General features: G+C 53.9%; 57 protein-coding genes, 1 other RNA gene and 1 pseudogene (1 of these 59 running past the window's edge). 28 read left to right on the forward strand and 31 right to left on the reverse strand.

Annotated features, from left to right (window positions below; translation table 11 throughout):
- From GSF01_RS01760 to GSF01_RS01785, 6 genes and pseudogenes are all read right to left on the reverse strand, one after another.
- Window positions 1-137, reverse strand: a pseudogene (locus tag GSF01_RS01760) (IS5/IS1182 family transposase); the annotation flags it as partial.
- Between the two features lie 177 nt (window positions 138-314).
- On the reverse strand, window positions 315-1916 hold the full coding sequence (locus GSF01_RS01765) for a stalk domain-containing protein (protein WP_159881314.1): 1602 nt from the start codon (window positions 1914-1916) through the stop codon (window positions 315-317).
- Window positions 1917-1945: 29 nt separating this feature from the next.
- The gene (locus GSF01_RS01770; RefSeq protein ID WP_159881315.1) at window positions 1946-4366 is read right to left on the reverse strand and encodes a FecR domain-containing protein; all 2421 of its coding nucleotides are present in this window, start codon (window positions 4364-4366) and stop codon (window positions 1946-1948) included.
- A 137-nt stretch (window positions 4367-4503) separates the two neighbouring features.
- On the reverse strand, window positions 4504-6342 hold the full coding sequence (locus GSF01_RS01775) for a CHASE2 domain-containing protein (RefSeq protein WP_159881316.1): 1839 nt from the start codon (window positions 6340-6342) through the stop codon (window positions 4504-4506).
- A 151-nt stretch (window positions 6343-6493) separates the two neighbouring features.
- Window positions 6494-6727, reverse strand: coding sequence for a ferredoxin (locus GSF01_RS01780; protein WP_159881317.1), 234 nt, complete (start codon window positions 6725-6727; stop codon window positions 6494-6496).
- Window positions 6728-6858: 131 nt separating this feature from the next.
- A complete protein-coding gene (locus GSF01_RS01785; protein ID WP_159881318.1) occupies window positions 6859-8181 on the reverse strand; it encodes a DNA polymerase IV in 1323 nt (440 codons plus the stop codon).
- 178 nt (window positions 8182-8359) lie between these two features.
- Here GSF01_RS01785 and cimA point away from each other — a divergent pair, with 178 nt between their 5' ends.
- Window positions 8360-9979 (forward strand): citramalate synthase, encoded by a 1620-nt coding sequence (cimA, locus tag GSF01_RS01790; RefSeq protein ID WP_159881319.1) that lies wholly within the window; start codon window positions 8360-8362, stop codon window positions 9977-9979.
- 120 nt (window positions 9980-10099) lie between these two features.
- Here the strand turns inward: cimA and GSF01_RS01795 are convergent, their stop codons facing one another.
- Entirely contained in the window at window positions 10100-10654 is a 555-nt protein-coding gene (locus tag GSF01_RS01795) for a TlpA family protein disulfide reductase (protein ID WP_159881320.1), read from the reverse strand.
- A 161-nt stretch (window positions 10655-10815) separates the two neighbouring features.
- Between GSF01_RS01795 and GSF01_RS01800 the strand changes: the two genes are divergently transcribed.
- Together GSF01_RS01800 and GSF01_RS01805 are read left to right on the forward strand one after the other, a co-directional pair.
- Window positions 10816-12135, forward strand: a complete 1320-nt coding sequence (locus GSF01_RS01800; protein ID WP_159881321.1) for an MFS transporter — start codon at window positions 10816-10818, stop codon at window positions 12133-12135.
- A 67-nt stretch (window positions 12136-12202) separates the two neighbouring features.
- A complete protein-coding gene (locus GSF01_RS01805; protein WP_159881322.1) occupies window positions 12203-12661 on the forward strand; it encodes a Mov34/MPN/PAD-1 family protein in 459 nt (152 codons plus the stop codon).
- A gap of 45 nt (window positions 12662-12706) precedes the next feature.
- Here the strand turns inward: GSF01_RS01805 and GSF01_RS01810 are convergent, their stop codons facing one another.
- On the reverse strand, window positions 12707-13441 hold the full coding sequence (locus GSF01_RS01810; protein WP_159881323.1) for an exonuclease domain-containing protein: 735 nt from the start codon (window positions 13439-13441) through the stop codon (window positions 12707-12709).
- Window positions 13438-14544, reverse strand: coding sequence for a DUF294 nucleotidyltransferase-like domain-containing protein (locus GSF01_RS01815; protein ID WP_159881324.1), 1107 nt, complete (start codon window positions 14542-14544; stop codon window positions 13438-13440). Before GSF01_RS01815 ends, GSF01_RS01810 begins: the two co-directional genes overlap by 4 nt.
- A 297-nt stretch (window positions 14545-14841) precedes the next feature.
- On the opposite strand from GSF01_RS01815, the gene GSF01_RS01820 reads away from it, so the two are divergent.
- Window positions 14842-15273, forward strand: a complete 432-nt coding sequence (locus GSF01_RS01820) for a helix-turn-helix domain-containing protein (RefSeq protein ID WP_159881325.1) — start codon at window positions 14842-14844, stop codon at window positions 15271-15273.
- Between the two features lie 42 nt (window positions 15274-15315).
- Window positions 15316-16002: a zinc metallopeptidase gene (locus tag GSF01_RS01825; RefSeq protein ID WP_159881326.1), complete on the forward strand. Its 687-nt coding sequence runs from the start codon at window positions 15316-15318 to the stop codon at window positions 16000-16002.
- A 90-nt stretch (window positions 16003-16092) separates the two neighbouring features.
- Here the strand turns inward: GSF01_RS01825 and GSF01_RS01830 are convergent, their stop codons facing one another.
- Complete coding sequence (locus GSF01_RS01830) at window positions 16093-16992, reverse strand: LysR family transcriptional regulator (protein ID WP_159881327.1); 900 nt, start codon at window positions 16990-16992, stop codon at window positions 16093-16095.
- A 128-nt stretch (window positions 16993-17120) separates the two neighbouring features.
- Between GSF01_RS01830 and tpx the strand changes: the two genes are divergently transcribed.
- Complete coding sequence (gene tpx / locus GSF01_RS01835; RefSeq protein WP_159881328.1) at window positions 17121-17624, forward strand: thiol peroxidase; 504 nt, start codon at window positions 17121-17123, stop codon at window positions 17622-17624.
- Between the two features lie 76 nt (window positions 17625-17700).
- On the opposite strand, the gene GSF01_RS01840 is transcribed toward tpx, so the two are convergent.
- The 5 genes from GSF01_RS01840 to GSF01_RS01860 all read right to left on the reverse strand — a co-directional run bounded on the left by GSF01_RS01840 (window position 17701) and on the right by GSF01_RS01860 (window position 22029).
- Window positions 17701-18090 (reverse strand): DUF1499 domain-containing protein, encoded by a 390-nt coding sequence (locus GSF01_RS01840; RefSeq protein WP_159881329.1) that lies wholly within the window; start codon window positions 18088-18090, stop codon window positions 17701-17703.
- A 377-nt stretch (window positions 18091-18467) separates the two neighbouring features.
- Window positions 18468-19124, reverse strand: a complete 657-nt coding sequence (gene fsa, locus GSF01_RS01845; RefSeq protein ID WP_159881330.1) for a fructose-6-phosphate aldolase — start codon at window positions 19122-19124, stop codon at window positions 18468-18470.
- A gap of 39 nt (window positions 19125-19163) precedes the next feature.
- A non-coding RNA gene (gene ssrS / locus GSF01_RS01850) (6S RNA) lies at window positions 19164-19346 on the reverse strand.
- A gap of 77 nt (window positions 19347-19423) precedes the next feature.
- Window positions 19424-20266, reverse strand: coding sequence for a YesL family protein (locus GSF01_RS01855; RefSeq protein WP_159881331.1), 843 nt, complete (start codon window positions 20264-20266; stop codon window positions 19424-19426).
- A 170-nt stretch (window positions 20267-20436) separates the two neighbouring features.
- The gene (locus tag GSF01_RS01860; protein WP_159881332.1) at window positions 20437-22029 is read right to left on the reverse strand and encodes a DEAD/DEAH box helicase; all 1593 of its coding nucleotides are present in this window, start codon (window positions 22027-22029) and stop codon (window positions 20437-20439) included.
- A 264-nt stretch (window positions 22030-22293) separates the two neighbouring features.
- Between GSF01_RS01860 and GSF01_RS01865 the strand changes: the two genes are divergently transcribed.
- From GSF01_RS01865 to tatA, 5 genes are all read left to right on the forward strand, one after another.
- Window positions 22294-22842 (forward strand): DUF4178 domain-containing protein, encoded by a 549-nt coding sequence (locus GSF01_RS01865; protein WP_159881333.1) that lies wholly within the window; start codon window positions 22294-22296, stop codon window positions 22840-22842.
- Window positions 22843-22901: 59 nt separating this feature from the next.
- On the forward strand, window positions 22902-23624 hold the full coding sequence (locus GSF01_RS01870; RefSeq protein ID WP_159881334.1) for a DUF4247 domain-containing protein: 723 nt from the start codon (window positions 22902-22904) through the stop codon (window positions 23622-23624).
- A 77-nt stretch (window positions 23625-23701) separates the two neighbouring features.
- Window positions 23702-24535 carry a YitT family protein gene (locus tag GSF01_RS01875; protein WP_159881335.1) on the forward strand — a complete coding sequence of 278 codons (834 nt, stop codon included), beginning with the start codon at window positions 23702-23704 and terminating at the stop codon, window positions 24533-24535.
- A gap of 175 nt (window positions 24536-24710) precedes the next feature.
- Entirely contained in the window at window positions 24711-24905 is a 195-nt protein-coding gene (locus tag GSF01_RS01880) for a hypothetical protein (protein WP_159881611.1), read from the forward strand.
- Between the two features lie 133 nt (window positions 24906-25038).
- Entirely contained in the window at window positions 25039-25272 is a 234-nt protein-coding gene (tatA, locus tag GSF01_RS01885; RefSeq protein ID WP_159881336.1) for a twin-arginine translocase TatA/TatE family subunit, read from the forward strand.
- A gap of 41 nt (window positions 25273-25313) precedes the next feature.
- Here the strand turns inward: tatA and GSF01_RS01890 are convergent, their stop codons facing one another.
- Complete coding sequence (locus tag GSF01_RS01890) at window positions 25314-26477, reverse strand: MFS transporter (protein ID WP_159881337.1); 1164 nt, start codon at window positions 26475-26477, stop codon at window positions 25314-25316.
- Window positions 26478-26661: 184 nt separating this feature from the next.
- Here GSF01_RS01890 and GSF01_RS01895 point away from each other — a divergent pair, with 184 nt between their 5' ends.
- Window positions 26662-27837: a putative glycoside hydrolase gene (locus GSF01_RS01895; RefSeq protein ID WP_159881338.1), complete on the forward strand. Its 1176-nt coding sequence runs from the start codon at window positions 26662-26664 to the stop codon at window positions 27835-27837.
- 179 nt (window positions 27838-28016) lie between these two features.
- Here GSF01_RS01895 and GSF01_RS01900 read toward each other — a convergent pair whose 3' ends face one another.
- The 3 genes from GSF01_RS01900 to GSF01_RS01910 all read right to left on the reverse strand — a co-directional run bounded on the left by GSF01_RS01900 (window position 28017) and on the right by GSF01_RS01910 (window position 29999).
- On the reverse strand, window positions 28017-28625 hold the full coding sequence (locus GSF01_RS01900; RefSeq protein WP_159881339.1) for a nitroreductase family protein: 609 nt from the start codon (window positions 28623-28625) through the stop codon (window positions 28017-28019).
- A 111-nt stretch (window positions 28626-28736) separates the two neighbouring features.
- On the reverse strand, window positions 28737-29444 hold the full coding sequence (locus GSF01_RS01905) for a uracil-DNA glycosylase (protein ID WP_159881340.1): 708 nt from the start codon (window positions 29442-29444) through the stop codon (window positions 28737-28739).
- 21 nt (window positions 29445-29465) lie between these two features.
- Window positions 29466-29999 (reverse strand): NADPH-dependent FMN reductase, encoded by a 534-nt coding sequence (locus GSF01_RS01910; protein ID WP_159881341.1) that lies wholly within the window; start codon window positions 29997-29999, stop codon window positions 29466-29468.
- 225 nt (window positions 30000-30224) lie between these two features.
- Here GSF01_RS01910 and GSF01_RS01915 point away from each other — a divergent pair, with 225 nt between their 5' ends.
- Window positions 30225-30674 (forward strand): peroxiredoxin, encoded by a 450-nt coding sequence (locus GSF01_RS01915; RefSeq protein ID WP_159881342.1) that lies wholly within the window; start codon window positions 30225-30227, stop codon window positions 30672-30674.
- Window positions 30675-30768: 94 nt separating this feature from the next.
- Here the strand turns inward: GSF01_RS01915 and pfkA are convergent, their stop codons facing one another.
- From pfkA to GSF01_RS01935, 4 genes are all read right to left on the reverse strand, one after another.
- Window positions 30769-31734 (reverse strand): 6-phosphofructokinase, encoded by a 966-nt coding sequence (gene pfkA, locus GSF01_RS01920; protein ID WP_159881343.1) that lies wholly within the window; start codon window positions 31732-31734, stop codon window positions 30769-30771.
- A gap of 112 nt (window positions 31735-31846) precedes the next feature.
- Window positions 31847-32923: a tetraprenyl-beta-curcumene synthase family protein gene (locus tag GSF01_RS01925; RefSeq protein ID WP_235941223.1), complete on the reverse strand. Its 1077-nt coding sequence runs from the start codon at window positions 32921-32923 to the stop codon at window positions 31847-31849.
- Window positions 32910-33515 (reverse strand): hypothetical protein, encoded by a 606-nt coding sequence (locus tag GSF01_RS01930; RefSeq protein WP_159881344.1) that lies wholly within the window; start codon window positions 33513-33515, stop codon window positions 32910-32912. Before GSF01_RS01930 ends, GSF01_RS01925 begins: the two co-directional genes overlap by 14 nt.
- 44 nt (window positions 33516-33559) lie before the next feature.
- The gene (locus GSF01_RS01935) at window positions 33560-33877 is read right to left on the reverse strand and encodes a hypothetical protein (protein ID WP_159881345.1); all 318 of its coding nucleotides are present in this window, start codon (window positions 33875-33877) and stop codon (window positions 33560-33562) included.
- Between the two features lie 174 nt (window positions 33878-34051).
- On the opposite strand from GSF01_RS01935, the gene GSF01_RS01940 reads away from it, so the two are divergent.
- From GSF01_RS01940 to GSF01_RS01970, 7 genes are all read left to right on the forward strand, one after another.
- Window positions 34052-35413 carry a multi antimicrobial extrusion protein MatE gene (locus GSF01_RS01940; RefSeq protein ID WP_159881346.1) on the forward strand — a complete coding sequence of 454 codons (1362 nt, stop codon included), beginning with the start codon at window positions 34052-34054 and terminating at the stop codon, window positions 35411-35413.
- Entirely contained in the window at window positions 35413-36603 is a 1191-nt protein-coding gene (locus GSF01_RS01945) for an MFS transporter (protein WP_159881347.1), read from the forward strand. Before GSF01_RS01940 ends, GSF01_RS01945 begins: the two co-directional genes overlap by 1 nt.
- 200 nt (window positions 36604-36803) lie before the next feature.
- Window positions 36804-37496, forward strand: a complete 693-nt coding sequence (locus GSF01_RS01950) for an ABC transporter ATP-binding protein (protein ID WP_159881348.1) — start codon at window positions 36804-36806, stop codon at window positions 37494-37496.
- Complete coding sequence (locus tag GSF01_RS01955) at window positions 37493-38866, forward strand: ABC transporter permease (RefSeq protein ID WP_159881349.1); 1374 nt, start codon at window positions 37493-37495, stop codon at window positions 38864-38866. Before GSF01_RS01950 ends, GSF01_RS01955 begins: the two co-directional genes overlap by 4 nt.
- A 26-nt stretch (window positions 38867-38892) precedes the next feature.
- Window positions 38893-39987 carry an efflux RND transporter periplasmic adaptor subunit gene (locus GSF01_RS01960; RefSeq protein WP_159881350.1) on the forward strand — a complete coding sequence of 365 codons (1095 nt, stop codon included), beginning with the start codon at window positions 38893-38895 and terminating at the stop codon, window positions 39985-39987.
- Window positions 39988-40151: 164 nt separating this feature from the next.
- The gene (locus GSF01_RS01965) at window positions 40152-40820 is read left to right on the forward strand and encodes a nitroreductase family protein (protein ID WP_159881613.1); all 669 of its coding nucleotides are present in this window, start codon (window positions 40152-40154) and stop codon (window positions 40818-40820) included.
- 181 nt (window positions 40821-41001) lie between these two features.
- Window positions 41002-41805, forward strand: coding sequence for a hypothetical protein (locus tag GSF01_RS01970; protein ID WP_159881351.1), 804 nt, complete (start codon window positions 41002-41004; stop codon window positions 41803-41805).
- Window positions 41806-42035: 230 nt separating this feature from the next.
- On the opposite strand, the gene GSF01_RS01975 is transcribed toward GSF01_RS01970, so the two are convergent.
- Together GSF01_RS01975 and GSF01_RS01980 are read right to left on the reverse strand one after the other, a co-directional pair.
- Entirely contained in the window at window positions 42036-42233 is a 198-nt protein-coding gene (locus GSF01_RS01975; RefSeq protein ID WP_159881352.1) for a cold shock domain-containing protein, read from the reverse strand.
- A gap of 80 nt (window positions 42234-42313) precedes the next feature.
- Complete coding sequence (locus tag GSF01_RS01980) at window positions 42314-43033, reverse strand: methyltransferase domain-containing protein (protein WP_159881353.1); 720 nt, start codon at window positions 43031-43033, stop codon at window positions 42314-42316.
- A gap of 232 nt (window positions 43034-43265) precedes the next feature.
- On the opposite strand from GSF01_RS01980, the gene GSF01_RS01985 reads away from it, so the two are divergent.
- From GSF01_RS01985 to GSF01_RS02015, 7 genes are all read left to right on the forward strand, one after another.
- The gene (locus GSF01_RS01985) at window positions 43266-43499 is read left to right on the forward strand and encodes a hypothetical protein (protein WP_159881354.1); all 234 of its coding nucleotides are present in this window, start codon (window positions 43266-43268) and stop codon (window positions 43497-43499) included.
- Between the two features lie 279 nt (window positions 43500-43778).
- Window positions 43779-44576 (forward strand): TerC family protein, encoded by a 798-nt coding sequence (locus tag GSF01_RS01990; RefSeq protein ID WP_159881355.1) that lies wholly within the window; start codon window positions 43779-43781, stop codon window positions 44574-44576.
- Between the two features lie 164 nt (window positions 44577-44740).
- Window positions 44741-44920 (forward strand): hypothetical protein, encoded by a 180-nt coding sequence (locus GSF01_RS01995; protein WP_159881356.1) that lies wholly within the window; start codon window positions 44741-44743, stop codon window positions 44918-44920.
- A gap of 234 nt (window positions 44921-45154) precedes the next feature.
- Window positions 45155-46945 carry an oligoendopeptidase F gene (gene pepF / locus GSF01_RS02000; RefSeq protein WP_159881357.1) on the forward strand — a complete coding sequence of 597 codons (1791 nt, stop codon included), beginning with the start codon at window positions 45155-45157 and terminating at the stop codon, window positions 46943-46945.
- A gap of 82 nt (window positions 46946-47027) precedes the next feature.
- On the forward strand, window positions 47028-47366 hold the full coding sequence (locus GSF01_RS02005) for a LapA family protein (protein ID WP_159881358.1): 339 nt from the start codon (window positions 47028-47030) through the stop codon (window positions 47364-47366).
- Between the two features lie 128 nt (window positions 47367-47494).
- Window positions 47495-48826, forward strand: coding sequence for a sensor domain-containing diguanylate cyclase (locus GSF01_RS02010; RefSeq protein WP_159881359.1), 1332 nt, complete (start codon window positions 47495-47497; stop codon window positions 48824-48826).
- Between the two features lie 150 nt (window positions 48827-48976).
- Window positions 48977-51463 (forward strand): beta-propeller domain-containing protein, encoded by a 2487-nt coding sequence (locus tag GSF01_RS02015; RefSeq protein ID WP_159881360.1) that lies wholly within the window; start codon window positions 48977-48979, stop codon window positions 51461-51463.
- 212 nt (window positions 51464-51675) lie between these two features.
- Here GSF01_RS02015 and GSF01_RS02020 read toward each other — a convergent pair whose 3' ends face one another.
- Window positions 51676-52506 carry a DUF92 domain-containing protein gene (locus GSF01_RS02020; RefSeq protein WP_159881614.1) on the reverse strand — a complete coding sequence of 277 codons (831 nt, stop codon included), beginning with the start codon at window positions 52504-52506 and terminating at the stop codon, window positions 51676-51678.
- A 163-nt stretch (window positions 52507-52669) separates the two neighbouring features.
- Here GSF01_RS02020 and GSF01_RS02025 point away from each other — a divergent pair, with 163 nt between their 5' ends.
- Window positions 52670-53833, forward strand: a complete 1164-nt coding sequence (locus GSF01_RS02025; RefSeq protein WP_235941225.1) for an HD domain-containing phosphohydrolase — start codon at window positions 52670-52672, stop codon at window positions 53831-53833.
- 99 nt (window positions 53834-53932) lie between these two features.
- On the opposite strand, the gene GSF01_RS02030 is transcribed toward GSF01_RS02025, so the two are convergent.
- From GSF01_RS02030 to GSF01_RS02050, 5 genes are all read right to left on the reverse strand, one after another.
- Window positions 53933-55489: a copper amine oxidase N-terminal domain-containing protein gene (locus tag GSF01_RS02030; protein ID WP_159881361.1), complete on the reverse strand. Its 1557-nt coding sequence runs from the start codon at window positions 55487-55489 to the stop codon at window positions 53933-53935.
- Window positions 55490-55621: 132 nt separating this feature from the next.
- Window positions 55622-56335 carry an Rpn family recombination-promoting nuclease/putative transposase gene (locus GSF01_RS02035; protein ID WP_159881362.1) on the reverse strand — a complete coding sequence of 238 codons (714 nt, stop codon included), beginning with the start codon at window positions 56333-56335 and terminating at the stop codon, window positions 55622-55624.
- Between the two features lie 13 nt (window positions 56336-56348).
- The gene (locus tag GSF01_RS02040; protein WP_159881363.1) at window positions 56349-56555 is read right to left on the reverse strand and encodes a hypothetical protein; all 207 of its coding nucleotides are present in this window, start codon (window positions 56553-56555) and stop codon (window positions 56349-56351) included.
- 121 nt (window positions 56556-56676) lie between these two features.
- Window positions 56677-57114, reverse strand: coding sequence for a RidA family protein (locus GSF01_RS02045; protein ID WP_159881616.1), 438 nt, complete (start codon window positions 57112-57114; stop codon window positions 56677-56679).
- Window positions 57115-57240: 126 nt separating this feature from the next.
- Window positions 57241-57671, reverse strand: the 3' portion of a protein-coding gene (locus GSF01_RS02050; RefSeq protein ID WP_159881364.1) for a fumarylacetoacetate hydrolase family protein. It continues 205 nt past the right edge of the window; 431 of the gene's 636 nt are visible here — the last part of the coding sequence; its start codon lies beyond the right edge, outside the window; its stop codon occupies window positions 57241-57243.

Here is a 57671-nt window from a genome sequence, read left to right on the forward strand (position 1 = left end):
AGAGGCTTTACCTTTTCCCGTATGAACTCAAAGCTGATGTGTTTATCGATCTTGCGCAGCATGTGATCTTTCGGCACTAGATCTTCGATGGAGACGAATTCGTAGGCAGTTTGTTTACCGTTGGAATGTCGTAGCATAACTGATCACCGTCCATTAATTGTTATCTATATTATACCATATTAACGCGGTGTCGTCTTAAACTACGCGCAAATAAAAAGAGCTGTCGAGACTTTCTCGACAGCCTGACCGTCTTTCGCTATGGAAAGACGGCTTTGCCTATCTTAGGTTACTGCCCGAGTTGACGATTAAAGACTCTACGGGTTCGTTTTGTTCCTCAGGATAGCGGTTCGCGTAGCGTTGTCCCACTGCACATCCAATCCGATTTCTTCGGCAAAGAACCGAACCGGTACATACGTCAGATCCTGCTTGATGTAAGGAGCCGTATCCGTATCCTTCAACACGCCCTCTTTTCCATCTTCCTCACGCTTCACACCCGTCCGGCCCACGTACAGCTCGATGGCGACTCCATCCTTCGCAAGCCGAACTGCCCTTGTCTCCTCGTCGAATGTTACCTCGTAACCAAGCGCCTCCGTGATCGCCCGGACAGGAACCATGGTCCGGCCGTTGTCGATCTCGGGAGCGGCATCGAACACGATCTCCCTCTGGTCGAGCGCAACCTTCACGGTACGGTCGCCGTCTGCCGTAATCGAAGCGGGAAGCCGGTAAGGCTGGAGCTTACGGATTCTGTTATTGTACGCATCAGCGACAAGAATGCTGCCGTCGGCAAGCAGGGCCACATCGCTCGGCCGATGAAACTCCGCATATGCCTCGATCCCATCGCGCGTACCGGTCGCTTGACTCGGCGCCCCGGCAAGCGTCGTCACCTCTCCGTCCAGCAAATAACGGATCGAATGGTTCTGGCTATCTGCGATGATAACTCCGCCTTCATCCGTCACAGCCAGACCCCGAGGGAAATTAAAGGCTGCTGCGTCCGCTGTTCCATCGGCATAGCCTCCGGGCACATACAGATCCTTCAATCGTTCCGCCTTCCCGCTCCCCGCTGCCGTGCTCACGGTTCCCTTGGCCAGATCGATATAGCGAATACGCTGATTACCGGAGTCGCTGACGTACAAATTACCCTTGGCATCAAGTGCCAGACCGCTCGGCTCATTGAACCTTGCAGACGCCAAAGCCCCGTCGAGAAAATCGCCCGCTTCCGAAGCCTGACCCTTTGTCACTTCCACATACCGGTCGGATGCCGCGTTCAGCGTCTTCACTTCTCCATCCGGCGCGATGCTTCTTATGAGATGATTCAGCGTATCGGCCACATAGACCGTACCGTCAGAAGCTACCGCCACATCTTGCGGACTGTGAAAGCGCGCCTTGCTTCCTTGGCCGTCCGCGCTTCCGAATATGCCGTCGCCGGCAAGGGTCGTTACCCGGCCGTCCGCATCCACTTTACGGATCGCATGATTGTCTTTGTCAGCGACATACACATTGCCCTGGGCATCTGCAGCAATGCCGGCCGGCTGGAAGAACAGGGAGGCGTTGCCCTTGCCGTCCAGCAGTCCGCCCACCGGCAACCCTTTCGCATCCTTCTGATAGAACAAGCCCGCTTCACGGGATACTTCGCCTTCGGCGAGCTTGCGCAGCTCATGGTTCCGCGTATCGGACACGATAATCGTGCCGTCCGGCTTGACCGCGAGACCCTCGGGGAGCCGGAAGCTGGCCAGAAGCGCCTTGCCCCCCGCATTCCCCAATTCTCCGCTGCCGGCTTCTGTAGTCACTTGCATCAGGAGTCTGTTGTCCGACCCGCGCAGCGCATCCGAGGAAAGCGCGGCAGCCGAGACTCCTGCTCCTCCCGCGAGAGAGGAGGCTAATAGGGATAATGCGATGATTTTAAGTGCTCGATTCATTGGCTTCTCCTTCCACTCCGATCGGAACATTATGGGATCAACTTGACGCTAATCGCATCCTGGCTGTTTAAAGGCAGCTCGTACACGGTATGGCCTTGCTTGTTGACGACCTTCACATACAGCAGCTTAACCGCAGATGCCGCGGGTGCGCCTGATTGGATCTGCAGCGGAATCGTCACCAGCTTCGCCGGACTCTGCCCAAGTACAATGTCCGGCACCGTTCCCGTGCCCGCCGTTTGGAAGCGGACGCCCGCGAAGATCAGCTCTCTCATGCCTGCAGAGGGCTGCTTCTGATTCAAAGTCTCTGCCGAGTTCGCCCCGCTGAAGATCGTCTGACCGCTGTCAGGCAGCTGGGTCGGCCCTGTATAGGTCAGAGCGCTTGCATCGTACTGAAGATGCGCCTGCACACCGTAAAAGGCTTGATCTGCACCGAAATTCTCCATTTCGAGCTGAAGCTGAACTTGCCCACCGGCTGCTTGGCCGACTTGTTTCAGCGAAACCTTCGGCTGCGCTGCCGGCTGCGTTCCGTTAATCGTGATGGACGGCAGCGGCTTGCCCACGCTCTTGTAGCCGTTCTGAACCGCGTGGGCCGTCAAGGAATGAACGCCGACAGGCAGTTGATTCAGCGTGAACACCACTTCCTCGGAGCCTTTGCCCGGAGCTGAAGCAAGAACCGAGCCTTGGCCCGACAACTCGATGCTCGTCCCCTCGGAAGCCTTCAGCTTAATGATAACCGGCTCACCGGCATTGGCCGTAATAGCTTGACCCGGACTTACGAGGACCGGAGCGGCAGGAATGACCGTGATGGCGGGAAGCGAGAGAATCGAGCTCGTTCCGGCTCCGTTCGTCGCTACCGCCTCCAGCTCCAGCTTGCCGACCGAAGCAGGCTTGAAGGTGAGCGTCACCGGCGTGGAGCTGCCAGCGCCCCGGCTAGTAGCCAAGGTCTGCCCGCTCTTGGTTCTAAGCATGACCGTGCTGTCGGACTGGGCCGTCAGCCGCACCTGGACATCCTCGTTAACGACCGCTTCGGTCTCGACGGCCGGAGCGATCAGTACAGGTCTTCCCGGAACAGACTCCGAGTCGCTTGAGCCGGAGTCGGAATCGTTCGATCCGGTTGGCCTGCTTGGAGTGTTGGGAGTATTGGGCGCACTTGGCTGCTGGTTCTTCTTGCTGTTTTCTTCGAACGCCTTCCTGGCCGCCTCACTTAACTGGGCTTTCATAGCTTCTTCCGCTTTTTTTGCCGCTTCGAGGGCCGCTTGCCGGTTGGCCTCGTCGATCCGTTTTCTATCTTCTTCAACCTTAGCAAGCATCTGTTCAAGTCTTTTCTTGTTTTCCTCGAGCTGCTTCCGCTCAGCCTCCAGCTTCGCCTGTCTTTCCTTCTCGGCTCTTGCCTTCTCGGCTTGCTTCTGCTTCTCTAGCTCCGGATCGAGTCCGGCTGCTTTATCGAACGGGGTGACCTTGCTCAAATCCAGCTTTTGGGCGGGATTCTGGATCTGACGGTTAATATCATCAATGAGTCTCTGATCGATTTTCCTGCTGTCTATAGCTTCTTTGGCTAGGAGGGGAATCAGCCTGTCGAAGTTTTGGACGATTCTGTCGAGCTCCTCCTGATTTGCATAGCTCAAGGTCGAATGCCCATCGGGCATCCGCTCACCCCCGGCCAGCGCAATTTCCAGCTTGCTCCTCAATAATTCATTTTCGGATCGGATATCCATCATGCTTCTTAACATCTGCTCGATCACCGTGGGTGAAGCTTGCTGGACTAAGGTCTCCAGGTCAATATAATCAACCCCGGTTCCCAGATCTGAAGGCGTTGAGAAGTCAACATGGATCTGCTGTGCCGGATAAATGTTGACTGGCCTTGACTGCTGATCCGAGCCGCTATCCGTGCCGTCCCGGCCTGGCTGCGAGGTTTGGACAATACCGGATCCCACGGCCAAATACGCGTTGCCTGTAGCCGGATTTATGGAGACAAAGAAATGCGTGCCCCGCACACCCATGACCGCAGTCGGCGTATCTACCTCAAACTCGTCCTCGGAGCTGACAATCGATTTGACCTTGCTCCAGACGGAGCCTGCCCAGGTTTTGATTTTGGATTTCTTCCCTCCGTCGTCCATCAGTTCGGAGATGTAAACCTCCGCATTCTCACCGATCGTGACTTCATCATTGCGATCCACAATATTCAACACGACGGAAGCTCCGGGACCGGTTACAATCAGATCGCCCTGATTCAGGGACAGCTCCGGGTAGACGCTGATCGAGCGCGAGCCCCCTGCTTTCGTATACGTAACGTCGCCTGTTACCGAGGTGACCACAGCGGAACGTACAGATTTGGCAGCTGCCGGAGAAGCCAAAACTGCCGAGAACAGACTCATGACTAGCGTCAGTACCAGAATCATCGACAGGATGGCTTTCTGTTGCGGCCTATGTATTCGAATTGCATGTCTCACGTTATAAGTTCCTCTCCTCCATGTAAGAATAAGTCCTTGTCCTTCTTTGCGATACCCTCATTTTAAGGTCGCTCCTGGCATTAATCAACGAATTTTCGCGAAAAATGCCGAAAAGGTATGAACATTCACATTATTTCCTAGGAAATGCGTGCTGCTTTTGTTGACGCCGTAACAGGGGCGCCCTTCATTCCCGTCACCTCGTACAATTTCAAAGGGACGCTCTTCCCCTTCATCAGCTTTTCCCCGGCATAGCTATATTCGAAGTAGTCCTTGGTCAGCTCATAGGTTACTTCAGATACAAGCACCTGATTGGGCTCCGTGTTCGACTCGATCCGGGCCGCCGTATTGACGTTGTCCCCGATCGCCGTATAATCCACACGGAGGTAAGATCCGATGTTTCCTACGACAACATCCCCCGTATTGATCCCGATGCCTACGGCTATCGTTACCCCGTATTTCTCAAGCACGTCGGCCCTTACCTTCTCCATCCCCTTCTGGATTTCGAAGGCGGTTTTAACCGCATAGTACGGATGGTCCTCCACGTCCAGAGGTGCGTTATACAGAATCATAGCCGCATCCCCGATGAACTTATCGATCGTTCCGTGGTTTTCCAGGACCCGCTCGGTAATTAAATTGAACATTAAATTTAAGAAATCGACGACCTCTTCCGGCTTCAGCTTCTCGGATAACGGCGTGAAGCCGCGGACGTCGAGGAAAAGAATGGTCAGCTCCTTGCTGATGCCTCCCAATTGAATTTCCTGCTCGCTGGTCGCGATTTCCTTCACCAGATCGGGAGAAATATAGCGTCCGAACTGCTTCGTAATGTAATTTTTCTGCTTGGTTTCAAAATACGTTTTCATGGAGATATTGCCGAGATAAGCCAATAACCCGCAGGCCACCGCATTAATCACTTCGATATACAGCAGCTTGGAAGAGAACAGGATAGATTGCCCGGCCAGAAGGGCTATGGTGATGGCGAGCATCAGGAGCGCGCCGGAGGTGGCTCTCAGCCGCCAGGTGACAATCCCCGAGAGTAGAGCTGCGATGACCGCAATACCGATCTCCAGCATGGTCCCGGCACGAGTAATGACCTGGTCCTTAAGAATTTGATTCAAAATATTCGCATGCGCGTACACCAGATGCATATGGTTTTCGATAGGTGTGATGCCTTCATCGGAGCCTGGCGCCACATAGCCGACAAGCACGAGCCGGTCCTTGAAGGCGGAAGCGGGGACCTTGCCTTGAATGACGTTGTAGAAGGAAACGGTTTCGAAGTCAAACTCCTTCGCATCCCAACGGATAATCATCTCCGACTTGGGCCGGTTCTTAAGAAGAGGGAGGTTCAGATAACGATCCGTATCCACTCCGGCCAGCTGCGCCATCGCAAGGCCCAGCGAAGGAAACACACCCTCCGGCGTGTCGATCTGCAGCCAATTCGTGCGCACGACCCCGTCCGTCGGATCGAAAGCGGCATTGATATGAGCCCGGTTCGCGTGCTGCCTGAACATCGGGATAGGCTCCTGAACCGCGCGCGCTTTCATCAGCTCTCCTGCCGCCACCTTCGTGCTGCGGTCGAACTGGCTCTCCAGCAGGGCATGAGACGGAAGTATGATATTGCTATGCTTGGAGAGCTCCTCCGCAAGCGCCCGGTCGCTCTCCGGCTTGCTGCTCTCCGTATACAGCTCGATATCGAAGCCGATCACCTTGGCCCCGCCCTGCTCCAGCTTCTCGATCAGCTTCGCATATTCCTTGCGGTCCCACGGGTAAGGTCCCACTTCCTTGATCGATTGCTCATCGATGCCCACCACCACGATATCCTCATGAGGCTCCTGGGACATCGTACCCTTGAGATTCCAGGTGAACACCTGATTGGACAGCACCTGCAGCCAGCCATAGGACAAAAGCAGGACACAGAGCAGTACGATCAACGAATTACCCAGAATAATAACGGTCGATTTGTTTAATTCCTTCTTCATGGATAGCCCCCAACGCTTTAGTCTGACGACTATATCTTACCATACATAGTGGAATGATAGGGTGAAGAAATTAACCGAATGCGCGAAAAAAAGCCTACTCCCGGCAAAGGGAATAGGCCATTAGTCATACTTAGTTGTCGTGCCGCCTCATTTAGTTAAATGGAGTGTCGGCTACTTTAATAGAGTCAGTCGGGCAGCCGTCTTGCGCATCCTGCAGATCGTCGTACAGATCCTCAGGAATTTCGGTCACGCCTTTGTTGCCGTCGTTCTCATAGATGACTTCAGCCAGACCTTCGTCGTCGTAGTCATAAATGTCAGGTGCTGTGGCACCGCAAGCGCCACAGGCGATACAGGTATCTTTTTCGACCCAAGTGTATTTAGACATGTTTCATCTTCCTCCTCAATGGTTATGCAGCATATACCTTATCCTAAAATATAATATTATAAAAGGAAGGAAAGTTCAAATAGAAAGTATGGAAAGATCGAATCTGCGAACGAGAACGATTCGCCCTCCCCTTATCCGCTCTCATCGTCCTCATCCAACCCCTTCAGCCTCAGGTGGTCCATCTGCAGGGACGTGCCTCTCACCTTGCTGTTGCGGATCAAGGCGGACGGGTCGTCGCTCAGCATCCCTGCCGTCAGAACGGCACTCTCTCCGAACTTGTCCCGCAGCGCATCGAGCGTACGGTTTAACTTCTCCTTGACCGGCTGCTTCTCGTAGCTGAACAAATCCAGCTGGACGGCGGCTTCGCTGCGAGGCGTCAGGCTCTGGAGCGTGATGCCGAGCAGACGAACGGGGTCGCCCTCCTTCCAATACCGGTCGAACAGTTTGCAGGCCATCCGGTAAAAGTCATCTGCGCTTTCGGAAGGCTCCTGGAGCTTGGCCGCCCGGGTGATGGTCTTCATATCCGGATCGCGCACGGTGATCGACACCGTGTGCGCCATCAGCTCCTGTCTCCGCAGCCGGCGCCCCACCTGATCCGCTATGTTCAGCAGCACCCGGTGCAGGTCTTCGCGGCGGGAATAATTGACAGGCAGCGTCGTCGTATGACCGATCGACTTGCTTTGCTCCCGCTCCGGATTAACCGGGCTATCGTCTTCCCCATGAGCGGCCCGCTTCAGCCAGCTGCCCAGCACGCCGAACTGTTGAATAAGCAGCCTTTCGTCCGCCCTGGCCAGCTCGCCCAGCGTGCGGATATTGAGCCGGGCCAGCTTATCGGCTGTTTTTCGGCCGATACCGAACATCGTCGCGCACGGACTCGGCCACAGCACGGCGGGCACATCCCGCTTGCGCAGCACCGAGATGCCGTTTGGCTTACGCATATCCGATGCCATCTTGGCCAGCAGCTTGTTGGGAGCTACACCAATGGAGCAGGGCAGCCCGAGCTCCTCCCGGATGCGCCGCTGGATCGTACCGGCTATTTCGAGCGGGGTTCCCATGGACTTGGAGCCCGTAATATCTACATAGCATTCGTCGATAGACATGGTTTCGACAAGCGGCGAATAGTCATAAGCAATTTTCATAAATCGTCTGGAGAACTGCCGGTACAGGTCGAAATCCGGACGGATCAGCATGAGCTCGGGGCACTGCTTCAACGCCTGACTGACCAGCATGCCCGTCTTGACCCCTCTGGCGCGAGCCACATAAGAGCAGGTAACGACAACTCCTTTGCGCAGCTCGACGCTGCCTGCCACGGCAGTCGCTTTGCCTTGGTACAACTCAGGCTCCACGGCCTCATGAACCGAGCAGTAGAACGCGTTCATATCGATATGCAGGATGACTCTGCCGTTAACCGGATAGGCATGGGCCGCCGGCTGCTCCGGGATGTATTCCGTCATGGCTTCAGCTTCCCCTCCGGTCCGTCTATCTTTAAGTGTAATAGGAGCAGGAGTTCGGGTCAACCGGCGTTTGACTTTTATGTTTTTTCTATGAGCATACCCGTTGCCCGGAACAATGTGCTATAATAATGAATTATATTTTGCGCATAGACAAGCTATACGAAACAGGAGGATTCCTATGACTGGCACGGTAAAAATATTCGATACGACGCTCCGCGACGGCACACAAGGGGAAGGTGTCAGCTTGTCTGTCGAAGATAAGCTCAAAATCGCCCAAAAACTTGACGCGCTCGGGGTTACTTATATAGAAGGCGGCTGGCCGGGCAGCAACAACAAGGATATTGAATTTTTCGTCCGGGTCAAAGAGCTGGGACTGAGCCAGGCCAAGATATCGGCCTTCGGCAGCACGCGGCGCAAAGACACGCTGGCGTCCCAGGATGCCAACCTGAACCGCATCTTGGAGGTCGGTGTATCGGTGGCATCGATTTTCGGGAAATCGTGGGACTTTCACGTTCATACGGCGATTCAGACCACGCTCGAAGAGAACTTGGCGATGATTTACGACTCGGTTCTCTACTTGAAGCAGAACGGCCTGGAAGTGATTTATGATGCGGAGCATTTTTTCGACGGTTACAAGAACAACCCCGAATATGCCCTCGCGACGATCCGCAAAGCGGAAGAAGCAGGCGCGGACTGGATCGTGCTGTGCGATACGAATGGCGGCACGCTGCCTCACGAGGTCAGCGAGATCGTAGGAGCGGTTCGTCAGCATGTGCAGGCGCCGATCGGCATCCATGCCCATAATGACTGCGAGCTGGGCGTTGCCAACAGCCTGGCTGCCGTTATGGCGGGCGCTACCCAGGTGCAAGGAACCATCAACGGTTACGGCGAGCGCTGCGGCAATGCCAACCTCGTATCCATTATCCCGAACCTTCAGCTGAAGCTGAAGTATGACGTGATCAGCGAGGAGCAGATCGCGACACTGACCAGCGTAGCCCGCTTCGTCAGCGAGATCGCGAATATGCACATGCCGATCAACCAGCCCTACGTGGGAGCAGCCGCATTCGCCCACAAGGGCGGCATCCACGTATCGGCGATTCTCCGGAACGCCAGCACGTACGAGCATCTGAAGCCGGAGCTGGTTGGGAACAAGCAGCGCGTTCTCGTATCGGAGCTCGCCGGCCAGAGCAACCTCGTGTTCAAGGCGCAGGAGCTGGGACTGGATTTCGACATCAACAACCAGCAGACGAAGCAGCTGATCGATCGAATCAAGGAGATGGAGCATCACGGCTACCAATTCGAAGGCGCGGATGCTACCCTAGAGCTTCTGATCCGCAATGCGTACGGCAAGCTGGAGGAGATTTTCACGCTTGAATCGTTCAAAATTATGGTCGCCAAAAACTTGAATCAACCGGTCGTATCGGAAGCGATCGTCAAGTTAAAGGTGCATGGCGAGACCTGTTATAACGCAGCCGAGGGCAATGGCCCGGTCAATGCCTTGGACAACGCGCTGCGCAAATCGTTAATGGCTTATTATCCCGGGATTCAGCATATCCATCTGACCGACTATAAAGTCCGCGTTCTTGATGAAAAAGACGCTACCGCCGGTAAGGTGCGGGTATTGATCGAATCGTCCGACTTCCAGAATACATGGAGTACGGTCGGCGTCTCCGAGAATATTATCGAGGCGAGCTGGCAGGCGCTGGCGGACAGCATCCGATATGCGCTGCTTAACCAGACCAGATCCGACAGCAAGCCGGAAGGACAAAAGGAACGGCTCGGTCTTGTCAACCATTGATCCTTGTTTCCCCAGAGCTGCAGCTGAGCGCATCAAGCGCCGGCTGCGGCTCTTTGTATTCGTTTATGCGGATTCGCCCTCCGGTTCCCTCCCCGGCACAGCTGTCCTTACAGAGACGATCTATACCGCTGGTTCCGATGCAATGAGCTTCTTTATTTTTTGTTCCAGCGCCTCGGGGGAGAGCACATGAATCGTCTCCACGAGCCTGCCCTGTTTGTCGATCAGGAAGCTGGTCGGGACGAAAAGTATGCGAAAATCCTCTGCCGCTTTGCCTGTCGTATCCAGCAATACCGGGAACTCCAGCTTGTATCGGTCCACGAATGACTTTACCTCCTTCAACCGGTCTTCTTTGGTTACATTGACGGCATACAGATCGAATTGGCTGCCGTAGCGCTCATAGACCTGCTTCAGCGCGGGGGCCTCTTCATGGCACGGTCCGCACCAGGACGCCCAGAAGTTCAACAGCATCGGCTTGTCGCGTTCGCCGCCTACCCGGTATTCCTTCCCATCCAAGCCCTTCAAAGCTTCGACGGGAACCGGAAGCTCCTTCCCAATCACCGGCCTTGCCGAGGCCGTGGCCGTCTCGACCATTCGGTCGGCACGCACCATCTGCCAGATGCCCGTAAGCACGAGCGCGAGCGCGGCCGCTGCGAACCATGCATTCTTATTTTTCATCCTATGGGCTCCTCTTCAGCTTGTTCTCTGGCTACCAGTATTCCCATCTCTCGCCTGCCCGATTCGAATGGGAAACGTTGTCTGGCCTCTCCCGCATGAGGCGCGAAGCGCCTGGGCACATTAACCTCAACATTTGCGTTGTGGGAGGTCAGTCGTCAGCCATGGAAAAAACGAAAAAAAAGCTGCTTTCGATTACGTTCGAGAGCGATATAACGGCGGATGAGCAATCCGGCGAGTCAAGCAAACCAGATACCGGCAAAGCCAAATCAGAGAAGGCCAGCTCCAAAGGGCTGATCTGGGAGTTTATCGCCATCGCCTCCGTTCCCCTGGTACTTGTACTTGGTAACTCTATGCTGGTCCCTATTCTGCCTGATATGCAGGAGAGGCTCGGGATCAGCCAATTTCAAAGCAGTCTGGTGATTACACTGTTTTCCGTCACCGCCGGCCTTGTTATCCCGATATCGGGTTATTTATCCGACCGTTTCTCGCGCAAAGCCGTGATGATCCCTTCGTTGATTATATATGGCGGGGCAGGCGTCCTGGCAGGTATGGGGGCTGTTTGGAACTCTTACACCATTATTATCATTGCGAGGGCTATACAAGGCCTGGGAGCCGCAGGCACCGCTCCTATCGCGATGGCGCTGGCAGGCGACCTTTATAAGGACGGGACGGAAAGCAAAGCGCTCGGGCTCACCGAGGCATCCAACGGCTTCGGGAAAGTAGTAAGTCCGATCTTCGGCTCTCTGCTTGCCCTCATCGTATGGTATGCGGCTTTCTTCGCTTTCCCGGTATTTTGCCTGCTCTCCCTGCTGGCGGTCATGTTCCTGCTTAAGGAACCCAAGCGAACCGAAGCGCCTCCCAAGCTGAAGGATTATATCCGCCAAATAGGCGGCGTATTGAAGAAGAAGGGCCGCTGGCTGATCACCTCTTTCTTCGCAGGCTCGGCTGCCCTGTTCGTGCTGTTCGGGGTTCTATTTTATTTATCCGACATATTGGAGGTAGCTCCTTACCGGATCGAGGGGGTACGGAAAGGGATGATGTTGGCCGTTCCGCTGCTGGGATTGGTCGTCACCTCGTACACAACCGGCTCGCTGATTAAGAAAAACGGAACGTTGATGCGCTGGCTGATCAATATAGGACTTGCCGTCATGACCCTGGCACTCGGCCTATGCATCTTTTTCTATAAGTCCAATTTGTACGTTTTCATCGGTTTGTTGACCTTGAGCAGCATCGGCACGGGGCTCCTGCTCCCCTGCCTGAATACGATGATCACAGGGTCGGTGGAGCGGGAACAGCGAGGCATGATTACTTCCATCTACAGCAGCTTGAGATTTCTCGGCGTAGCCTTCGGCCCTCCCCTGTTCGGCTGGATGATGGACAAGTCTCATCAGCTCGTTTTTATTACCGTCGCTTCGTTGACAGCCCTGACCCTCGCATGCGTCTTTTTTCTGGTAAAGCCTCAAGGATCCTTGGGGGGGTAGGCAAGCTGAGGGAACCCTTGTATACTGGGGCATAATCTTATCCAGAATCATACGAGGGCAACAACCAATGACGAAAACAAACAGCATATCTATTCAACGGGCCGCCCTCCAGGCCCTTTTGGATCATTGCAACAGTTCCCTTCCCTATGAAGGCTGCGGCTTGTTATTCGGCTATGTCACGGATAGGCCTCAAATCACAAGCTTCGTTCCGGTCGACAATGTTGCCTCTGAACCCCGGCACGCCTTTCGGATGAGCCCGCAGCAGTTGATTAGCGCCTTGTATAACCAGCCGCCCGGTAACGGGACTTTACTGGGCGTCGCCCATTCCCATCCCGCCGGTCCGGCGGTTCCTTCAGCGGACGATCTCGAATCTCATTGGCATACGCTGCCAAGCCATTGGATCGTATCGTTCCCATGTCTCGATAGCGATGGACTATCCGGGCCTTCTTACCACGCCTACCGGTATGAAGCCCTAGGCGGGAAGAGACCTTCTGCCGTACCGCTGGTTATACGCGTTATCCCCTAGCAGAGCCAAGTCCCCCGGACGTCGTGTCACGGTATTCGAAGAGATCTAATGACGGCTGAGCTGCGTGTACAGATCCCCGAGCGTCTGAACATCGCGGCTGCTCGCTTCGTCAAGCAGCTTAATCCATAGCTCCGCGGTCATTCTGGCGTCTTCCAATGCATGATGCCTGCAAGTGACCTCCACGCCGTATCTATCCAATAGCGTATCCAGATCGTAGGCTTTCAGCTGCGGATTCAGCCATTTGGCCACCATCATCGAGTCCAGCACCCGATGGGTCAGGTTCACCCTTGACGTTCGCCACAGCGCCGCATTTAGAAAATGCTTATCATGTCCGCTCCCATGGGCAATCAGCACCTTATGCTGGACGAATTCCAGAAAGCCGCGCAGCGCCTCCACAAGCTCCGGTGCTTCGGACGCTTCTTGGCTGCTGATCCCTGTCAGCTCTTCAATGTCAGGCGGAATGTCTCGTTGCGGATTGACAAGACTGTAATAAGTGAAGTCAGCCGCTACCTCCGAGCCTGTAACGGACACGGCCCCGATGGAAATAATGGCATCTCCGTTATAGGGCGAGAAACCGGTCGTTTCCAGATCGAAGACGACGGCTTCTACGGATTGAAGCGGGATTTCAAACAAGGATCGTTTGCGCTGCTCTTTCATAACCGATCGGATAAAGGCCATATGCTGGGCGCTCTGCATGTCAAACATCGAGGTGATTGCAGGGGTCAGCCCTCCCATTTTATACAGGCTCCACAACCTTCCGGCAGGTCTCATATCCTTCATTCGAGCCCACTCTGCCTTTTGCCATTCTCCAGTTCGCGCTCGTGAAGGATCGTTTTCTTCACAAACTTCTGCAGCTCGCCGGCAACGCGAAGACAATGCTTCAGCTCCTTCGTGCGGCTGGGGGTAAGCAGATCCGGCGTTAGTATGCCGCGTGACGAGTACCTTCCATCCTGCAGCTGAAAAGACGTCGTCGAGCGCAGCTTCAGCACGATAGCGAGCGCGTCAAGCCAATCCTGTCCGATCTCACCCTGCACATGTCCGCCTGCGATAAGCAGCCGAATTCTTTCTTCCGTAGAAGTCACGCTTATCCCGGCCTCCAGCGCGAGCAGACGGATTCCGTTTACGATCGGAATATAGGCGCCGTATTTGACATCGACTCCTCCTGCATCCTCTCCGTAGCGCTCCTTGATCAGCTGTCCGAAAATACCGATAGACACCTTATGGCGCAAAGTATTACGCTGTATATGGGCGTACATGGCCGGATGCTCTTGGATAAATCCAACTAAACGCTCCAAGAGCCGGTCCCCCAGATGGCGAGCTCCGTGCAGCACACGAAGATCCGCTGCGATGAGTAAATAACGTACATGCTCCCAATCCGGATCGGCCAACCAGTTGTCCAGCATCCGACGGTAGCCGGAAAAGGGCTGTCTCCACCTCGGACTCGTACACAGGACTCCCCCGCTGCAGGGGGGATAGCCCACAGCCTCCAGATTCGCCGAAATACGTCCAGCTAGCGCCTCGAAGAAGGATCTCGCCCGTCCCCGAAGCTCTTCGTCCTGCGTATCCTCATACAGGATTCCATTGTCCTGGTCACTCCACAACGTTTGCTCCCTTCGGCCGCCGCTGCCAAACAGTAGGAAGGCGTACGGAAGAGGAACAGGCTCGTCCAGCTCCGCACACAGCCCATGTTCGGTCATAGCCAGGACTCTGCCGATCACCAGGTCGTGGAATCGATTGACCTCCTCATTCCATGTTAGAGGAGACTCCATGGAGAGATGTCCGAGAAATGTGTCATGGGCACGGTGGCGCAGCTCCCGGAGCTCCAGGAAATTCCGGGCCTCTGACGCTTCTTGATACAGGCTGATCCATGCTGGATGTTTCATCCTTATAGCCCCCTCCAACTAGCTTCCGTTATGTAGCAGCGTTAACCTTCCTGATCATTTTTAGTGACTTTAAATGACGTGACGTGATATGATTATTGTCATTATATGCACATCAAAGTAGGTGCGCAACAATTTCTTATTGATTTCAAGAAAATAACGACAACTATTCTGACATATTATCTTCTTTACCCGGATAAACACATGAATTCCTTTCTTTCTTTCCAGCAAGCATAACGTTTGACTGTACGGTTTGGAATGAGTATCATTATAGAAAAAGAGGTGAGCGAACATGGGGATATGAAGCTTTATAAAATCGGCGAGCTGGCCCGCATCTCGGAGGTCAGTCTGAGGACCATCGATTACTATACCAAGCTTGGACTCATTCAGCCCGAGGCCAGGTCCGATACGAACTACCGATTGTATAGCGATGAAACCTTGATGAGGCTCAAACGTATTGAATCGTTAAAGCGTGAGAAATATAGCTTGGAGGAGATCAAGGCGGATCTCTCCCTATGGAACAAGGTAAGCCGCGATGAGCTGGTGACGGATAAGCTGACATCTTTGCAGCTCAAGCTGATGCAGCTGGAGAAAGAAGTTCGGGAAGTTGGCCCTCTTGTCGAGAAGCTCAAGCCCAAGCAGCTTAAGAACCTGCATCAGAAGCTGACGCCTTCTGCAGCGGCCTGCATCGAAGCTCTCCTTCTTTTGATGGGAAAAGGCCCTCTATCTTAGACTATTTTTTCACCCCACTACACATACGGAGGGAATGGAATTATGTTTTTTCACCCGATGGATTTTTTAATCTTCATTGCATTCGGCCTTTCCATTTGGGCCCAATTCCGGGTTAAGGGCACCTTTAACAAGTGGTCAGACGTTCCTGTCCACTCCGGGATGACCGGGTACGAAGCCGCAAGACGTATGCTCGATGCCAACGGCCTGCACGATGTACCTGTCGAGCCTGTCCCAGGAGCGCTGACAGACCATTACGACCCTATCGCCCGTGCCGTCAGACTATCCGAGCCGGTCTACTACGAACACTCGATATCGGCTGTTTCAGTAGCCTGCCATGAAGTTGGCCACGCTATCCAGCATAAGGTTCACTATCCGATGCTCGTTATGCGCCACCGCATGTTCCCCGTTGTGAATCTGACCTCCGGGGTCGCGCCCTTCATGATACTGGCGGGTTTATTTTTCCAGCAATTTAATTTCCTTCTCGGTCTTGGGATTGTTTTCTTCTCTGCAGCGGTAGCCTTCCAACTGGTCACCCTGCCCGTCGAGTTCAACGCGAGCAACCGGGCGCGCGATCTGATGGTCGCCGAGGGCTTTATCACCAACGACGAAGAACGCGGCGTCGCCAAGGTTCTGAATGCTGCCGCCCTTACTTATGTAGCGGCTGCCCTGATTTCCTTGCTTGAGCTGCTCAAGTACATCATGATCTTCAACAGCCGCAATAACGATTGACGATTGATCCCAGCACAAGTAAGCCGCCAGCCCTGCAAGAGCAGGAAGCTGGCGGCTTTTATCATAAAGGCCGGACTAGCAGCAGCGGACTTACTTCACATCCCGGTTGTGGAAGAAATCGAGCAGAAATTTGCGGAAGCCCTCGGCGACAAGCGGCAGCTTCTCTCCGGAACGCTGGATAAGTCCCACACTGCGAGTCACCCTCGGTTCCGTCACCTTGACCTTGGCCGGTTGAAGCTGGCTGATCTCCGTAAGCGCCATCTCCGGGAGCATACTGACTCCCATTCCCGCTGCAACAAGTCCCCTGATCGTATCGGTTTCTTCCCCCTCAAAGCCGATATTCGGATTAAAGCCGGCCTTAGCGCAAGCCTCAAGCACGATGTTTCTAAGGGAGTATTCCTCGCTGAACATTACGAACGACTCGTTTTTCAACTGCTCCAGACGGATCACTTCCATCTCCGCAAACACATGCCCTTGGGGCACGATGGCATAAAGCTCCTCCAAGAGCAGCAGCTCTCCGCTGACATGGGCATGCTTCTCCGGGAAGGGCGAAATAAACGACAAATCGATCTCGCCTTTCATCACGTCGCGGATCAGGCTGTTGTAAGTCCCCTGGCGCAAGCGGAACTTGACCTTCGGGTGCGATTCGCGGAACCGGGCCACTACCGTAGGCAGCAAATAGATGCCAAGACTATGCGGAAAGCCGATTCGTATCTCTCCCTGCTCAGGGTCCATGAACTCATGCACCTCGCTTACCACACGCTCCAGATCGGTCAGGATGCCCTCTACTCTGCCCAGAAAGAGCTTGCCTACAGGAGTCAACTGAAGATTCCGTCCCTTCTGCACGAACAATAGAACGCCCAGCTCCTGCTCCAGTTGATGAATCTGCCGGCTGACCGCCGACTGCGCCACATGCAATTCCTCCGCCGCTTGGGTCACATGCTGCTTGCGGGCTACTTTGACAAAATATTGCAATTGTCTCAATTCCACCGAACATCCTGCCTCCTGTACTTCCGTACCCCATACTCTATATTGGACAAGGTCTCCCTTTAAAGCTTATAATAATACTCGGTGAAATACCAATCATTCTCAAGACGCTAAAGGAGGCCCATGTACACATGGCACAAGCTACCCTGAAAGGCAACCCGATCACGCTTGTTGGCACGACGCTGCAAGTCGGCGACAAGGCACCTGACTTCACGGTGAACAAGAACCTTCTCGAAACCGCATCTCTTTCCGATTACGCGGGAAAAGTGAAGCTTATCAGTGTAGTGCCTTCTTTGGATACTGGCGTTTGCGATGCGCAAACTCGCCGTTTCAATGAAGAAGCCGCCAAACTCGGCGACAATGTCGTCATCCTGACGATCAGTAACGATCTGCCTTTCGCCCAATCCCGTTGGTGCGGCAGCGCAGGCATCGACAAAGTCATCACGCTGTCCGATTACAAGAACCACTCGTTCGGCAAAAACTACGGCGTTCTGATTCAGGAGCTTCACCTGCTGATGCGCTCCATCTTCGTCATCGACGCTAACGATACGATCCAATACGTTGAATACCTCAGCGAAATGACCGATCACCCGAACTATGAAGCAGCCGTTGACGCGGTTAAGAAACTCGTTTAATCCGTAAAAAATAAAAACAGCGTGGATCTCCACGCTGTTTTTATTTCGTATATCTTACAAGCGCAGCCGTTCAAGATCATTCATTGATTTTATAAACAGCCAGCTTCTTGTCGATTTGCTTAAAAATGTCAAGAATGGTTCGATAGTTGGACCCCAGATCACCAAGCGATCCCCGGGAAGCCGAGTAAATATCAATGGCCGTTTTGACCGGATTGATACCAAAGAGCGTTACGGTAATATCTTGTGTACGGCCGGTAATCGTTTTTTTCTCGAGCACGATCTCTCCGACATTGCGCACTTCATGCAGCAGCTTGTACCCGTTGAGCTTCTTAAACATGTTGATGACTTCATCCCAAGCCTGGTCTTTGGAGATTTTATAATAACGGGTCTTCAGCAGCGGATCCTTGGCTTTCTCTCCCGTCGTTTCGTGGCTGCGGATCAGACCTATTAAGGTTCGCTGTAGCAACACATTCCCTCCCATACGAAGTGCCTTATCTATTCGGGTTTAAACTATCCTTTATCATATCACTGTTTAGAAGGAAGAGAAAGGGGGAAAGCGCTTTTTCTACAAAAAAGATACCGCGGACCGCTTCCTTCTCCATTTGTCCCCGCACCAAAGACCGCCTTCGACAAGCAAGTGTTCGCCCTGCCCCACCAGCCTGCTTGGCTCAGATTAAGCTACATTCGCGCTTACCTTAGACAACAACCGTTCCTGCCTCCAGGTCATCCAGCGAAGCCTGGACCCCCTTCTTGGCCGTTAGAATCGATTCTCAGCTCCAGCAGAAGCAGCTTGTCTCCCAAAAAGCCGCATCGATGCCGATGCGGCTTACTGACTGGTTACTATTAGAATACCGATTGGGCTGCGCCTTCCCAGTCCTTCAGGAAGCGATCGATGCCCACATCCGTCAGCGGATGGCGAATCATCTGCTGGATCACTTTATAAGGTACTGTGGCTATATGGGCGCCAAGAAGAGCCGCATCGATCACATGGGTCGTCGTTCTCACACTGGCGGTAATAATCTCCGAGGGAATGTCGTGCACTTGGAAAATCTCGCTGATTTCCTGAATCAAATTCATGCCGACCTGGTTAATATCGTCCAGACGCCCTACAAATGGCGAAACATACGTTGCGCCGGCCCGCGCGGCAAGCAAGGCCTGCGTCGAGCTGAATATAAGCGTGACGTTCGTCTTGATCCCTTGCTCGGCAAAACGCTTGGTAGCGATCAGACCGTCTTCGGTCATCGGTACTTTAACGACGATTCCTTCGCCCAGCGCGGCAAGCTTCTTGCCCTGTTCAACCATCTCATCGGCCTTCAGGCTGATGACTTCTGCACTGATCGGCAGGTTGCCCACGATAGACGCGATTTCTTTTACCGTTTCAAAAAAGTCTCTTCCCTCTTTGGCGATCAAGGAAGGATTAGTCGTGACGCCTGCAATCACCCCGAGCTCATGCGCCTTGCGAATTTCTTCCACATTGGCCGTATCGATGAACAGCTTCATTTCCTACATCCCTTCTATGTATCTTCAGTTTTGGGCACAAAAAAACCCGCAAATGCCGTCCGGTTCCGTGTCTCGAACCTGCTCAAAGCAGGTGGGTGTCCGCAGAATCGGTTTTGAGATCCCTTTTCGAGGGCATGTCAGCCGCGATTCAATGTAGGTCTCCCGAGAAACAGTCATTGGTTCAAAACAACGTTAAAACCGAGACGTACATCGCAGGATTTTGTTGTAGTCTTATTATAGTCCAATACGATTCGAAAGTAAACCTGAGGCTTTCAGCCAATGCTGGGGGCGCCGACCAATTACACTTTATCGGTCTTGTCGCCGGTATCCTGCTGCGGTGCATAACCCGGAGCTTCGTCCCTCTTGGGCGTCTCGCCCGCCAGTGCAGCCTCCTGCTCATCCAGCTCATCGCGTTCGCCGTCTTCCTGGTCCTTGGCGAGCAGCGCCTGCTGCTTATCTTGGAGCTTACCGAAGATTTGATTGAAATGCCAGAAGGAGGTTACGGCGATCAAGCTCCCCATGAAGAAAGGGATCAGGAAAGTAAACATGAAGAAGCTGACATAAAAGATAATACCGTTTACGACAATCATCGACAGCGAGCGAATCGGACTGCCTATCGTAATAAGCACGGCATTTTTGACGATCTGCAAAGTCTTCATATGCAAATGCGTCAGAATAGAGAAGAAGTGGAACATCGAAATAATCAGCAATACCGAAATGGATAAAACAAGAAAGCGCAATATACCGAACATCCCGGCCTGATTGCCGTAAAACCGGAAATTAGCGACAAGCACAGCTGCAAACACCAAATAGAGGAGCCCGCCAAGCATGGCTTGAACATAGTTCGATTTATATCCCCGGAAGAAGGTCTTGAACAGCGGTACATCCTCATCGCCTGTGACCCACTTGCGCGCTACAGTGAACATAGCCGCAGTGGCGGGAAACAACGTAAACGGTGCCAAAACTCCCATGAGCAAAAACGCAAAATAAATATCGCCTTCGGTAATATTGGGCATAAACATCGGTATCGCGGCCAGGAAAAACGGAATACTGCATATAACCCACAACACATTAATGACGGATAACCGCATAATCCACTCGGATATTCGGTAAAATCCACCCATGACTCCTCTAAACTCCAAAACGACGCCTCCTTCTATATCCATCCATTAATTATAGTTTATTTCGCGCTTTCTAGGTAGCCGTCTATACGGATTAGGGCGGCAGGTCATCTCTTATTTTATCACCCGTAACCTCTATGGTCAAAAAAAACAAGCCCGCTTACGCGGGCTTATTATCTGGTGTTCCCTTATCAGACAAGCGTCTCTTCATTGGAACGGCTCGCCGGGCGGGATTGGCTCCCGCGGCTGTCGCCGCGGCCATCCGAACGGGAGTCGGAACGCCCGCGATAGTCGCGGTTATCGCGATACCCGCCGCCTTGGCGTCCGCCATCGCGACGGCTGCCGCTGCGGTCTCCGCCACCGCCGTAAGGACGGTCATTGCGGCGTGCGCCGCCTGCCGTGCCATAGGAGCCGGAAGGTCTGCGGCCGTTGGAGCGAATGTCCGGACGACGCTTCTTAGCGCGGATCGGATCCTCAGGAGTCAGGTCGATCTCGACTTCCTTCTTGTCTCCGCCTGTCAGCAGCTTCAGAGCCGATGCCAGCAGATGTACCGAGTCATGCTGCTCCAGCAAGGAGATAGCCAGACCTTTATATTCATTGTGTTCTTCTTTCTCAAGCACTTCCAGCACGCGTTCGGCTGTCAGCTTTTGTTTGCCCTCGATCGCCTCGGCCAGACTCGGCATCGGCTTGCGCGTAATGCGGTGGCGCGTAATCTTCTCGATGAAGTGAAGATGATCGATCTCGCGCGGGGTCACGAAGGAGTAGGCTACCCCTTCTTTGCCCGCACGGCCCGTACGGCCGATCCGGTGAACATAGCTTTCCGGATCTTGCGGAAGGTCAAAGTTGATAACATGCGTTACGCCGGACACGTCCAACCCGCGAGCAGCTACGTCAGTCGCAACGAGCACATCGATGCTGCCGTCGCGGAATTTGCGCATGACATTGTCGCGCTGGTTCTGCGACAGGTCGCCGTGCAGGCCTTCAGCCGTATACCCGCGCTTCTGCAGCGCTTCAGACAGCTCATCGACGCGGCGCTTCGTACGGCCGAAGATAATCGCCAGATCCGGAGACTCCATATCGATCAGGCGGCAGAGAGCTTCGAACTTCTGACGCTCATGCAGCTCGATGTACGCTTGCTCGATCAGCGGCGCGCTGACCTGCTTCGGGATAACCGATACTTGCTCCGGATTTTTCAAGAACTGCTGGGCCAGCCGCTGGATGTTGATAGGCATCGTAGCCGAGAAAAGCATCGTTTGACGCTCGTCGGGAACCAGGCGCAGGATCGACTGGATATCTTCCATAAAGCCCATATCCAGCATTTCATCCGCTTCGTCGAGGATCACGGTCTGCACGTCATCCAGCTTGATCGTTTTGCGGTTAATGTGGTCGAGCAGACGCCCTGGCGTACCGATGATGATCTGCGGTTTTCTGCGAAGACCGCGGATCTGCTTCACAATATCCTGACCGCCGTAGATCGGCAGGGAACGAATACCTTTAAAGCGGCCGAGCTTCTCGATCTCTTCCGCTACCTGGATCGCAAGCTCCCGGGTAGGGCACATAATCAAAGCGACGATGCGCTCTTCTTTAATGTCGATTTTGTTGATCAGAGGAATACCGAATGCCGCAGTCTTCCCTGTTCCCGTCTGTGCCTGACCGATCAAATCGCGGCCTTCCATGGCTACAGGAATGGCTTTATCTTGAATCGGGGTCGACTCTTCAAAGCCCATTTCCGTAATGGCGCGCAATACTTTCGGTTCCAAACCAAATTCACTAAACGTTTTCAAATGATTTCATTCTCCTTTGTACTATGGGTTCTAGATATATATACCCTTAAGTGCGACTCCTATCTTTTCTTAGTTAATCTCTTCATGAGAAACACTTCTCAAGCTGTGTCAATAATGAACAGTCAAGGCCGTACTTAAGAATATCTTTAGTATTATACCACAAGCGGTAAACATATTCCAGAAATGTTCAAATTGAAACCGACGAATGCGAAACCTCGTATATACTACATATATTTTCAGCCAACGTAAAAGGAGCGAAAGCATATGTCCGTTTGGAAAAGAGTCGGGGACATCTGGAGAAGCAACAAGGCGGTGCCGGAGGAAAAGCCCTCGAATCCGCTGGAAGATACAAAGGTTGGCGACATCGTGAACGTGGATCTGGAGGAATACGTCGTTTCCGGCAAAGTGGTATACTATGATCAGGGCTTCGCTCCCCATCGGTATGCTTATTATCTGCAGAACGGCAAACATCTTTCATGCCTGCTTGTGGAAAAAGGACGCACCTACGAATGCTTCGTGTGCGAATTTGTCGAGGGCTCCCTGGATGATCCGGGCGATGTGCCTACGCAGCTTGACCTGGGAGATGGGATCACCTTTGACCTCGAGCATAATCGAAGCGATACGGTCCGCACGGAAGGCCAGACTGATTTTCGCTCTGCAGACCAGGTGCTGATCTGGCGTTATATAGGAGCAGATGACCGTTATTTCTTTCTTCAATGGCAGGACGGCAAGTATGTAGCTCTGGAGGGCTCCAGAACGCCCCCGGGTCTGATCAAGTTCCTGAAAGCCTCCGGCGGCGCGTCCCCTTTGTGATTATTAATTTTATAGCCTATTTCATTACGTCATGCTTGAGCAGGAGGTGATTTCGTACAATGAAACGCATGTCCAAATGGCTGGCCGTGCTGCTCGTCTTTACGCTGCTGGCCGGTTGCGGCGATTCAAGCAACTTTATTAAGGAAAATTATTCGCTCATCGATGTGCAGGGAAACGGGAAAAGCACCGCCAAAATATATGCAGTCCAGGATAAGGATGTCCCGACCGTAGCCAGGGAGCTGGCTAAACAGGAGAAGCCCAAGGAAACAAGCAAGGAATCGGCGGAACGGATGTTCCTTGTTTATGACAACAAAATCATCCATGTCCAGAAAGATCCGGATAACGAAAATTCCACATTGGTTGAATTGGATTCCGTCCAATATGCAAAAGATAACTATGATTCCTCCTTCCTTCAAGGGTATGTGACGGCTACCCTGCTCCAATCGTTGTTCGGAGGCGCCTGGACCGGCAGCAATCGGGGTACGGATTATCGGGGGTACACGTCCAGCAAGCGATACGAAGATTTCGGCAAATATCAGTCAGCCCCTAGCCCGGGATCAGCGGCCTCGCCGTCCAAGACGCCGGCCCAGCAACCGCCGACCACCTCGGATCGCAAGGGTAGCTTTACAACGAGCCCGACGACACCCTCCAAGCCTAGCACGGATACGGGCAGCTCGGTACGGCGCAATGACGGGTCCAAGCCTTCCATCAAAGTTCCGTCATCCGGATCGTCCAAGAAGCCGAGCACCAGCAAGCGGTCCGGTTCCTTTAAAAGAAGATAGCCTCACTCCAGTCAAGCTTTCCGCGTACCCGTGCGGAAAGCTTCTGGCGTTAGCAGCATTTCCTGAGGAGGACTCTCATGGCAAAACTGCAGCGTTCATGGGTCGGCTCCACCTTTATGGTCGCCCTTGGCTCGGTATTGATCGCATCCAGCTTCAACCTGTTTATTATCCCGCATCAATTGCTCAGCGGCGGTCTGTCCGGCATCGCGATGATCGCAGGTTATTTTTCGGGCTTCGATATCTCGTTGCTCTATCTTGTATTTAATTTGCCCGTGTTGATCTGGGGGCTCGTGTCCATTGGCCGGAGGTTCATCGTACTAAGCGCGATCTCGGTCATCCTGACCACCTGGCTTATGCACATCATTCCCGTCATGGCCATCTCGAGCGAGCCCATCATGTCCGGAGTTGCGGGCGGCGTGCTGGTCGGACTTGGGACTGGGATCGCCATGCGATCGGGCGGCTCTAGCGGGGGGATCGATATTATTGCCTCGATCTTAACAAGGAAGCGCGATTTCCCGCTTGGTACCGTATTGTTCGGCTTGAACGGCGGAATCATCCTGATGCTTGGCTACTTTAAGCAGGACTGGGACCCTGCCTTGTACTCCATGCTGTCCATCTTCATCACCGGCAAAGTGATGGATACGATCCATATCCGGCATCTGAAGGTGACCGTATTCATCGTGACCCAGAAGGGCGAGCTGCTGCTAGCCAAGATGCAAAAGCTGCAGCGAGGAGTAACGGTCATACAGACGGAAGGGGCATATACGAAGCGCACTCAGCATATGCTGATGACGGTGACGACGCGCTACGAGTTGGCCGAGCTTCAGCAGCTCATTCGCAAGTGGGACCCGCAGGCCTTTGTGAATGTTACGGAAACGGTCGGCGTCATGGGCCTCTTCCGGCGCAGTTGATTCGGATGGATCAAGTTGGCACCTGCCTGCCACAAATGTCCCGATGTCACTGGCATCAATCTATGCTATAATGATAATCAGCCTTAGTTTCATGCCTTTGCTTTCCCTGCTCTGCCTGTACGGCTCGCAAGTCGCTCCTGATTATACTAGACATCAGACGATGACGGGAAGGGTGATGCTTGTGGAAACGGTGAAGCTGTCAACGATTGTCATGAAATTAACGCCCGAGATGTATCCATTCCTCAAACGCCATGAGCTGGAATCCGAGATCGTGCTCCGCAACGGCCTGGCCGCGCTGGAAACGGAAGACGCCATGGAAATTATTCAATACAGCATTTCCGAGCATCAAAAAGACGTCCGCCTTCATTAAGAAGGGGACGTTTTTTTCTGTGCCGATTCATGAAAGGAATGTTAAGGATTTTGACAAATATAGTCGTAATGGTCCGGCTCAATTTATGGTATGCTAGGAGAAAAAGCGCAACCATACGATGGAGGGATTTTGAATGCAAGCTCTAACTCCTGGGCATCTGATATTGATCGCAGTCGTTCTGCTCTTATTGTTCGGACCCAATAAGCTTCCCGAGCTTGGCCGCGGCTTCGGCAAAATGTTCCGCGAGTTCAAGGACGCGACGAACGGCAACTCCGCCCAGCCCGAAGACAAACCGGCACAGCTTGACGCCCCCAAGCAGGAGCTCGTCTCGCCTATGGATTCTTCCGCTCCAAACGTCAACAAGTAACGGGCCATCCCATTAGGCAAGGCAGCTGCAAACCATCCGGCTTAACCCGCGGGATGGTTTTTTTTGCACCAGTAGGCGTGGGTCCCGAGCAGCAGAACGGCTGCAGCGGCAGCTATGCCTGCGCCCATATAGTACATGGAGGCTCCGCCCAGCCAATCCTTCACAAGACCGCCTCCCAGACCGCCGCCGATCCCAGCAAGACCCAGGAAAACCATCGACAACAGCGACTGGCCCGTCGACTGCAGATGAGCCGGTACGAGCCGGACCACGTATTGGACGGCAGTGATCCAAAACACCGCAAAGGTCACACAGTGGCTGGCTTGCAGCAGCGTCAGGATCAGAGGATCGTCAATCCATCCGAATAACAGCCATCTTAAGGTATAAAGAACGGCCACGACTCCAAGCAAGGCCAGCTCGTGAAACCGCGACAGGTAGCGGCCGAACAAAGCGAAGGTCGGTATCTCGCTGGCGGCGGCGAGTGCCCACGCCCAGCCCACAAGGATGTCCGACCCGCCCAGATCCTTCAGATGAAGCGCGAGCAGCGAATCGTTCATGCGATGCGGCAGCATTAAGAGGAACACGAGGAACAAGAACCAGAGAAACCGCTTATTTCCCAGCAGCTTGGTGAAGTCGGATAAGGACACGACGCTGTCGCCGCCTGATTTCTCATCGCGTACAAGCAGCAGCACGCCCAGTGGAAGAAGCCAGATCAGCCAGTACAGATAAGGCAAGGCTTGCAGCCCGCCGAAAGCCTGAAGAACAAGACCTGACGAAACGGCCATCAGCATATATCCGACTGAGCCCCACATCCGGACCGAGCCGTAGGAGGCGCCCGCCTGGCCCGCTACCCTCAGCGACAGCGAATCCAGCAGAGGCGTAGACGACAGCATGAAGAAATACAGCAGCAGCATGAATACGAAGGCGCTGAAATATCCGCCCGTGCCGAACACGCCTAAGCTGGAGATCACCGTCATCGCCCACAGTGAAAGCAGGATGATTTTCAAAGCCTGGTACCGATCGCTGATATACCCCCACATCGGTTGAGCAAAAATCGTGACGAAGGGCCCGATCATCATCAGCAAGCCGATTTGCGAAGAAGAATACCCTCGTTCACCCAGATAAAGCGGCAGAAAAGGATTAAGCACCCCTGTCGTCGCATAGTATGATAAATTAAGACCGCGAAGTTTCAATAGCTGTTTGTTCATGTCAACCTTCCCTCTTATCATGCTGGGCAAAGTATGAGAAGGAGCTCTTTCTTACCTTGCTCCCGAGATTGTAACACATTTCGGCAAATTTCATCAGACTAATCTACCGAATCCTTCGAGAGTTTATTATAATAGGAGAATGTTTAATAGTTAGAATCACAATCAGCAGGGAGAGACGACGAATATGGAACTCATTCTGGCCGCACTTCTTATGGCCTGGGGCGGCGCAAGCGCCGATCACCCGACTATGACATTCGAACAGGCCGCCCAAGCGGCCATGGACTCCCGCAATGCCGTCGTCCAATCAACGCCGACCGGCGATCCAGCCGACCCTCTGATGCCGACGGTCAAGCTCGATCCTCAGAAGGACGCTCCCCAGGTGAAGGGCGTTTATGTAACGGCTCATAGCGCTGCCGGAGCAAGGATGAGCACGCTGCTGAAGCTCATGGACGATACGGAATTAAATTCCATGGTTATCGATATCAAGGATGACTGGGGTTATATTACGTATAAAACGGACAATGAGAAGCTGCTGGCCATGGAGACGACGAAGAAAATCATCTCCGATATGCCGGGGCTGATGGCGACGCTGAAGGAGCACGAGATTTATCCGATTGCCCGGGTTGTGGTGTTCAAGGATACGGTGCTGGCCGAGAAGCGGCCCGAGCTTTCTTTCGTGAATCCGGACGGCACGGTCTGGGGCAACGGCAAAAATCCTCCGGAGCGGTTTGTGAACCCGTACAAGAAGGAAGTGTGGGACTACAATATCGAGGTCGCCAAGGAAGCGGCCAAAGCAGGCTTCAAGGAAATCCAGTTCGATTACGTGCGGTTCCCCGAAGGCTTCGAGAAGCGCGCCGATACGCTCAAGTATGACAAGGATGAACGATCTCGGATCGACGCCGTCGCCGGCTTCGTGAAGTACGCGCATGAGCAGCTGGCTCCGCTGGGGGTTCGGGTATCCGTCGATATTTTCGGCTATGCGGCTTCTGTGCCGGCAGCGGAGGGGATCGGACAAGACTTCCAGAAAATCTCTCAAAATGTCGACGTGATCTCGCCGATGATCTATCCAAGCCACTACTCTACAGGCTGGTTCGGCTCCAAGGTGCCTGATGCGGCGCCTTACCAGACGATCGCCGGAGCTACCAAGGACACCATGAAAAAACTGGACCCATTGGCGGACTTCAAGCCCGTCGTCAGACCATGGATTCAGGATTTCACCGCTACCTGGGTGCCAGGCCACATTCGGTATGGCAAGCAGCAGATCGAGGATCAGATCCGCGCATTGAAAGACCATGGCGTCGAAGAGTTCTTGCTCTGGAACGCCGTGAACACCTATACGCCGGGTGTGACGTACAAATAACCGGCTCCGCATCGGAAACCCTCGCAACCTTGTTCGAGGACCCGATAAAAAAGCAGCGGCACCTTCATTTCGAAGGGCCGCTGCTTTTCGTTCTTGTTACCATGCCGCTCCAATACGCCACAGCTTTCGTCCTATTCAGGCCCCCTGGCTGGCTGCACAGGGGCTGGACCGGCTAACATTTAGTTTACCGTTCCCTCGAAAACAACGGAGCTCAGCGGCTTGCGCGAATTCGGAATTTCCCGGGCTTGCAGAGCCTCAGGCAGTTCATCCTTGTCGCCTTGATATCCTAGAGCTATGACCGCATGCAGATCGAAGTGATCGGGAACCTGGAGCAGCTGACGCGCCTTATCCCGGTCGAAGCCGCCGATCGCATGACTGATCAAGCCTTTCAGGGATGCTTGCAGAGCCAGATAGCCCCAAGCCGCACCGGCATCAAAGGCATGAGCTCCATTCGGGTCTCCGTTCTCTCTGAGCTTCTCAGAGGCGACAACGATCAGCACCGGTGCTTTGGTCGCCCACAGTTTATTGAAATCGCCAAGGAAGCTGCGGAAAACTTCCAGCTGTTCGTCCGTCTTAGCGACGATAAAACGCCACGGCTGGTCGTTGTAGGAAGAGGGCGCCCAGTGGGCTGCCTCCAATACCGCCTTCAGGTCCTCGCCTGCCACCTTCTGCTCCGAAAAAGCCCGAGGCGACCAGCGATTAAGAAATACGGGCGTTACATCAGCTTCGGACTTGCGGTGTTCGCGTACCGCCTCTGACAATTCAACCAGGTTGGACGTTGCACTCATTTAAAACACACCTTTCTTATATGAATTGTTTGTTTTGATCATAACATCTTCCTCCAAGGTTGGCAAAACAATTTTTCATACGGGCTTCGTCCTACGAAAAAAGCAGCCGGGTTATCGGCTGCTAGACTTTCTTGGCACACCGAGATCGGGAAGCTGCCAATCGATCGGTTCGGAGCCGATGCTTTCCAGGAAAGCATTGGTTTGCGAATACGGCTTGCTTCCAAAAAATCCGCGATGAGAGGAAAGCGGGCTCGGATGCACGCTGAGTAGGATACGATGTTGCGCCCGGGTAATGAATTGGCCTTTCGACTGCGCATGGCTTCCCCACAGTATAAATACGATCGGCTTCTCCCGGTCGTTCAGCAAAGAGATGATGCGGTCCGTAAACCGCTCCCAGCCGTGACCCTTATGGGAGTTGGCCGCCCCCTCCCTCACCGTTAGCACGGTATTCAACAGCAGCACACCTTGGTCGGCCCATGGAATTAAGTACCCATTGTCCGGCAGCCGGCACCCGAGGTCGTCCCGCAGCTCCTTCAGCATATTCTGAAGCGAGGGAGGAGTCGGTACGCCCGGCTTGACGGAAAAGCTTAGCCCATGAGCCTGTCCGGGTCCGTGATAAGGATCTTGCCCGAGAATAACCGCTTTTACATCGTGATAAGCCGTATGGCGAAGTGCATTAAAAATATCGTGCATATCCGGATAAATCGTCCTCGAAGCATACTCTTGTTTCAGAAACTCGCGCAATTCGAGATAATAAGGCTGCTGAAATTCCCCTTCCAACAGCTCCTCCCAGTCATTTCCCAAGTTCACCGCCACCATGTCCCTCTCCCTTTCCTTGCTTTACGAACGAAGCAGCCCCGTCATTTTGATGAAATAGTCTACCGTCCGCAAAATACGCTCACGGGTTTTCGCATCCTCCGGCTCGCCTTCGGCTGTAAATTGGCGCTGGGCGCCCCCGATCGATATCCATTCCGGGCAGTTGATTCCGTGCACATTGCGCACTATCGTTTGCAACTGCTGCAGGGAGCTGACGCCTACCGCTCCTCCTGCCGATGACACCGACAGAACCGGCTTGCCATCGAATTGATCGAAACCGGCAAAATCCAACGCGTTTTTTAAAACACCCGATAAGCTTCCATGATACTCCGGCGTTGCCAGGACGATCGCATCCGCCCGGTTCAGGCATGCCTTCCAAGCCTCCACAGGCTCGCTCACCTGCTCATCGTCGCTGCAATAGAACGGAAGAGGTCTTTCGTACAAGTCGTACAGCTCCACCTGTGCGCCTTTCGAGGTCAATACCTCCGCTATATACCGGCATAGCTTGGTACTCGTCGCCTCCCGCCGGTTGCTGCCGGCCACAATCGCGATGTTCATCTTCTATGTACCTCCTAATTAGCTTCATATGTGCATCCTATCCGGCACTTCACCGGTCCCCTTAACTGCACTCCAATCCTACCGAAAACCGGATCGGTTGGCAAGCATTCCTATCGAATTGAGAAGTTTGCGAGCCTTAAGTTGCAGCGCTTTCTTCCCATCACGTACAATAGAAGGAACAGCTAGGGCCATAGCCCTTCCCGGTTCAAAAAGGAGGAGACATCGATGCTGGCTACCGGCACGCCCGCCCCCGGCTTTACGGCTGAAAGCACGCGGGGGACCATCCAGATGGAGCAGTATCTCGGCAAGCAGCCGATCGTGCTTATCTTCTACCCAAAGGATGAGACGCCGATCTGCACGAAGCAGCTATGCGCCGTTCGCGATTCCAAAGCCCAGTATGCCGAATTCGATACGCTCGTACTGGGTATTAATCCTGGTTCGCTGGAAGACCATCTGGCGTTCTCCCGTAAGTTCCAGTATGATTTTCCGTTGATCTCCGACGCCGACCAGACCATTCGCAGCGCCTATGACGTCGGCGAAACGTTATGGGGGCTGCTAGGTCAGCAGCGGGTCGTCTACGTGATCGGCCGGGACGGCCGAATCGTCCACGCGGCCAAAGGCAATCGCCCGACCTCCGAGCTGCTGGATGCCTTGCGGAAGTCGGAACGGGCCTAAGTAGAGGAAAATCAAGCAGTTCGCTCCTAACAAAAACGGAACCCTCGCGCAAAGAGGGTTCCGTTTTTGCTATCTGGCGCTGCAGGCACCCGGCTTATTGCGATAAGCGCTTGGCCAGCTCGTACAGCTCCATATTAAATTCTTTCTTCGTGCTGATTACTTTATCCATATCCGTCAATACTAGCTCGCCCTTCATAATTCCGCAGCCCTTGCCGGATTCTCCCTCGATCAGCTTGCGTACCGCGAAGTCGCCCAGGTTGCTGGCCAGTATACGGTCGTTATGCGTCGGAGCTCCGCCGCGTTGAATATGTCCGAGTACCGTAACACGAGGCTCGATGCCATTGCGTGCCGTAATGCCATTGGCGATCTCCTCGCCTTTGCCGACGCCCTCGGCGACGATCACGATACTGTGACGCTTGCCCAGCGCGAAATTTTCGGACATCCGGGTCGCTATCTCATCAAGATCGAACGGCACCTCCGGAACGAGGATCGTCTCCGCCCCGCTGGCCAATCCCGCATACAAGGCGATATCGCCGCAGTGACGTCCCATCACCTCTACGACCGAGGAACGCTCGTGCGAGCTCATCGTATCGCGAATTTTGTTGATGGCATCCACGACGATGCTTACAGCTGTATCGAAGCCGATCGTCAGATCGGTGAACGGAATGTCGTTGTCGATCGTGCCGGGCAGCCCCATCGTTTTGATGCCGAGCTTGCTCAGCTTATTTGCGCCCTGATAAGAGCCGTCCCCGCCGATGACCACCAGGCCGTCAATGCCCCGTTTGCGGAGGTTTTCGGCTCCCAGCTGCTGGCCTTCAGCCGTCGTAAACTCCTTACATCGCGCCGTTTGCAGAATCGTACCGCCCCGCTGGATGATGTCCCCTACGCTTCGCAGATCCATCTCCCGGATATCGTCATTGATCAGTCCTGCGAATCCGCGTTGGACCGCGAACACCTCTAGTCCGTGATACAACCCGCTTCTCACTACCGCCCGGACCGCTGCGTTCATCCCTTGCGAGTCGCCGCCGCTCGTTAATACGGCTATTTTTTTTACTGTCATGAATGTTTCCTCCTTAACTTCGTTGCCTTGTCTCTATAGCTAGCTTCCGAGCCGCTGCTGCAAGCCTGAACAGCTTCGGAAGCCTGGTGAACTCATTTCGTCCCCCGGTCGTTCAAGTCGTTCTGCGAATCCAAACGCTGTTAACCAGGAAGAAAAGACGCATCCAGGGGCTGCCCTTCATCAGACGGCGGGATATCCGCTTGACCTCCTGCTGCCTGCTGACCTTCGGGTCGGACAAATACAAAGCCAGCAGCCCCTCAATAATCATGCGGTGAAAGTCCGAATGCTCGAGGGTATCCGACTTGCGCCTGGCCTCTTCAACAATCAAGGCAATCCGGTCCACCGTCGCATCCATATCCTCGTAATAGCTGCAGAAGTTCAGGTCGCCGCCCGCCCTGTCTTCCTCCTGGTCGATCAAATAATCAAGCAGGATGTGCAGCCCGCATATATACGGGAAATAAGCTTCCCGAATTGCTGCCGCCGTCTCCGTCCGCAGCCCGGTCCTTGAAGCGGCAAGAAACAGCATGAACACCCCAAGCGTCGAACCCGTTGCCGCGGCAAACTCATTCCATTGTATGGCGGGAAACTGTTCCTTGTGTGCATTCCACCAGGTGAGCAGCGCCTCCTCGCGGAGATCCTTGCGAATATGCTTGTATACCTGCAGATCCGCATATAAGCTGACCAGTTCGCGAACCGAAGCGGCGACAAGCGGGTAAGAAGGCAGCATCCGGATCGACGCCTGACAGGTCTTTACAAGATCGTTCAGGTAGCCTGCATCCTCGCGTTCCTCGCGGAACTCATAGTAATCGTGAAGAGGCTCAGCGGGGTCCACGGCATCCAACATCGACTGATGCAGCCGGCGAAAATCATCCGGGTCGAGCGAAGTGCTGCGGTCGCACAGGTTGTCCAGATAATCGCTGATCGTCTGGAAGGCTACGATCAGCGGGATGAGCATATGCCGCATGGAGGGATTGGCCGCCGCATACACGGCTCCTCCAATGCAGTGAAACTCTTTGCTTGTCATGCTGTCGATAGCCTGCTTGCGCAATTCCGCATCCGGCATCTCATCCGCTCGCCCGCGCCAATAACGGAGCTGCTCGCGGACCTCTGGCAGCACGTAGCGGTATACCCGGGCAATCAAAGAGAAAGGTCCCCGCGGGACAGCAGCGTTTGGTTTAAGGGGACTCAAACCAACGTCCTCCCCCGCCGCTTTGCGTGTAGCAATGCTGGAGCAGGAGGTGCATTTCTTCCCGCTGCAGATCCATCAGCCATTGCTCCGCGCGTTCATTGCGCAGTTTAGTCACCTGCAACTCGACCAGTTCGTTGAATCCGGCAGCAGAGAAGCCGCCGCCGCCCGCCCAGTCCGCAAGCAGCCGGGCAAACGATGCGCTGCCGAATCCGTCCGTACCGGCTTCCGCCAGCTTTTCCCGAACCCGGCTGTTCCATGCCTCCTGCACCGGATGCCCGCCGGCCATCCGAAACCAGTACGCCGCATTGGAGTAATCCCCCTCCATGCGGTGCATGATCCCGTGCCAGTAGCTGCCTTCCCTTGTATGGATCTCTTGCGACAGCTCATGCGACTCGTCCAGACTTTCGTTAAGCAGCAGCAGCCCGGCTTTGACGGCCAGCGCATAGCTGCGGCGTTCGCCGGCAAACCCGTCGACAGAAAGCTTGGCTATCTTCAGGCTAATCAAATCGTCCAGCTCTTCAGCCGGATATAAGGAAGGCCGATGGCTCGCAAGCTGCGCGGCGATCCGGCCGAAGCTATCACTCCAACTCAAAGTCCCAACCCCCTGCTACCGCTTCTTATAGTCCTTGCCCGCTCCTAGTGATGGGCTGCTCTGGCATCCATATCCTGGTTAACCCGGAACCAGAGATGCAGCTCGTTAATCGTGCTGGCCAGATCGGCGATCTCGCTATTCAATCGGCAGGAGGTAACGAAGTCATCCTCTACGTTCAACTGCTCCTGCTTGAAAATAATGACCCGCTCAATCTGCTTGACCCGATCCGGGATGGTGCCGCGTATCTCTTCCCAGCGAAGCAGGATAGCTGCCTGCTCCGAATCCGTATAGGTCTCGAAGTCCCTGGGGAGCTGCGGCAGCGGTATGCCAAGCCGTTCGTCCCACACAAAAACATCGGTCATGCGGATGCACCACCTTTTCTCGCTATTCAATCTGAGTACTGCCAAAGGCGCGCACGCTTTTCTACTAATGTAACAGAAACGGGTCCTTCGTTCCAGTGCTGAGTCAAATTTTTCTCCCCCCTCTTCTGTCGGTTCATGCTATAATGTGAGAACTGTGTGAAAAGAGGGACCGCTATGAGTGAACAGCATCAACGCATATCGTTCAGACAACTGCTCGCTTTCTTCTTGCCGCTCGGCATCTCGGCGAGTCTCGTCACCATTTCTCATGTCATCATCAACAGTACGCTCGCACGTTCCGAGCACCCTGAGATCATCATCGCCAGCTACGCGCTTCCCATGAGCATTCTCGGCATTACGGAAAGACCCGCCGTGCTGCTGCGGCAGACATGCTCGGCCCTGGTCCGCGACCGCGTCTCCTTCCGGGCGATGTCGATCGTCAGCCTTTACGTGCTGGGCTCCATATTCGCCATCGGTCTTGCAATCAGCTATTCCCCCGTCGGCCCCTGGCTGTTCACCGGCGTGTTCGGCGCTGACGAGAGCATGATCGGTCCCATGATGGACGTCTTCCGTATCTTGATGTTCGTCAGCATCTTCTCGGGAATCCGCTGCTTGTTCCACGGGGTCATTATTTCCAATATGCGCACCAAGTGGCTGACCATCGGCATGGGAATCCGGCTGCTGGGCATGTATCTGGTCTCGCTGTACTTCATCCATACCGGGGTTACCAGCGGCGCGGTCGGAGCGATTATTTTCCTGGTCGGCATGGTCATTGAGGCGATCGTGAGCGTCTGGGAAGGAAGGTCGATTCTGAAGCGGCATATCCCGGAGAAAAAACCGGAGCATCCCATCGTCCGTCCCGCACAAATATTCGGCTTCTATAAGCCCCTTCTGTACTCGTCGGTTATTGCGATAATCGCGTCTCCGTCGATCAATGCATTTCTCGGGAAAACGAGCGATATTCAGCTGTCGGTCGCAGCGTTCGCCATTGCGGCCAGCCTGACGACTCTGGTCACAAGCTTCTTCTCCTACATCCACCAGATCGTCTTGAATTTCTATCGCAAGGATGCGGCGACGGTCGTTCGCTTCGCCATCATGGTATCGCTGGTTCCGACCCTGCTGCTTGCGCTGCTCTCCTATACCTCTGTCGGACCCTGGTTCATGGAGCATGTCATGGGCGTGAACGAACGGCTCATGCACGCAAGCCTCTCGACGCTGCGCGTCTTCATGCTGCTGACCTTGATCTTTCCGTGGCTGGACTTCGGCAACGGCCTGCTCATGCTTCGCAGCCAGACGAAAACCATGGTATGGTCGCAAGCTGCAAACGTGTGCACGACCCTTGTGGTCCTCCTGTCCTGCGTGCTGACTGTACCTTACTGGAACGGCATGGTAGGCGCGCTGGCCCAGTCTCTGGGCGTGGTCGCCGAAGCTTCCGTCGTCTGGCTGATCCTGCGGGCCGCTAGGCGCTCCGGACTGGATCCAGCCGCTCTCGGACCGCGCAAGACAGAGAATCCAACGAAAGAATCGAGTGAAGCATAATGCAATCAGAAGAGCCCACCAGCCCGCGCGAGGACATGACGCTCCGCGGGTTTACCTTTTCCTTTTTTACGATGACGGCCATTATCGCCTCCTACTTCCCGCTTTACTTTCAATATAAAGGCTATTCCACCGTTCAGATCGGCTTGCTCTATTCCGTCGGTCCGTTGATCGGGATCGTCTCGAACCTGTTCTGGGGGCTGATGAGCGATAAATACCAGACCGTGAAGAAAGTCTTGCTGCTCATTCTGCTCGGGCAGCTGTTCGTAGCCTTCTTCATGTTCCGGGTCGATGGCTTCGCGCTGCTGATGGTGCTGATGGCCGGATTTTTCTTTTTCCAGCAGCCGATGACCTCGCTGAATGACAGTCTGGTACTGCTCACGGTAAGCGGCACGAAAAAAAGCTATGCCTCCTTCCGCGTCTGGGGCTCGATCGGGTTCGCAACGGCCGCTCTCGTGTTCGGGGAGCTGCTCCGCACCTTCGGTGCAGGCGTAACCCCCCTGCTCGCGCTAGGGTCGATCATCCTTTCGCTGGGATTAGCGTCCATGCTGCGCGATGCCCGCGACCCTCAGTTCAAGCGGCCGGACTTTTCCGGATTCGTGCCGATCATCATGTCGCGTCCGTTCCTTGCCTTTCTGGTCACCCTGCTGATCGTATCTACGGCCCACCGCATGAATGACGGTTTTCTGGCGCTCTACTTGCAGAAGCTGGGGGCCAGCCCTTCGGTCGTCGGTTGGTCCTGGATGGCATCGGCGATTAGCGAGATCCCGATCTTTTTTCTGCTTAGCAAATACGGACACCGCTACAAGGAGCTGCCGCTGCTGGCCGTCTGCAGCCTTGTCTATGCCATTCGCTTCTTGCTGATGACCTTCGTCGAAAATCCGCTGTGGGCGATCGCCATCCAACTGATGCATTCCGTTTCCTTCGGCATCTTTCTGTTCACAGCCATCCGCTACATCCAAAGCGCTATCCCGGATCAATATAGAGCGAGCGGCCAGGCCATCTTCGCTATGACCTGGTCGGGTCTGGCCGGACTGATCAGCGGAACGCTCGGCGGCTGGATCTTCAACACATGGAGTCCGCAGGCCATGTACGGCACCGCCTCTGCGCTTGCCTTCGTCGCTCTGCTCGGCTTTCTGGTACTTCATGCCCGGCAGTCGGGACCCCGAGGCGCCGACGATTTTCAGGCTTAGCCGGTCGAATACGTCACCCGTGCAGGGTTTCTGTCCCGTCATTCGTCTTACTCTGTGGAGAGGAATGGGCTGGGACTTTTTTACTTTGCCCGGCGGCGAAGTCTTAATTTTTTCTTAACGATTCCTATTTCTTGCAACTTCGACGAATTTCGCCCGTCTTTACTTGAAGCACCATATTTCGCACGATACGGAGGGGTCACGTGCTTGCGGTAAATCAACTGTCACACAGCTTCAGGAACGGCACCGAAGATACGCCGGTCCTGCACCAGATTCAATTTCAGGTGAACAAGGGCGAGATGGTCGCCCTGCTCGGCAGCTCCGGCTCCGGCAAGTCGACGCTCCTGAACCTGATGGCCGGACTTATGAAGCCTACGTCCGGCAGTATTCTCATTGACGGAAGTCCCATTGAGAAAATGAACGAAAATCAGCTGGCCGAGTTCCGGCGTACGCATATCGGCTTTATTTTTCAATCGTACGAGCTGATCACCCATCTCACGGTGCGCGAGAATGTCGAGCTCCCGCTCGTCTTCCAAGGCATGAAGCCCAAGCTGCGCCGAGAGAAAGCGATGTCCTTGCTCTCCAAGGTGGGACTTGGCGACAAGACGGAGATGTTTCCTTCCCAGCTATCGGGCGGTCAACAGCAGCGGGTCAGTATCGCAAGGTCCCTGGTCACGATGCCGGCCATCATCTTCGCGGACGAACCCACCGGTAATCTCGACACGAAAACCGAGAAAGAGATTATCGATCTCCTCATCGAGCTGAATCAGACGCTGGGCCTCACCTTCGTCATCGTTACCCACGAGATGGAAGTGGCCAGGCGAACACAGCGTGTGATCCAGCTGCGGGACGGATATTTGGTCGAGGATGACGCATGGGCGGGTGAGGAAGAATGAAGCTCCGCGACTACATAAGACTCGGCTGGGATCAGCTGAAGCGCCGGATCGTCGTCACGGCGCTATGCGCGATGGGGATCGCTATCGGCTCCGCCTCGATTATCGTCGCCCTCTCCTTCGGGGAGTCGATCAACCAGTTCAGCAAGCAGCGGATGTATAACTTTCTCAAGTCGGATGAAATCTCGGTGCGCGCCGGCAGCGGGCCTCAGTCCGATACGTCAGGCGACCCGAATGCCGCGAAGCCTTATGAGCTGACCAGGGCCAAGATCGACATGATGCGGAACTTCCCGCACATCAAGGCCATTTCAACCTACCGGACCTTGAACGGCTTCGAGCTGAAGCTCGATAACAAGCGCGGCATGCTCTACAACATCTACGCGACGGAGCTCGATACCTTGGGCGACTTCGGCATCGAGCTGCAGCAGGGCGGGCCTTCCGAGCTGGAGAACACGATTATCCTAAGCTATGGCGCAACCATGGGGCTTCGCGATGATCAAGCCTCCCGAACGCCGGTCAACTACGAAAACGAGAAAGAGGCTATGGAGGCCTGGCGCGCCCAGATGAGGATTTCTTACCCGATGTACCAGAAGATGGTCACGCTCACCCCGCAGTCCTACACCGAATTCAGCGGCGAGGGCAAAGCGATCCCCGTAAGGGTCGTCGGTATTCTCAAGAAACCCGAGGGCATGTCCGATGACATGATCGCTAGTCAGAGGGTCGCCTACGTCTCTCCTTCGCTCGGCAAACGACTCTACGAAGCCCAACAGGAGATGAATGGCGGGAAGCCGCGCCCAGGAAGCGAAGGAACCGCCACGGCCGACTACGACATGGTCAAAGTCAAAGTAACCGAAAGCTCCCATGTCAAGGAAGTGGAGCAGTTGCTCCAGAAGCTGAAGCTGAGCGTGGAAACGAACCTGCACTACGAGGAACGGCTCCAGTCGGAGCTTGCGATCGTCCGCATCGTGTTCGGCGGCGCGGGCCTGTTCATTCTATTCGTCGCCTCGATCTCGATTGTCGTCGCCATGACGATGTCCACCTATCAGCGCAGGCGCCAGATCGGCATCATGAAGGTGCTTGGCGCCAATCTGGGCCAGATCCGCAACATGTTTATGATCGAGTCGGCTCTGCTCGGTTTGCTTGGGGGACTTGTCGGCATTCTTACGTCGTATTGGGTCATCTGGGCTATCAATATCGTCATTATGAAATTTTCCGGCGATTCCGGCTCCAGTGCTGAAGAAGTCTTGTTCATCAGCCCTTGGATTTTGCCGTTAGGCTTGTTCTTCGCCATCATGACCGGTGTATTATCCGGTATTTACCCGGCTGTTAAGGCTTCGCGCACCGATGCGCTGACAGCTATCAAGCGGGACTAACCGACAAACTTAGGGGTGTAATAACCATGAAGAAAAAAAAATGGCTGATCGCCATCGCTGCTATCCTTGTGGTGGGCGTGACCGGATTATTGTATTGGCAAAGCCGGCCGACCGACAGGAGCCAGACAGCGGCCATGCAGCCCTCGAATGCCCTGAAATTTCAGGCGACCCGGGAGGATTTATCAAGCACCGTCGAAGTCAAGGGGAAGTCCTCGTATCGTCAGGAAACTTACATAAACGCCCCATTCGCGAGCGACGTCAAGTCCTGGGAGGTCAAGGAAGGCCAGCAGGTCAAGAAGAACGACGTGCTGTTCCGGCTTGTGGATACTACCTTGCGCAATGAAATCGCGGAACTCCAGGCAGCGGCCCGCAAGCAGGAGATGGAGATTCGGCTGGGCGAATTTCAGGCGACAGTCGGCGGCGGCGGCGGGGGCGCGGAAGCCGCCGGCATCTCCGAGACGGACGCCAAGCAGCGCTTCGCGCAGAACGAGAGCAGGAAGATCCAGGAGGAAGTCGCCAGATTGAATCTAGAGCATGCCCGCACGCAGCTTAACGAGAAGTCGGAGAAGCTGAAGGCGGCGCAATTCCCCTCTCCCGAAGCCGGCATTTTTCTTTTCGATGCGGTAAAGGAACCCAAAACCGTCAAGGAAGGCGAGCGCATCGGCAAGATCGTCGACTTGACCCAGCTTCAGCTCCTGGCCTCTGTCGGCGAATACGATCTGTTCCGGCTCAGCGAAGGGATGCCCGTAGAGGTCCGCGTGGATGCCCTGAAGGGCCTGAAGCTGGAAGGCCAGGTTGAGCGGCTGTCCAAGTTCGCCAAGACGGGCAGCGACGGCTCCAGCGGAGCAGCGGCCCAGTTCGAGGTTATTATCTCGCTCGAGCCGAATGAGAAGCTGATCGCAGGCCTCAGTCTCACCGCCTCCATCCAGACGGATAAGAAAAGCGGAGCGCTCGTCATCCCTACGCTCGCGGTCCAGCGGGACAAGGATGAATATTATGTGATGCTGGAGACATCTCCTGGCAGCGTCGAACGCCGGGTGGTCAAGATTGGCGTTGAGACGCCGGACAAAACGGAGATTTTGGAAGGCTTGAACGAAGGAGATACCGTGGTCATTCAATAACTGGCCACCATTTATGAACGGCGATTGTCATTTTGGTCTGCGACCGCTATAATAAACAGTAGCTTTTAGCACCAAGTCCTAACGATTATAGGGATCTAAGAGACATGAGGCGCGGCCGGCTTCTGGACGGCCTTGGCGTCAGGCATGGAGAGGATGGAATGACAATGACCGAAGTGACAAGCACGCTCGCCTATGACGAGTTTAAAACCATACTGCTGGACCGCCGCAGTGTCCGTAAGTATAAGGACGAACCGGTATCTGTAGAGGATATCCGGGAGTTGATCGACTGTGCCCGCTATGCGCCGAGCGATACCAATTCGCAAACCTGGGAATTCATCGCGATAACGAACCGCGAGAAAATCAAGGAGATCGAGGCGATTACCTGGGAGGAGCTGCACAAGCGTGCCGGGGAAGCCGACGAACGGGGTCTTTCCAAGGAAGCCCGTTTGCTAACCAAGTCGTTCGGTCCTTATGCGACGGCTTTCTCTCAAGCGCCGGTACTGATCGTCTGCTTGGCTACCCCTTATCAGTCCAAGTTCCGTGAACGAATCTTTGACCCTGTTCAATTGGTGCCGGATCATGTATGGGACGAAGAAGGGATCAAGAGCAGCTGCCTGGCCTCGCAGAATTTGATGCTGGCCGCTCATGCTCGCGGGCTGGCTACATGTCCGATGACCGGTCCCGTGCTTCTGGCCCAAGACCGGCTGCGCACGTATCTGGACATTCGTCCGGAATGTCAGATCAACATGGTCATCGCGCTCGGACACCCGATGGAAAGCCCTTCGCGCTTGCCTCGCAAGCCCGTGGATGACATTTTGCGGATCGTCGACTAACGGCCTGCAGGTTTGACAGGAAATTGCATTTTCTTGTATAGTAGTTCTTAATAGGTTTGACTCGCACGCTTACGACGGAAGCACCCGTAAGAGAAGGCATTTGCCCTTTCTTGCCGGTGCTTTTTTTGTTGGCTGCGAGCAGACATTTCCCTATTTCATGATCCGAAGGAGGATGCTCGCTTTGAGTAAGTCGCTAACCGTATTTTTGGCCGCATGTGTGCTTATGCTCTCCGTACTGCCTACGGCAGACGCCGCCATCACGCTGACGGCCACAGTCAAGACAGCTCTAGAGAGAACGATCAGCGAGGCCGACCGCAGTCAAGCAGACAAGCTTACCTCGTTGTACAACGAATTCGTCCAGCTGCAGAGCCGAGATGCAGAGCTGACCAGCCAGCTCAAAGCAGTGAATGCGAAGAACAAAGAAGCCCAAGCTTCGCTTACCAAGCAGATTAAACAGATAGACGCCGCCCGCTTGGACAGGCTGGAGCAAGAGGTCCGAAGCTCCAAAGACCGCTATGCCCCGCTGTTCGCACAATACACCCTGCTGAATAAACAGCTGGAGGCTTCCCGCTCCCTCGGAACCAAGGAACTGAGCCGTATACTGAGCCTTCAGATCAATGCCATGAAAATTCCGGTTCAGCTGGCCCGCATGAACATCAGAGCCAAGGAGGCCGAATGGAAGAATGCCAAGGAACAAGCTTCCAAAGCGGCGAAGAAAGTACGCACCGTCCTGGAGGGCGTGGAGCCGCTCCAAGCCCAGATCAAAGCGAAGCAAGGCGCCGTGAAAACGATCGAAGCCAGCATGACTCCCGTTTGGAGCTCCTTCAAGCAAGCCGTCCAAAGGAAAGAGGCCAAGAGCGCTCACAGCACGTTGGCTTCCGTCGTCTCCTTATCCAGCCAGGTCAACAAAGAGAAGCAGAACCTGGTCGGCCTGGAAAATAAAATAAGCGCTATCCTGGCTTCGGCCCAAGCACAATTGCCATAAAAGAAAAGGACTCCTGTCCGGAGTCCTTTCGCACGCTTCTGTGCTTGAGTTAAGCTGCGCTCGCTTAGGCGAGCAACCATCAAAAAAGACGGTTCCTGAAACCTTGTTCCAGGAACCGTCTTGCGGCTTAGAATCTGTCTTGTTGTATGCGGCAGAAGACAACTACCCAACGATATATGTTTTCAATCCCGATCGCTAGAGCGCACCGGGCATCGCAGTTAGTGTGATTCTTACAGCTTGATTACGTTAGCAGCTTGAGGACCGCGGTTGCCCGAAACGATTTCGAACTCGACCGATTGGCCTTCTTCCAACGTCTTGAAGCCATCGCCTTGAATAGCGGAGAAGTGAACGAATACATCGTCGCCGCCCTCAACTTGAATAAATCCATAGCCTTTTTCTGCGTTGAACCATTTTACTGTACCTGTCAATGAAAACAACCTCCTAGATGTATCGCCATCGAGGGCGAATACCAAGATTATAGCATCAGCAAACGCATAAATCAACTTGGCTAGGCCGATCCATACGTCAGTCGAAGTACCTCTTTAGACCCCGGAATAAAGGGCAATTTGGACTCCACTATACGGCTGCGAACCCCTTCTTCGCCAAGCTCATCTAGCAGCTCCGCCAGGTACGGATAACGCTCCCACTTGAGCGTAAATATCGGATATATTCGAATCTCGCCGTCCTTCCGGCAAACCCGAAGCAGTTCCCGCAGCGCATTCCGATGAAATGTCAGGTCAAACTGGCCCTCATATAAGAATAGGAAGTGGCTGACCAGCACCAGCGAAAACGATTCGTCCGGATAGGGCAGGCTCGGCAGCATGGCCTGCGCGTATACTCCGCTGTCTTGGCTGACCCGATAATGGGCGATGAATCGCTCCAAAGAAGCCTCCCGGTTGGCCCGATGCCGGTCGATACTGCCGTAGTAGCTCCAGTCGCACTGCTCCTTTATGGCCCCCAGCTTCGCCGTGGAGATCGCGATCTCCTTGCTGCCATGCTCGTAGATAGCTTCCGGCTCCAAAGCATACATCGGATCGGCAGCTACCGCCTGATAGCCCCGGCCGCAAGCCTCCGCCACAAAAGAAGATGCGCCCGCCGCCACATCCAGGATAGGTCCGCTCTTCCTTAATAGATCGGTTTCTAGTGCAAACATGCGCACATACTCTTCGAATGACCTGCATGTCATAGCAACACCGATTTGTTCATAAGGCTTCAACTCTCCGCTCATCTCATAACACTCTCCTCAGCTCATCTGGGTACATTCTTCGCCTCCATCGTCCCTATGGCCGATGCTGAAGCTTAGAAGGATAATACCACGGAAGCCGAGCCCGTTCAACCTAAAATTTCCGAGTCTTGGAATCTGCAATGCCTTGCAATTCACAGGAAGTTAAGGTATGATTCGCGCATAGGCGCAGCCTGCCCGACCGCATAATTTTTTATTGAAAAGAGGTTTCCAAGTCGTGATAAAAAAGCATACGATATTCAAAAGAGATAAATGGAACATGCTGACGGTAGAGGTTAATGGGAAGCAGCTCATTCTCCGGGAAATTACGGAGCAGTGGGGCGAGGAATGCCATACGTTTCTAAGCCGTCCTGAGATGATGCACTGGGCGGAGGAGCGATTCTCCAAGCAGCGCTTTGACGGCACGGAGGAAGAACTTGAACAGATCATGGAAGCTTTCCGGCAAGTTTGATGCAAGCTTCCGCTCCTGAGGCTTGACTTCCTGCTTGTTTGCCCTCTATAATGAGAGGTAATTACATAAGGTGTCCTCCAAAGGGGAGTAGCTGTCACAGTAAAGTCGTCAATTCGGGTTCTTCTGGAGCCCCGGCTTTATTGGCAACGTTCACGTTGTTAGCAAGACCTTTGCCTGTTTTTCACGGGTAAAGGTCTTTTTTGTTGGCAAAAAGAACCTTGCCCGGATAGGTATAGGTTCATTTTTATGTAACATCATGTTAGTGAAGGAGTGAGGGCTATGGATTGGTTATCCGCAACATTTTTAATTGCTTTGCTGAACATCGTGGTGATTGACCTCGTGCTGGCGGGCGACAATGCCATTGTAATTGCTCTGGCAGCGCGAAACTTGCCCAAGGAACAACAAAAGGGCGCTATCATCTGGGGAACCGTAGGGGCTGTCGTCATCCGGATCGCCGCTACACTGGCAGTTGTTTGGCTGCTGAAGCTCCCTGCCCTGCTGCTCATCGGAGGACTCGTCCTGATCTGGATCGCCTACAAGCTTCTCGTAGACAACAAAGATCATGACATCTCCGCCAAGCCGAAGCTCGCGGATGCCATCCGTACGATTATCATTGCGGACGCAGCCATGGGCTTTGACAATGTCATCGCTGTAGCCGGAGCCTCGCATGGCAGCTTCTTGCTTGTTGTTCTTGGCTTAATCATCAGCGTACCGATTATGGTATGGGGAAGCACGCTGTTCATTAAGCTGGTCGACCGCTTCCCGATCATTATCTGGATCGGCTCCGCAGTGCTTGCCTACACGGCAGCCAAGATGATCACGGAAGACCGTTTCGTAGCCGACTACTTCCATGCTAATCCGGTCGTGAAATGGATGGTCGTCGGAGTCGTGGTTATCGGTGTCCTGGCACTGGCGTACTTGAAGAAAAAATCCGCCACAACCGTTCACATCACAGACAGCGGCTCACTTGCTATTCCTGAAGTGCTGGAGAAGGTTGCAAACATTCAGCCCAATGACAGCTTTACGGCCAGCCGCGATAAAGACGGAAGACTCGTATTAGTGAAGTCAAGAAGCTGACAAGCTTTGCCTAGCGGCTTCCGTTCACAAGGGGCGTCTGCCCTGCCAAACATGACCGGCTTTCCTCAGGGAAGCCGGTTTCTTGTTTATGCGCACAACCGCTCTCCATAAAGAGGAAAATTTGATCGGACGGCGAACATTATAGTTCGAAAGGGGGATCACTCATGAGCAACGGAGCAACCATTATTACCTTCATTATCCTTTCCTTCTCATTATCCTTGATTTTAATCATGAAGAAGGACTCGCTTCCCCCCAGCGTGAAACGGCCGCTCGCCCTGCTCGCGCTGGTAATGATATCATTTTCTTTCGTGCTTCTGATTTATTCGTTTCTGCATAGTGTGTAGATATCCGATTAGACTTACGTCTGCGGAATCCCTATACTAATATTTAAGCCTCGCTCCGGTCATACTAAGCCGCAAGTTGCCAGACCGACCATTTTTTCCATGGAGCGTGAGCGCATGCGTTGGTATCCAGTATGGCTTAGCGGCGTGCTCGGCCTCGGCCTGTTGGCTTCTGCCACTGCCTGGGCGGACCAGGACGCGAAGCCCCCATCTCATCCATACTCAAGGAGGGCACCCATGAACCAGGTATTGAAACGAAATGAAGTCCCGGCGGAGCACCGCTGGCAGCTGGAGGACCTGTTCCGTGACCAGGATGCGTGGAACAAGGAATACCAGGATGTTGGTACCAAGCTGAAGGATGTAGCGAAGTTTCATGGCAAGCTGAACGAGCCGGCTGCTATTAAAAGCTGCTTTGAGCTTGAGGATGAGATTTCCTTACATACGGAGCGTTTGTATGTTTACGCCAACATGAAGCATCATGAGGATATGGCGGACCCAACCTACCAGGCCCTATCCGACAAATCGAAAAAGCTGAGCGTCGAAGTGAACGAAGCGACCTCTTTTATTTTCCCGGAAATCCTGAGTCTTACCGATGAGCAGCTGCAGAAGCTGGTCGAAAATCCCGAGCTCAGCTTCTATAAGCGTACACTGGAGGAAATGATCCGCCAGAAGCAGCATGTACTCAGCAAGAGCGAGGAAGCCCTTCTGGCTCAAGTCGGCAATCTGTCTCAAGCGCCGGGTACGATCTTTGGCATGCTCAATAACGCCGATCTCAAGTTCCCTAAGGTGAAAAACGAACAAGGCGAAGAGGTCGAGCTGACGCACGGACGATATATTCAGTTTCTCGAGAGCCGGAATCGCCAGGTGCGGCAGGAAGCCTTCCAAGCGATGTATGAAACGTACGGCAAGCAAAAAAATACGATAGCCGCCACCCTCGCCGCCAATGTAACTAAAAATATTTTCTACTCCAAAGTACGCAAGCATTCCTCTGCGCTGGAAATGTCGCTCTATGGCGATAACATCGATAAGGGCGTCTATACCAGCCTGATCGATGCCGTTCATGAATCGCTTCCCCTGATGCATCGCTATATGGAGCTGCGCAGAAAGCTGCTGAAGGTAGATGAGCTCCACATGTACGACTTGTTCGCCCCGCTGGTCGACGAGTACAAGATGGATATTACATACGAGCAAGCGAAAGCGAAAGTAAAAGAAAGCCTCCAGCCGCTCGGTCAGGACTATTTGAATGTGCTGCAGGAAGGCTTCGATAACAGTTGGATCGACATCTATGAGAATGAAGGCAAGCGAAACGGCGCTTACAGCTGGGGCGCGTACGGAACCCATCCTTATGTGCTGCTCAATCATAAAGACAACCTGAACAGTATGTTTACGCTAACTCATGAGATGGGCCATGCGCTTCATTCCTATCTGTCAGACACCAATCAGCCTTACCGTTATGCCCAGTACACCATCTTCCTGGCTGAAGTCGCTTCCACGCTGAATGAAGCTTTGCTAATGGACCACATGCTGAAAAATTCGACCGATCCCAAAGAAAAGATGTATCTGCTGACCTACTACATGGATCAATTCCGCACGACGGTATTCCGCCAAACCATGTTTGCCGAGTTCGAGAAGATCATCCACGAGAAGGCCGAGCAAGGCGAGTCCTTGACCCCGCAGCTGCTCAGTGAGATTTACTATGGACTGAACAAGCTGTATTATGGCGACAAAATGGTCGTAGACAAGGATATTGAAATGGAATGGGCGCGTATTCCTCATTTCTATAACAGCTTCTACGTCTATAAGTATGCAACCGGGTTCTCGGCGGCTACCAGCTTCGCCAAACAAATATTGGAAGAAGGCGCCCCTGCGGTCGACCGGTATCTCGGCTTCCTGAAAAGCGGCGGCAGCGACTACTCGATTAATATTCTGAAGCGAGCCGGTGTCGATATGTCCACTCCTGAGCCAATCAAACAAGCTATGAGCGTGTTCAAGGAGCTGCTGGAGCAGATGGAGTCGCTGGCGCAATGACTCGAAGAAGGCTGAGACCGGCTTTACGGCTCAGCCTTTTTCCTTAGCCTACCTAACCATGACGATAACGGAGTGAATGCCAATGAAAGCCCAATGGATGCTGATTCTAACCTTGATCTTCGCCCTTATTACTGCGATATTCGCAGTCATCAACGTAGAACCGGTACGTGTTAATTTCATGTTTACCCAAACCGATATTCCGCTGATCCTTGTCGTGCTCGGCTCCACCCTGCTAGGCGGACTGATCGCGGCCCTGCTTGGCTTGATCCGTCAATTCAGGCTGAAGCGGACTATGCGACAGCTTGAGAAACGAATCGCTGAGCTGGAGGCGGAGCGTACTGCGGCTAGCGCAGGACTCTCTCCTGTCCCTTCGAATGGTGCCATCCCCGTGGAAGAGGCGCTCTTCTCTAAAGAAGATTAAGTTAGCATCAAATGTTCTTTAATATTCCAGGAATCGCTGATAAAAGATTGATGAAAGCGCAGAATTTCCTTAAAATAGGTATATTGTAACTATTAATGACACTTCGTGCGAGGAAGGATGCCGACATCATGAGCGATTCTCCGGCCTTGAGCTGCGATCACCAATTGAATCAACTGGCTTTTCAGCGCGCGGTAACGGGAATGGCTTTTCTGTCGGCTGATGGATTCTTCATCGCCGTCAATTCCTCCTTCAGTCGGCTGGTAGGCAGTGGACCGGATGAGCTGATCGGCGCACATGTCGATACGCTCGATAGTCGGTCGGAGCCTCCTCTTCCTTCCTCGGGTTCCGACTGGCTCGCCTCCTATAGCCTTGAGAAACCGTCCGAGAAGCATATAGCCGGCCCTGGCGGTACCGCTCTATGGGCCGAGATCAGTCTCGGCGAATACGAGGTAGCATCGGGGCAAGCAAACGCGCCTGTTTACCTCATGCAGCTCCAGGACATTACGAAGCGGAAGCGGGCCCAGCTGGCCGAGGCTTCCTGGCGCACAAGCGAGCAGATCTATCGCGCGATTACCGAGCACTGTACCGATATCATCTCCAAGCATACCTTGGACGGACTGTTCCAGTATGTCTCCCCTTCCGTTCGCCTGCTGCTCGGCTATGAGCCGGAGGAGCTGACAGGCACGAGCATTTATGATTATTTCCATCCCGACGATCTATGTCTGTTGGATACGGCTGTCGATGAATTGGCCTCGTACACTTCGCTGAAGCTGCCTCCCTACCGGATGCGCCACAAGGACGGGAGTTATGTATGGATGGAAACTCATCTGAACGCCATCGCTGACGCGTCTGAACCCGCTCTTGAGCTGGTTTGCGTATCGAGGGATGTGACCGAACGTAAAAACATGGAGAACCAGCTGCGTAAGACGAATGAGCTTTTACAAAAAATTTCTTCGATCGATTCCTTGACGGGTGTGGCCAACCGCCGCGGCTTTGATGAGAATTATGCCAAGGAGTGGCGGCACGGGCTGCGTTTCTCCACGCCGTTATCCTTGATCCTCCTCGATATCGATTATTTCAAGAACTTTAACGATAACTGCGGCCATCATGAAGGAGACGCCTGTCTGAGACAAGTGGCCGAGGCATTGAAGCGAGCAGCCAAGCGCCCTGGCGACCTGATCGCCCGATATGGCGGCGAAGAATTCGTCGTCGTGCTTCCGATCACGGATGAACGAGGAGCCGCCTATGTTGCCGAGCGCCTCCGCCAGGAGGTCGAATTACTTGCGCTGCCTCATCCAAGCTCCGAAGTATCCGCTTATGTGACGGTCAGCCTCGGTCATGCGACGATGGTTCCCGCCCGCGACCTATCCTCACGCGAGCTGCTTGTTCGCGCGGATCAGGCTCTGTACAGGGCCAAGCAGGAAGGCCGCAACCGCTCCAGAGCTTACCGACCAGGCTAAGCTTTTCTTTTCCTGCCTTGCCATCCGCTCACCCGGCCGGGTAGAGCTTTTTTGCAACGATAAGAGAAATAGAGAAACAAATAAGTCCGGCCAGCCGTTATAAGGGTAACCAGCCGATCCCGGCATCGAACGAACAGGAGGGATTTCATCATGATCACTACCAAACGAGTCATGGCGGCCGCACTGTCGCTGACGCTGCTCTTCTCCATCACTCCTTCGGCTTCCCAAGCCGATCCAGACCCTGGTATCTCCTTGACTTTAAATGGGGAGGACGTCCGATTCGCCCTTTCTCCCCGCCTTATCGGGAACACGTTAATGGTCCCCCTGCGCGATGTTTCCACAGCGCTTGGCGTTCAGGTCGAATGGAAGGAAGCCAGCCGGACAGCTACGGCTGCGAAGGGCTCGTCGACGATCCGCATGACGGCTGACAGCCTGCTCGCTTACCGGGGAGAGGAGGAAGTCTCCCTCCCTGCTGAGCCTATCTTGGAGAATGGAAGCCTGCTGGTTCCGCTGCGGTTTTTCGGAGAATCCTTTGACTTCAATATCTACTGGGACGCCAGCGCTAGAAAAGTCAGCATCGCCGATGCGGATAAAAGTCTGCCCACGGTCGGGTCCATAGCGCGCCTGGAAGAACTATTGAAGGAAGCGGGACAAGACAGGGGATCGAGCTATACCTTAAGCACGACCGACATGGTATCCGCTGCTCCGGCTGTCGCCGCTGAGTCCAAATCCATGACAGCTCCTTCTGCTGCCGCCGGCGCTGCCCCTTATTCGACGACGAATATACAAGTCGAAGGCGTCGATGAGGCCGATATCCTTAAGACCGACGGCCAATACCTGTATCAGGTCAGCCGGGATCGCGTAATCGTCACCTCCGCCGTTCCTGCGGAAAGCATGCATGTTCTCGGCAGCGTGTACTGGCAAGACCCCGGCTTCTATCCGCGCGAGCTGTATGTGGACGACCGGCATCTGATCGTGCTCGGTACAAGCTCTTACCCTTCGCGGATATCTCCAGGCGAACCGGTACCCCAGCCCTTGGATATGGCCGTTCCGGCCGCCGACAGTCTGAGCGTCCAGCAGGATTCATCCGTAAGCTTGAAGACCCTCCCTTCCGAGCTTAAGAAAATTACGATCCTGCCGTCGCCCGTACCCGTACGCTCGACGACCAAGGTATTAGTCTATGATCTCGCTGACCGCAGCCAGCTGAAGCCGATTCGGGAAGCGGAGCTGGAGGGTCATTACATCTCCTCCCGGAAGGTAGGGGACGCCCTCTATCTGGTCACGAACAAACATTTCAATTCCTTCGGTCTGATGCGTGACGAACTGGGCGTGGCGGACAAAGAAGCGGCAGCCTCGCTGCCCTCGTACAGAGACTCGGCGATCGGGGACTCCTTCCGTTCCATCGGGCTTGAGGATGTCCGTTACTTTCCGCAATCCGTGGAGTCCAACTATTTATTGATCGGCGGCCTTGACTTGACCAAGCCCGATAAAGGCATTCAAGTGACCAGCTATCTAGGCTCCGGCCAGCATGTCTACGCCTCTCCAGCCAGTCTTTACGTGGCGGCGAGCGAGATGGAGCCGGTGCAAAATCCGAGTGCCGTCGAGCCAGCCCGCTCCGTTGCTAAAGACTCAGCGGCACTGATGCCGCCTGCTTGGACGCCTCCGTATTATGAGTTTAAAACAGCGGTATATAAATTTGACTTTGATCATGGAGAAGTTCGCTATGCAGGCCGGGGGAAGGTTCCGGGACAGCCTCTGAATCAATTTTCCATGGATGAGCATGAGGGTTACTTCCGTATTGCGACCACCAGCGGTGAGATGTGGCGCAATGACGAGCATACCTCCAAAAATAATGTCTATGTGCTTGATCAGGCCATGACGATAACGGGCAAGCTCGAAGGGCTCGCTCCCGGCGAACGCATCTATTCGGTGCGCTATGCCGGACAGCGAGCTTATATGGTGACCTTCCGCAGCGTGGACCCCTTGTTTGCCATCGATCTGAGCGATCCGAAGGCGCCTGCGGTGCTGGGACAGTTGAAAATTCCCGGCTACAGCGATTATTTGCACCCGTATGATGAGAATCATCTGATCGGGTTAGGCAAGGAAGCCGTCGAGGTTCAGATGAAGAACGGCAGAAGCCTTGCTAGCCAGGATACGCTCGCTTATTATCAAGGAATGAAGATCGCGCTGTTCGACGTTTCGGACGTTTCCCAGCCGAAGGAGCTTTTCAAAGAAACGATCGGAGATCGCGGTACTCACTCGGAGCTGTTGAACAACCATAAGGCTCTGCTGTTCTCGAAAGACAAGGACATCCTCGCCTTTCCTGTAACCGTTATGGAGATTCCGGATAAATCGGCCGCTAATGCCGGAACGTATGGTGAATTTACTTTTCAGGGGGCTTACGTGTACGGCCTTGATCTGCAGCAAGGCTTTAAGCTGCGAGGGAAGATCACCCATCTGTCCGATGCCGACTTATCCAAAGCGGGCAGCCGCTGGTACCATAGCGATAAGAACATCGAGCGGCTGCTTTATATAGGAGATACGCTGTACTCCGCCTCCGCCGACATGATTAAAGCGAACCATCTGACGGATCTGCAGGAGATCGGTTCTGTCACACTTCCGCCACGGAAACCGTAACATCCTTGATGTTGCTTGATTTCCCACTGGTCGGATCCCCAGCCGTAAGGTACAATATTAGTATTACTGCTGTTGGATGGAGGGGTCCCGAATCCATGGTTACTACAATCATTGTGATTTCTATTCTTATTTGTTTACTTGTATCCTTCATGGCGATCTACGTGACGTCTAAATCTTATTCGCGCAGGTTCTATGATGAGAAGGAGATCGAATCAAACCAAGAGTCTCAGGATTCCCATCATAGCGCCAATCAATCCGCCCATTAATGAGCTAAGCGCATTAACGGCATCATTGGTCATCCATTTCATTCCTCTAACCCGAACCGCCGCTGCCTCGCAGTGGCGGTTTTTCTCTATGTCTCGCCCGCATATCCTGCAGCGGTACATGACCTGATGAACGGCTCCCAGCCACGAGTCGATCAAGGACCCGCCCAGCCCGCCTGCCAAGCCGATAATCAGCAGCTCCATGATGCCAAATGCCCTCACCGAATCTTCTCCATCCGACCCGAACAAGGTAAATAGAATCCAGGCTGCGATGCCTATGAACATCCCTCCAGCTGCTGATGCGGCCAGTCCGAGCGGTGTAATCCCACCCGAGGTGCCCGGCGCTACTAGCTGTCCATTGATGATCGAACGCGGTCTTCGCTTGCTCAGAGCTCCTATTTCAGTCGCCCACGTATCCGCCGTCACCGTGGCCATCACGCCCAGGTAGCCAGCCCACCAGCCGGGATGCGGCCACAGAGCATGCAGGATGCATATGACCAAGCCCAGACCGCCGTTGGCCAATACTTGCCCTGCATCTCTCCGCCCGCCCTTGGCATAGCCGCTCTCCGCCGCCGCTTTCCTGCTCCTCTTCCACTTCGAGAGCAGAGACGAGCTCACGAAGAAGGCAATCAGCGTACCGAACCAAGCCGCGCTCCCCAGTGTATACATGAGAGTTCCCATACACACAGCTGCTGCCGCGCCCGATGCGGATAACGATTTCTTCCGATAGGCGGCTCCGGCGATCAACAAGCTGCCCAGCAATCCCACCCCAATATCCATCCCATATTCAGTCACTTTGCACCTTCCACTTCCCTCTGAAATCGAATCCTAGCGTACATGCGTCCAAAAAATACGCAGTCCCCATGACATCTATATTTACATGACTACTATGAGTATAATATCATTTAGCTAGAGGATAAAGTTTCTTAAGGAGTGAGACTTCGTGCAAGAGCATCATGCTGGAGGCAACCTGCGAATCAACCGAGATCTTACACCAAAGGAAATGCTGCAGGTCATTTTTGACTATGCCGCCAAAATCGCCAACGAGCGGCGTCTGGATAATCTGCTGATGCTCATGGCGGATATGGGCAGGGAAATGGTCGTGGCGGACCGCTGCACGGTATGGCTGCTAGACAGCCAGAAGGACGAGCTGTTTTCTACGGTTGCGCATGGGGTGACGCCACTTCGGCTGCCAAGTACAGCAGGACTCGTCGGTCACGCCGTCCAAACCGGCCAGCCCATCTTTATTGAGGACGCCTATACCAATCATGAATTCGCGGATGTTCTGCAAAGCGGCGCGATCGCCATGGATAAGCTTACCGGTTACCGGACTAAAGCGCTTATGGTCATTCCCTTCCGCAACAACAGGGGCGAAATTATGGGCGCTTACCAAGCGGTCAACAAGCTGATACCGGATGAAATGTTCTCGGAGCGGGATCTTGAGCATCTGACGCTCGCCGCCTCCTACGCAGGCAAGTCGCTCGAATCCGCGCTGCTGACAGCCGAGATTGAAGAGACGCAGAAGGAAATCATTTTCTCCATGGGGGAAATCGGCGAAAGCCGCTCCAAAGAAACTGGCAATCATGTCAAGCGTGTTGCGGAATATTCCTACGTGCTGGCCCGCGGCTGCGGCTTGAGCCACGAGGAAGCGGAGCTCCTCAAGCATGCATCCCCGATGCATGATATCGGAAAAGTAGCGATCCCCGACGATGTGCTAAAAAAGCCGGGTAAGCTTACCGAGGAAGAGTTCGCCGTCATGCAATCGCACACGACAATCGGTTATCAGCTTCTTAAAAATTCCAAGCGAAGCCTTCTCCAAGCGGCAGCTACGGTCGCTCATCAGCATCACGAGAAGTGGGACGGCAGCGGCTACCCTAGCGGCCTCCACGGGGAAGACATACATATTTATAGCCGCATTACCGCCATAGCCGACGTCTTCGATGCTTTGGGCAGCGAACGCGTATACAAGAAAGCCTGGGAGCTGGACCGCATCTTGAGATTATTCAAGGAAGAACGTGGACAGCACTTCGATCCCCATCTCGTCGACGTGTTCATGGAGCAGCTGCCGGAGCTCCTGCGCATACGCGATGAGTATGTGGACGTCTGAGAGGTCCCTACCGGATAAACGGCGGATCAATCGTTCTCCCCAAGTTAAAAAGGACATCCCTAATGGGAATGCCCTTTATTTGCGTGTTGGTACGCTCTGTTATTTAAGTACCTTTACCCTCTCCGCATGCAGTGTGTTCTCCTGCTTCAGCTCGCCTTCATACCCTTTCTTCAGCTGAGCTAGCTGTTCCTTCAGGAACTCGACCTGCCGCTGGCCGATCCCCTTTTCCTGGACCTTGGATAATTGGACTTGCGCCGCCTCCAGCTGCTTATTCAATTCCGCTCGCGCCGCTTCTCCCGACTTCGAACCATCCTGGCTCAGCAAGCTTAACTTGGATTGGAGGGAGGTTTGCTTAAGTATGGCTTCATTCAATGCTTTCTCATAGTCGGTCTGATTCGAATAAAGACCGGGATATGTCTTGCGCAGCTGCGCGATTTGATCGTCCAGTTGCTTCTTGCTTGCATTGTATCGTTCCTTGATCGCTTGGACGGCCTTCTCGTGCCGGCTGTTCTCCGCAGCCAAGCCGCTGGAAGGCACTGCCGTAGAGGTGTCCGGGAGAGGTACGGCTCCAGTCCCCAGGTCTACCTTGCTGATCAGCACGTCATTCACATATTCGCTGACCGAGAGCAGATTCCCCTTCTTGTCGTAGTGACGCACCACGCCATGCTTCAGGTTATTCAGGAATTCTCCTTCGATTTTTTCCCCTTTGGATGTCGTATAAGTCCCCTGGCCTTCTCGTCTGCCTTCGACAAAGCTGCCTTCGTAGGTATCGCCGTTCTTATAGACCAGCTTCCCTTTCCCGGCAGGCACGCCGCTCGAGAAATCGCCTGTATATTTATCTCCATTCTCGCTGTATAACGTTCCCGCTTGACGTTCACCGTTCACAAAAGTACCGCTGAACAGCAACTTTCCGCTTTCTGTGTATTGCTTGCCCGCGCCGTTTAACTTGCCGTCCTTGAGACGTCCGTCGGTTTCAAGCTGGCCGTTCGGATAATAAGACTTGTAGATGCCTTCCGAAGGATTGCCCTTGACCATCACCCCATTAAACAATAGCTTCCCGGCGGCATCCGTCAGCTTGCCTGTGCCCTCCGGCTCGCCATTCGCCAATTGCCCCGTATACTTATCTCCACTCGGATAGGTATAGCTGCCTTTCTCGGACTTCGGAGTCTTGGCAGGCCCGCTCTCCTCCTCCGGCTCAGGCGTGCCTGACCCTGTCGAGGAAGGCTTGCTTCGCATATAGATCCTGCTGTTCTCCCCGTCCCATACTACCTCCGCTCCGCTTGCCTCGCTGACAAATCTCAAGGGCACGAAGGTATTGCCTTCGACCAGCCGCGGAGCCAGCTCGAGCTCGAAGGACTGTTTATTGACCGAGGCCTCCAGCTCGTCGATGACCAGCTCAATCTCCAGATTGTTCCGTTTACCTGACACGGTTCTTGAAGCCTCATCCCAGCCGACCGCAAGACCGAGACGCTCGAAGATCGGTCGAAATTGCACCAAGGTAGTTCCATTCTCCAGGATAGGCGGTACTTCGAAGGGTACCGGATTGCCATCCAAATACACCGGTATGACGTTATTCTCTGCTGCAGCCTCGCTGATGCTCACATAGGAAAATCCCAGTAAACAAGCCGACAGCACGAGACACCATTTTTTTATCATGCTCCGATCGCTCCTTGAACTTTTTGCTTCTTGCTCCTATTCTATCACAACAGAATATGGAAGTCCTACTTTTTACCTATGAAAAAGAAGACGCCTATGGATAAGCGCCTTCCCCATATCTCGCAGCTTTGATTAATTTTTGGAAGTAAGCTTCCGTATCTCTTCCATTGGCAGCTCCAGTGTTTCCGCTACTTCTTCCGGCGTGAAGCCTTTAATCAGCATTTTTCGAACTGCCTGCTCAATGCCTTTTTCAATGCCTTTTTCTAATCCATCTTCTATTCCTTCTTCATATCCCCATCGCTTCCAGGCTGGCATCAATTCCATCAGCGCTTCACCTTCCTCTGGATACTGTTCTCTCAACTCGCGAATAAGCGATTCTTCCTGTTCCTTATTAGGTTCAAAATACATGTCAGCTACGGACATAATAAGCGCAAGCCGCGCATCATCCATCTTCTTTCGTAAGCGTAATATCATTCTCAAGTAGGAGAGCCGAACCTCACGCTTTTCTTTCTTATTACACCCCATTTTAGCCAACAATGCTGCAGCCACTGGGTTGTCCAAATGGATAAAAGTACGCCAATCCTGCTTCTTCAGTTCAACTTTCAAAAATTCAAAACTTAAAATATGATGCCCCGGAATTGCCATAGATACGGTATTCGGCTCATCCCTGATCTCGTCAGAAGTAAATATGGCAATGGGAATGATCAGTTTGTATTCCTCTCGATGACGCTCGAACAGCCTGCTGTAATAAATGAACATTCGTTCATTAAACTTCGTTTGCTTGTAGGATTGTGGTTCCAGATGAACGAGAATATACGCGTCATGCTGCTTGAAACGAGTCTCCAACAGTAAATCCAGCTTACGCGACTTCCTCCCCTACTATATCTACCAGCAACTCCTGCATCAGAAATCGTGTTTCCCGATGATCCAGCATTTCGTCTATTTCTGGAAAAAAAAGCTCAATGAACTCCGCAAAAAAGGTTTGCAGCAGTTTTTTAAATGCTTCATCGTGACTCCTGTTGCGGCTAAAAACCGCTTGACTCAGCATTTTATTATCGTTGCTCATCGGATCCTGCCTCTCCAATTTAAAGTATACATCTTATTTCATAATTATAACATTATGTAAGAAATAATAGACCGCCGTTATAGATCAAAAACCTCGGAAACAGGTCCGAGGCTTTCCACACTTATTCCTCTACTTCAAATATCGAATCAAGAATAACCGGAAGATTATCTCGAAGCGAGCTGGCTCCGAGTACCGATCTGGCGTGCAGCCCCTTGTGCTCTCCGAAGACGTCCAGCATCAGATCGGATGCGCCGTTCAATACCTTGTGATGCTCCTCAAAGTCGGGGGAGGCATTCACGAAGCCCTGTATTTTCACAACCCGCTTCACGCGATCCAGGGAACCCAGCGCGGCCTGCAGAACGGCGAGCAGCTCGATGCCGGCCGAACGCGCGAATTGATATCCCTCTTCGGTAGAATAGTCGTGACCGAGCTTTCCCTTGGGCTTGGGTACGCCCGAAGGACCTTTACCTGACACAAACATAAGACCGTTCAGGATCACATAGTTCGCATAGCGGGCCGCCGGCTCGCTTGCTTCAGGCAGCTCGATTCCCAGCTCCATCAGTCGTTTGGTTGCAGAAGACTCGGTTAATGACACAGGCTGCGCCTCCTCAAAAAATAGGGGATGTCTCCAAAATAATGATGATACTCGGGCCTTCCAATCCAGCAACGGGACCTAGCCTCAGGGTCAGTCCCCCAGCTTGGCGGTAAAGGCTCCAAGGACCCGTTCGTCCCACAGCAGCTCGTAGCGATCGCCATCCTGTACCGCGGCTACGCCAGGCGGGGTTCCCGTATAGATCAAGTCCCCAGCTCCGAGTCCATAGTGAGATGCGATATAATCTATAAGGGTTTGCAGGCTAAAGATCATTTGCGAGGCGCTCCCCCGCTGAACCTCCTGCCCGTTGCGCTTTAAGCTGAGTTCCAGGCTCTTAATAGCCTCCAAGCCCGGGAACGCGATCGGCTTCGTCACAACGGCGGAACGGAGGAAGCCTTTCGCAGGCAGCCAAGGATAACCCTTGCTCTTGATGACATTCTGCACATCCCGGAGTGTAAAGTCGATGCCCAGCGACATAACGTCGACCAGCTCGTCTACCGTCATACCCGGCGTGTAATCACGCC

The organism is Paenibacillus puerhi (assembly GCF_009846885.1).
GTDB classification, from domain to species: domain Bacteria; phylum Bacillota; class Bacilli; order Paenibacillales; family NBRC-103111; genus Paenibacillus_G; species Paenibacillus_G puerhi.

Bases quoted from the DNA above. Each gene is read 5' to 3' on its own strand.
- pepF (WP_159881357.1), top strand. From the start codon at position 45,155: ATGAACCAGGTATTGAAACGAAATGAAGTCCCGGCGGAGCACCGCTGG.
- pfkA (WP_159881343.1), bottom strand. From the start codon at position 31,734: ATGACAGTAAAAAAAATAGCCGTATTAACGAGCGGCGGCGACTCGCAA.
- GSF01_RS01915 (WP_159881342.1), top strand. From the start codon at position 30,225: ATGCTGGCTACCGGCACGCCCGCCCCCGGCTTTACGGCTGAAAGCACG.
- GSF01_RS01785 (WP_159881318.1), bottom strand. From the start codon at position 8,181: ATGACGGAATACATCCCGGAGCAGCCGGCGGCCCATGCCTATCCGGTT.
- fsa (WP_159881330.1), bottom strand. From the start codon at position 19,124: ATGAAGCTGTTCATCGATACGGCCAATGTGGAAGAAATTCGCAAGGCG.
- GSF01_RS02045 (WP_159881616.1), bottom strand. From the start codon at position 57,114: ATGGAGCTGGGAATCGAGCTGCCTGAAGCAAGCGAGCCGGCGGCCCGC.
- GSF01_RS01895 (WP_159881338.1), top strand. From the start codon at position 26,662: ATGGAACTCATTCTGGCCGCACTTCTTATGGCCTGGGGCGGCGCAAGC.
- tatA (WP_159881336.1), top strand. From the start codon at position 25,039: ATGCAAGCTCTAACTCCTGGGCATCTGATATTGATCGCAGTCGTTCTG.
- tpx (WP_159881328.1), top strand. From the start codon at position 17,121: ATGGCACAAGCTACCCTGAAAGGCAACCCGATCACGCTTGTTGGCACG.
- GSF01_RS01880 (WP_159881611.1), top strand. From the start codon at position 24,711: ATGCTTGTGGAAACGGTGAAGCTGTCAACGATTGTCATGAAATTAACG.
- GSF01_RS01795 (WP_159881320.1), bottom strand. From the start codon at position 10,654: ATGAAAAATAAGAATGCATGGTTCGCAGCGGCCGCGCTCGCGCTCGTG.
- cimA (WP_159881319.1), top strand. From the start codon at position 8,360: ATGACTGGCACGGTAAAAATATTCGATACGACGCTCCGCGACGGCACA.
- GSF01_RS01965 (WP_159881613.1), top strand. From the start codon at position 40,152: ATGACCGAAGTGACAAGCACGCTCGCCTATGACGAGTTTAAAACCATA.
- GSF01_RS01940 (WP_159881346.1), top strand. From the start codon at position 34,052: ATGAGTGAACAGCATCAACGCATATCGTTCAGACAACTGCTCGCTTTC.
- GSF01_RS01870 (WP_159881334.1), top strand. From the start codon at position 22,902: ATGAAACGCATGTCCAAATGGCTGGCCGTGCTGCTCGTCTTTACGCTG.
- GSF01_RS01780 (WP_159881317.1), bottom strand. From the start codon at position 6,727: ATGTCTAAATACACTTGGGTCGAAAAAGATACCTGTATCGCCTGTGGC.
- GSF01_RS01865 (WP_159881333.1), top strand. From the start codon at position 22,294: ATGTCCGTTTGGAAAAGAGTCGGGGACATCTGGAGAAGCAACAAGGCG.
- GSF01_RS01765 (WP_159881314.1), bottom strand. From the start codon at position 1,916: ATGAATCGAGCACTTAAAATCATCGCATTATCCCTATTAGCCTCCTCT.
- GSF01_RS01820 (WP_159881325.1), top strand. From the start codon at position 14,842: ATGAAGCTTTATAAAATCGGCGAGCTGGCCCGCATCTCGGAGGTCAGT.
- GSF01_RS02015 (WP_159881360.1), top strand. From the start codon at position 48,977: ATGATCACTACCAAACGAGTCATGGCGGCCGCACTGTCGCTGACGCTG.
- GSF01_RS01980 (WP_159881353.1), bottom strand. From the start codon at position 43,033: ATGAGCGGAGAGTTGAAGCCTTATGAACAAATCGGTGTTGCTATGACA.
- GSF01_RS01775 (WP_159881316.1), bottom strand. From the start codon at position 6,342: ATGAAGAAGGAATTAAACAAATCGACCGTTATTATTCTGGGTAATTCG.
- GSF01_RS01960 (WP_159881350.1), top strand. From the start codon at position 38,893: ATGAAGAAAAAAAAATGGCTGATCGCCATCGCTGCTATCCTTGTGGTG.
- GSF01_RS01955 (WP_159881349.1), top strand. From the start codon at position 37,493: ATGAAGCTCCGCGACTACATAAGACTCGGCTGGGATCAGCTGAAGCGC.
- GSF01_RS02040 (WP_159881363.1), bottom strand. From the start codon at position 56,555: ATGAGCAACGATAATAAAATGCTGAGTCAAGCGGTTTTTAGCCGCAAC.
- GSF01_RS02005 (WP_159881358.1), top strand. From the start codon at position 47,028: ATGAAAGCCCAATGGATGCTGATTCTAACCTTGATCTTCGCCCTTATT.
- GSF01_RS02010 (WP_159881359.1), top strand. From the start codon at position 47,495: ATGAGCGATTCTCCGGCCTTGAGCTGCGATCACCAATTGAATCAACTG.
- GSF01_RS01990 (WP_159881355.1), top strand. From the start codon at position 43,779: ATGGATTGGTTATCCGCAACATTTTTAATTGCTTTGCTGAACATCGTG.
- GSF01_RS01825 (WP_159881326.1), top strand. From the start codon at position 15,316: ATGTTTTTTCACCCGATGGATTTTTTAATCTTCATTGCATTCGGCCTT.
- GSF01_RS02030 (WP_159881361.1), bottom strand. From the start codon at position 55,489: ATGATAAAAAAATGGTGTCTCGTGCTGTCGGCTTGTTTACTGGGATTT.
- GSF01_RS01800 (WP_159881321.1), top strand. From the start codon at position 10,816: ATGGAAAAAACGAAAAAAAAGCTGCTTTCGATTACGTTCGAGAGCGAT.
- GSF01_RS01805 (WP_159881322.1), top strand. From the start codon at position 12,203: ATGACGAAAACAAACAGCATATCTATTCAACGGGCCGCCCTCCAGGCC.
- GSF01_RS01890 (WP_159881337.1), bottom strand. From the start codon at position 26,477: ATGAACAAACAGCTATTGAAACTTCGCGGTCTTAATTTATCATACTAT.
- GSF01_RS01905 (WP_159881340.1), bottom strand. From the start codon at position 29,444: ATGGTGGCGGTGAACTTGGGAAATGACTGGGAGGAGCTGTTGGAAGGG.
- GSF01_RS01900 (WP_159881339.1), bottom strand. From the start codon at position 28,625: ATGAGTGCAACGTCCAACCTGGTTGAATTGTCAGAGGCGGTACGCGAA.
- GSF01_RS01995 (WP_159881356.1), top strand. From the start codon at position 44,741: ATGAGCAACGGAGCAACCATTATTACCTTCATTATCCTTTCCTTCTCA.
- GSF01_RS01875 (WP_159881335.1), top strand. From the start codon at position 23,702: ATGGCAAAACTGCAGCGTTCATGGGTCGGCTCCACCTTTATGGTCGCC.
- GSF01_RS02020 (WP_159881614.1), bottom strand. From the start codon at position 52,506: ATGGATATTGGGGTGGGATTGCTGGGCAGCTTGTTGATCGCCGGAGCC.
- GSF01_RS01945 (WP_159881347.1), top strand. From the start codon at position 35,413: ATGCAATCAGAAGAGCCCACCAGCCCGCGCGAGGACATGACGCTCCGC.
- GSF01_RS01810 (WP_159881323.1), bottom strand. From the start codon at position 13,441: ATGAAGGATATGAGACCTGCCGGAAGGTTGTGGAGCCTGTATAAAATG.
- GSF01_RS01910 (WP_159881341.1), bottom strand. From the start codon at position 29,999: ATGAACATCGCGATTGTGGCCGGCAGCAACCGGCGGGAGGCGACGAGT.
- GSF01_RS01935 (WP_159881345.1), bottom strand. From the start codon at position 33,877: ATGACCGATGTTTTTGTGTGGGACGAACGGCTTGGCATACCGCTGCCG.
- GSF01_RS01815 (WP_159881324.1), bottom strand. From the start codon at position 14,544: ATGAAACATCCAGCATGGATCAGCCTGTATCAAGAAGCGTCAGAGGCC.